The organism is Streptomyces sp. MK37H (assembly GCF_018035285.1).
Classification (GTDB): domain Bacteria; phylum Actinomycetota; class Actinomycetes; order Streptomycetales; family Streptomycetaceae; genus Streptomyces; species Streptomyces endocoffeicus.
The window spans coordinates 1-49377 of the sequence record NZ_JAAAYH010000022.1; the positions used below are offsets into that span (position 1 = coordinate 1).

The following is a 49377-nucleotide window of genomic DNA, read 5'->3' on the forward strand; positions in this document are numbered from 1 at the left end:
GAGTCGTAGCCACGGTCACCTAGCACCGCATCCGGGCGGTGTCGGGGGCGGCCGCGCTTGCCGCGCACGGGCGGCACGGCTTGGAGGAGTGGGAGAAGATCATTTCGTCGGCAGTTCCATGAGCACGTCACGCGTCATCCTCGACCCCCTCCAGGGCATCGCGGATGTCGTCCGCCTGGGGGGTGTTGGGGGGCCAGGTGGCCACCAGGCGTTCGAGGAGGGGGCGGTGCGTGTCGAGGTGGGCGGTGAGGACAAGGGCGCCGGCCAGTTGGAGCTCGAGTTCCGGGAGGCCGGTCAGCCGTACCGCGACTTCGGCGGCCTGGTCAGACTCCGCCGAGGCCAGCGCCCTTGCGCACGCCACCCGGACTCGCATCGGGCGGTCCTCGTTCAGAGCCATCGCGCCGAGCTGAGCGACAAGTTCTCGGTCCTCAGGGACATCGCAGGCGTAGAGGCATTGCCCGGCGGCGGACACGGCGCCATCGTCGACGACATCGCCGTCCACGACGCGCAGCGCGGCGGTGATCAGTGGAGCGTCCGCAGCCTCGGCGTGGTTCTGGATCGCCCACAGCGCGCTGGCCCGGTCCTGCCCTCCCGTCTCAGGCAACGTCGTCCCGCGCAGCACCCACCGGGCTCGGTCCAGCACCTCCACGGCGTACTCGTCCAGTGGGTTGCCGAAGCCCCACCGGGCTTGCCGGTCCTTATAGTGGAAGTACTCCAGCGCCGTGCACACTGCCTCCCGCCGCCCGGACCGTAACAGGTTGAGGAAGGCGGCGCACGGGTCCGGGTTCTGGTCCGCCGACTTGAGCAGTTCGTCCCGGTCGGCCGCCACAGCCGGGTCGTTGAAGCGGTGCCGTTCCCAGTACCCGATCGTCATGTCGGGAGCCTACTAATAGCGCTCGCAGCAGAGCATCACGGTCCCCCGACCGTCGCGGAGGCGACAGGGGGACCGCTTCCGGCACCAGACGCGACACGACCACGGTCCGGTCGCCCGACCTCAGCTCGAACATCACCAGCGGCATGCTGACGTCCCGTCGAGAACGGTCCTGGAGGTAGACCTCTTCGGCGGGGACGCCGCGGAGCTCGCCGAGCTTCACGGCGTCGATGACCCGCTTCGTCGTCGCCGTCCGCGAACTGACGATCCGGTCCCGGACGTCGATCGCGGCGACCCTGTCGAATGCGGCATCGATCTCGTCGGCCGTGATGACCTCGACCTCCGCCGTGATCCCGTTCCGGGCGCAGAAGTCGAGCATCTCTTGCGTCTCATCGATGCTGCCCACCAAAGTGCCCGCGAGCGAACGCCGGTTGTGCAGCAGCGAGAACACGTCGAGCGAGAGGGGTTTCTTGGGAACGCCGAGGTTCACGAACGTCCCGTCGAGTGCGAGCAACCCCAGGAAGGCGTCGTAGTCGAGGTCCGCGGGCACCGTGGAGAGGACGAGGTCGAACGCGCCGGCGAAGTCCGTGAAGATCGCCGGATCCGTTGACAGCCGGTAGTCGTCGGCACCGCGACGGCAGGCGCGTCCGGAGCGAGGCATGACGCCGTGATGGCCGGTGCGGTGATCGCCCCTGAGGGCGGCGTGGCGCGCCGTCAAGAGTTGGCGAGCGCGAGTGCCGGCACCCCGGACATGCCTCCAACTCTGAAGTGGGGCGATGGATACTTTCGCGGCTGCGCGGTCAAGCCAGGGGCTTTCGTTTAACTAGTGAATCCAGCACGGCCCTTGACCGGCAAGGGCAGGGTCCAAGACAGTCGTTCCGTGTGAGCGCTCTCTCGGCCCCATCGGCGCTCGCTCTGCCCACTGTGCCCGAGTTCCCGTAGCCCGATCTCCCATCACCCCACGCCAGGAGCGGGCTACGGGGGCTCGCACATCCCGTCACCGCTATTCCTTCGAACGAAAGCAGCCCCCCACATGTTCAGGATCACTTCCTCAGGTACGACGGCGGACGCCAAACCCCGCCGCCGACGACGCGTTCTGGCCTTCGTGGCCGCCCTGTCGCTTCCGGTGACCGGACTGCTGGCTCTCACGGTATCCTCCAACACCGCCGCCGCGGGCGAGCCCGCGGCCAAGGCCGAGTGGACCACCGTCTTCCAGGACGACTTCGACGGCGCGGCGGGCACCGGCCTGAACAAGAACGACTGGCTGTACGACATCGGCACCGGCTACCCGGGCGGCGCCGCGAACTGGGGCACCGGCGAGATCGAGTCGGTCACGGACTCCACCGACAACGTCTACCACGACGGTGATGGTCACATGGTGATCAAGCCGATCCGTGACGGTTCCGGGAAGTGGACCTCCGGCCGGGTGGAGACCCAGCGCACCGACTTCGAGGCGCCCGCCGGTGGGCAGTTGGAGATCAGCGCTTCCCTCAAGCAGCCCAACCCGGAGAAGGGCCTCGGGATTTGGCCCGCCTTCTGGGCCATGGGCGCCGACGCCCGCCCGGTCGGGGCCACCAACTGGCCGAGCATCGGCGAGCTGGACATCATGGAGGACGTCAACGGGCTGAGCAAGCACTCGAACACCTTCCACTGCGGTGAGTGGGCCGGCGAGTGCCACGACCCGGACGGGATCAGCAGCGATCTGCTGCCGTGCGACGGCTGTCAGACCGACTACCACACGTACTCCGTGATCGTGGATCGCACCGACACCTCCGCCGAACAGCTGCGCTTCTACCGCGACGGCAAGGAAACCTTCACGGTGAAGCAGAACCAGGTGTCCGCCGAGACCTGGAAGAAGGCGGTGGACCATGGGTTCTTCGCCATCTTCAACGTCGCGGTCGGCGGCTCTTACCCGAACAAGGTCTGCGGTTGCACCTCACCGGCGGCGGACACCACCTCCGGTGCGGGGATGAGCGTGGACTGGTTCTCCGTCAAGGTGAGCCAGTAGCGCCGCGCACATTCATCCAGGTAGCGGTGCGCCCGGTCCCACCAGCGCGGCGGGACCGGGCGCATCCGGGTGAGCGTTCAGGGCTGGAGCGCTTCCAGGACACCCACACCCGCGCATCCGGGCTCAAGCACGCCGGCAAGACGCGGCCAGTACGCCTAACGGGACTGATCGAAGAGCCAGTCGATGACGACGTCGTTCTCGTATGTCTGGGCCCATGCGAAGTGCGGGCTCACCGGCGTCGTTCCGGGCGTGTAGCTGGTGAACAGCACATGGCTGCCGGCCCGGCGGGCCCGGTTCAGCAGGGCCCTGGAGCGGGCTTCGTACTCCGCTTTCGGCAGGTCGTTGGCCCACTCCCCGCGGGTGACCTGTGCACCGGCGCTCTCCAGCGCGTTCATCAGCGTCCAGGTGCCGGGCTTTCCGAACCGCCCCTCGCGGTAGGGGACCACCGGGTCGTCAATGGAGTGGTCGGCCCAGATCGGGATGTGCGTGATCCTGTCCATGGTGGACGGGTCGCCCCAGCCGGCGGTGGCCAGGGCCGCGGCAAAGGTATGGGGACGCCTCGGGAGCAGGTTGAAGATGCCTCGCGCACCCGATGACAGGCCGACGAGATACAGCCGATCCGCGTCGACGGGGCGCTGCGGTGTGAAGGCGTCGATGAGTTCGACCAGCGCCGCGCGGACCTTGGGGTCGGTCCAGTCCGTACCGTCGGGTCCGTCCATGGGGCGGGGCAGTGGGATCTGGGGGGCGAGCACGAACGCCGGGTGGCGACGCTGGCGTTCCGGCTTGGCGAAGGTGACGGCGATGCGATTGGCGGTGAGCTGGGTCATGTTGTTGTCGGCGACCTCGCCACCGCCGTGCAGGGTGACGACGAGCGGATACCGCGTGGCCGCCCCCGGACTCCGCACGAACCCTTCCGGCTGGTACAGCCGGAAGGCCAGCTCGAATCCCGTGGAGTCGGTGAACGATCCCGCTGTGAAGTCGTCGACCACCGGGGTGATGACGTCGTCGTTCCGGATCGCCAACGGACCGGCCGCGAGCACCAGGTCACCACCGGGGGTCCGCACATCGGCCACCTGCCTGACGGTGTAGGCGCGATGGAGCGGCAGAGGGTCGGTGCCGGCGGCCCGCGCGTTGGCGTCGTCCGGGTCGAGCTCGATGACGAGGTATCTGCCCGGCCGTCCCGCGTTGGGGAGGTCGTCCGTCCTGGCCACGGTGCTCGGGTAGACCCGGGTGACCGTTCGGGCCGCGCTCTGCCCATCGAGGTCGGCGGTGACCTGGAACGCGGAGGGTGGGATGACGCCGCCCCGTATGTCGATGGGGTCCGCGTAGCGGATGGCGACGGCGGTCACCCGCCAGTTGTTCCTGGGTGTCACCTGTGTGATGAGGGCGGTCCGCAGAACGGGATTGGCTCCGGACGCCACCGGCCGTCCCGGCGCCGGGGCTTCGGCCGACGCCGTGGCCGTGTTGATCACCAACGAGCCGGTGACGGTACCCGCCGCCATGGCGAACGCCGTACGTCTGGTCATCTTTCTCATAGGTCCTCCGTAAGGTGTCGGGCGGCCCGAGCGGGCCGGACGTGGAGCCGGTCGCCTGGTGCGGGGAACCGAGAATGAGCGGTACGGCGGGGTGAGCGCCGACGCGTGGCCGGGCTGCGTCGTTCAGTGGGCGAGGCAGGTGGCGGGCGTCGCCGTATCACCCGTGAGTCTCCAAGCTGTGTTCGGACGGTGTCCAGCATCGAAACCGGGATCTGTCGATGCGTCATCCGCATCAATCCGGCCGCGTGCTCGTGCGCCCCACTCCCGGAGGCTCCAAGGCGTGAACAACGGTCTTATGCGCAAACGGCAGCTTCATATCCAAGGGCGAGGGGTGGCCCTGCCTCCACGCGCATCCGAAGCTTTGTTGCAAGCATGTCAACGCATGGCCCCCTTTGTGCGGCACACGGCCCTATCCGCCGAAAGGATCCCCAGATGCGTTCAGCGCCGCCTCCACCTCCGCCCAGCGGCGCGCCCGCCGAGAAGGAACCGGCCCCACGCTCGGTGACCGGCCGGGTTCTCAGCGTGCTGGACGCGTTCGCGGGAGAACGCCGTCGGCTGAGTCTCTCCGACATCAGCCGGCGAACCGGGATGCCGCTGGCCACTACGCACCGGCTTGTCGGCGAGCTGCTGTCCTGGGGTGCACTCGAACGGAACCGGAACGGCCGCTACGAGATCGGCCTGCACTTGTGGGCGGTCGCGGCCATGGCCCCACGTTGGCTGGAGCTGAGAGACGTGGCGATGCCCTTCCTCCTGGGCCTGTACCGGAAGACCGGGCGGCAGCAGGTTCGGCTGGCGGTGCTGGACGGCATGGAGACGGTGCTCGTCGAGCGGATCGGCGCCCCGGACACCGGCAGGGCAGGCGAACCGGTCGGCGGTCGGCGCCCGGCGCACGCCACCGGTGACGGCCTGGTGCTCCTCGCGTACGCGGGGGCCACTGTCCAAGAACGCTATCTGGTCCACCACGCCCCGGCGATCGGCCTGCGTCGCGTGCTCGCCGAGGTGGAGGGGACAGGCTTCGCGGTGAACGGCCGGTGGCCCGGCCCCGGGGGCACGGTGTCGGCCGCGGCCCCGGTGCGGGACGCGACGGGCGAGGTCGTCGCCGCCGTGTCCGTCGTCCCGGGGACCTCCGATGGCGGACCGAGCGCGCTCGCGCCCGTGGTCATGGCCACCGGCCGGACCATCTCCCGGGCGTTGTTCCGTCGGCAGAACGGCGCGTGAGCCGACGCCTCCAGAGGGCGCTGCGCGCGGAGTGGGCAAGAGCGGGCTCGCGGTTAGGGCTCCTGCGGCGGACCGCGGGAGCCCTGCGCGGGAGCCCTACGAAGATCCGCTCAGAACGGACAGGTGTCCTGCCAGCGCGTGACCAGGGAGGGGTTGTTCTTGTCCGCTTCCCGCGCGGCACCGCACAGGAACGGGCTGAAGCGGGTGTCGCCGTACAACCAGCGGCTGAAGAACGCCACGATCCACTTGCCCTGCTTGGCCTTGTCGCCGTAGCCCGTCATCGGGCAGAGATGGTCGCCGGGAACCTCGACGAAGAGCTTCTCGGCCTGGGACATGGAGTTGTACCAGGGCAGAGCGTAGGTGTTGCCGTGGGCGACGGGGTCGCTCTGACAGGTCATGAAGAAGGTGGGGTCGGTGACTCCGGAGAAGTTCTGGTTGGGGTTGTACGGGGCCAGGGGCACGCCCGCCTTGAAGCGGGAGTCGTCCCGGAGAGCCACCATCACACCGCCGCCGCCCATCGAGTGACCGGCCGCACCGAGCGTGCCGTTCACCTTCCCGTAGATCGGGTTGCCGGCGGTGGAGCTGAACGAGAGCAGTTGGGTGCCGGCGGCGCTGATCTGGCGACCGCGCGACGCGGGATCGTCGCCCAGCGCACGGGTGCCGACGTTGATGACGACGAAGCCCCAGGAAGCGAGGCGGGGCGCGAGCCACTGCAGGTTCTGCTGGGTGCCTTGATAGCCCGGCATCAGCACGACGCCCGGGTACGAGCCGCCGGCCGTCGGGTAGGTGATCGTGCCGGAACCGTACCCGTTCGGATTGGGAACGGTGTAAGTGGCGATGGCCAGCGGCCCGTTCGTGGCCTCGAGTGAAGCGGTCGTCGGATTCGGGATCGCCGCGCGGACGGAAGCGTTCTCGGTGGGCGGGCCGGCCGCGGGCCTGCTCCGGGACTGCCGCTCGGCGGCCGCGGTCGGTGTGACCGAGACGGTCAACAGCGCCGAGGCGAGGGTGGTCGCCAGCACGATCAGCACGGCCACGACGCGGGACCGGGACCGTAACGGGGAAGTCACTCTGGACGGACGACGGGTTGGACGCATCGATGTACCTCCAGGACGCGGCGCGGGTGCGCGCTGCGGAAGCGCAGCGCGACCGCACCGTAAATTGCGCCGGAGAAACCCGGAAGTCGGCTTTCTGCCCAGCGGAAGGGAAAACGGCATGCGGGGTTCTTCGACGGCCCTTGTGTGATCAGGGCGTGGCCCTGGCCCGTAGGAATCGGGCGTGGCCCTTTGAGTCTTGACCTTGCCCTGAGGTCAAGCTCCATGGTGCGTGTGGGCGACCGAGCCGGCGAGCTGAGGGTGCCTGGCTCTGCCCGAACCCGGACGAGGGGAACCTGCGGATGAGAGGGACCTGCAGTGGATGACGACGCTCTTCTGATGGAGCAGATGGCGTACTACAGGGCGGGTGCGGCTGAGTACGACCGGCCTTATGCGGAGCGCGAAGACCTCCAGGAGTTGCTTGCCGCCATCGATGGCCTCCCGATCTCCGGGGACGTTCTGGAGTTGGCGTGCGGGACAGGCCAGTGGACCTCGCTGCTCGCCGCGCGTGCCCATTCGGTGACGGCTGTCGACGCGGTGGCTGAAGTGCTGGACTTCGCTCGGGCGCGTACCGGGCTCTCCACCGTGCGGTTCCTCGAGGCCGACCTGTTCACGTGGCAGCCGCCGCGCCGTTACGACACGGTGTTCTTCGCCTTCTGGCTCTCCCATGTACCGCCGACGCGATTGCCCGGCTTCTGGAACAGCGTCGCCTCCGCCCTCGCGCCTGGGGGCAAAGCGATCTTCATAGACGACGGTCCCGCCGCGGCCGCCGAGGAGGAAGTCCTCGTCAACCAGCCGATCCCCGTGGCCCTGCGCCGACTCGACGACGAGAGCGAGTACCGCATCGTGAAGGTATTCCACGATCCCCGGACACTCACGGACGACCTCACAGCGCTGGGCTGGTCGGCCCGTATCCGGCTCATGGCCGGGCAATTCATCGGCATCGCGGAACCACCACCCACCTGAGGGGGTCAGGATCCCAGCGTGCATCCGGAACTGCGGCAGCGTCAGGGACTCCTCCACCGCGGCCGGCGGCCGGGCTGAGACGGCGACCAGCAGACGGGACGCGGTCAGCAAGGCGGAGACCACCGCCCCGGCATCGGACTCGGAGGCTGGAGAACGGCGCGGCATACACCCCTTCCACCGTCTCGACCCGCCGTACGGGGCACCGGCCGCTTCCCCTGCCCGCGCTCGAACGGGCTCACTCAGCCCTCGCCGGGCCGCACGACGACGGCGTTGGCCTCGACACGTCCGCTGTGTTCGAAACGGAGGGTGAAGGGCACCAGGTCTCCGGCCCGCCAGCGGGCCGTGGCCGGGACGGTCACATCACTGGTGAACGGTGACATGCCGAGCGTGCCGCCCGCCGGAACCGGCAGGGTCTCCGCGGCCTGAGGGTAGGCCGATCCCCGCCCGGTCATCCGGTGACGGCTGAGCGAGATCCCCCCGGTGACCGCGGAGGACGTCACCTCGACCAACCGGTCCCGCACACCGCCGGTGTTGGTGATCCGGAAGAACGCGGCGGTCCGGGGCGCTCCCGGGGCGGGCAGGAAGAGCCGTGCGTCGGTGACGTCGATACGCGGGGGCCGGCCCGCGTTGCCCGAGGCGGTCCACACGGCGAGACCACCCAGCGCCAGGACACAGGCGCAGACCGGAGCGACCGCGGCCCGCAGGGAGTCCATGAGGCGACGGTGGCTGGGCGTCCAGGAGGGGTTCGTCATCGGGCGGGTCTCCGTCTCGGTGTCGGGCCGCGGTCGCGGTCGCGGTCGCGGGCAGGCAGTCCACAAGCGGCGCACAGGAGCATCACAGTGGCGTCCGGGCGGCGGGCCGGGAGCGGCGTCTGCCGGTCGGTGACGGCTGCCAGACCCGCAGTCGCAGGCTGTTGCCGACCACGAGCAGCGAGCTGACCGACATCGCGGCCGCGGCCGGCATGGGATTGAGCAGGCCGACCATGGCCAGCGGCACCGTCACGACGTTGTAGCCGAACGCCCAGAGCAGGTTGGCCCGGATCGTGCCCAGCGCGCTGCGGGCAAGGCTGACCGCGTCCGCCAGGGTCTCGATGTCACCGCGTACCAGGGTCACATCGGCCGCCCCGATCGCCACGTCCGTGCCCGTGCCCATGGCGATGCCGAGGTCGGCGCCGGCCAGGGCGGCCGCGTCGTTGACACCGTCGCCGACGACGGCGACCCGGTTGCCCTGCTCCCGCAGCTCGCGGACGAGGGCGGCCTTGTCCTCCGGGGTACAACGGGCGTGCACCTCCTCGATGTGGAGGTCGGCGGCGACGGCGCGGGTGGCCGCCTCCCGGTCGCCGGTGGCGAGCACCGGTCGTACCCCCAGGCGGCGGAGCCGGTCCACGGCCCGGTAACTTCCCGGCCGCAGGACGTCCCCGATCTCGATCAGTGCCTCGGTCTCGCCGTCGACGCGGACCACGACCGGTGTGCGGGCGGCGGTCTCGCCGGCCGGAAGCGCCCGGGCCAGGGTGGGAGGCAACGCGTCGTCCGGGGCCAGGACCTCGATCAGCCGGCCCTCCACCCGCCCGCGGACGCCCCTCCCCGGCAGTGCGAGGAAGTCGGCCACGTCCGGAAGCGGCTCCCCGGCATTGGTTCGCCGGGCATGGGCGGTGATGGCACGCCCCAGCGGATGTTCCGATCCCTGTTCGACCGCGCCCGCCAGCCGGACCACTCGCTCCTCGCCGAGTCCGCCCGGCACGGCCGTGACCCGGGCGACGCTCATGTGCCCGGAGGTGAGTGTGCCGGTCTTGTCGAGCACCACGGCATCGAGGTGCCGCAGTCCCTCCAGCGCCCGCGCCCCGCTGACCAGGACACCGAGTTGGGCGCCCCGGCCGGTCGCCGCCATCAGCGCGGTGGGGGTCGCCAGGCCCAGCGCACAGGGGCACGCCACGACCAGGACGGCCACGCACGCGGTGATCGCCGCCTGCGGCTCGGCGCCGGCCCCGAGCCAGAATCCGAGCACCGTGACGGCCAGGGCGAGCACGACGGGGACGAAGACCCCCGCGACCTTGTCGGCGAGCCGCTGCGCCCGTGCCTTGCCCGCCTGGGCCTCGGTCACCAGCCGGGTGATACGGGACAGTTGCGTGTCGGCACCCACCGCGGTGGCCCGTACGAGAATCAGCCCTCCGGCGTTGACGGCGCCGCCGGTCACCGGCGCGCCGGGGCCGACCTCCACCGGCTCGCTCTCCCCGGTCACCAGGGAGAGATCGACGGCCGAGCCGCCGTCCACGACCGTGCCGTCGGTGGCCAGGCGCTCCCCGGGCCGGACGACGAAGACCTGACCGACCCGCAGTTGTCCGATCGGGATCAGGCGCTCGCCGTCGCCGTCGCGTACCGAGACCTCCTTGGCGGCCAGCCGGGCCAGTGAGCGCAGTGCCGCGCCGGTTCCCCGCCGGGCCCGTGCTTCCAGGTAGCGGCCCGCCAGGACGAACAGCGGTACGCCGACGGCGGCCTCCAGATAGATGTGGGCGACGCCGTCCGAGGCGGTGGGCACCAGGCTGAACGGCATCCGCATGCCGGGATCGCCGGCACCGCCGAAGAACAGCGCGTAGGAGGACCAGGCGAAGGAAGCCGCGACTCCCAGCGACACCAGGGTGTCCATGGTCGCCGCCGAGTGTCGCAGTCCGCGCGCCGCCCGCAGGTGGAAGGGCCAGGCTCCCCGGACGACGACGGGCGCGGCGAGCACGAAGCACAACCACTGCCAGTTGCGGAACTGCAGACCGGGAACCATCGACAGGACCAGCACCGGCACCGCGAGCAGGGCCGTGGTCACCAGCCGGTCGCGCTCCTGCCGGGCGTCCTCCGCTTCGTCCCCGTCCTCGCGCCGTCGCTCCCTGGGGGGCTCGGGGAGCGCGGCGGAATAGCCGGCCTGCTCGACGGCCGCGATCAGCTGGTCCGGGCCGACCCCGGGCGGATGGTTCACCCGGGCCCGGCCGGTGGCGAGGTTCACATTCGCCGTGACCCCGTCCAGCCTGGCCAGTTTCTTCTCGACGCGCCGCACACAGGCCGCACAGGTCATTCCGCCGACGGAGAGGTCGGTCACGACCGTCACGGAAGTCGATCCGGCGGCCATCAGCGCCCGCTTCCGTGGTCCGGGCCCATGCCGTCCATGTCCATGCCGCCACCGTCGTGGCCGCCGTCTGAGCCGTCCTGTGTCGTGCCGGTGCCGTGCATGCCGGGGGCGACGGGCCCGACGCTCGTGCCGACGGCGCAGGAAGCGGCGAACACCACCACGAGCAGCAGGAGGAAGCCGCACAGCGCCGGCGGGGGCAATGCTCCGGACAGCGACGCGGCCGCCCGGCGGCGGGCGGGTGGGTGGTTCTGCTCCATGTGACGAAACTCCGATCGCTTCGTACGGCTCAGCCAATCCAGCCGTACCGGTAGAGGAGTCGGAACGACCGGCACCCGAGTTCCGATGCCTCGCGGTGACGCGTGCCACAACAGGGGCACGGGCCATCGCCTGGCCCCGGCCGGCGTGTTCGGCCTGTCCGGCGAGCGCGTGACGGGCTCAGCCCTGTTCGTAATGGCTCGGTCTGCCGTGACGGTGGACGAGGCGGCCGAGCTGTTCCGCGCGGGTGCGGGGCATCAGGGTCCAGGTGCCGTCGGCGCGGTGCAGGGCGGCGGAGTGCCAGGGGGTGGCCCAGACGTCGGGGGCGTCGAGGAGGCGGATGCCGAACTTCGGGGCGCCGATGGGCTGGGGGTGAATGGACAACCGGACGGCGCGAGGGTGGTGCTCGGCGATCAGGTCGCCCCAGGCGCGACTGCGCTGAATGACGCCGTACGCGCGTTTGCGGCACTCGCGCTGGAGGGCGGAGCGGGTGCCGGTGAAGTCCGCGGTGTCCTCGACGAGGAATCGGGTGATGCCCCGGTACAGGGCCAGGGTGTGGTCCTCGGAGCGGACCTCCGCCCGCAGCGCCTCCAGGGTGGGGGCGTACCGCTGGTGCACCCGGGCGCGCTTGGTGCCGTGGGGCAGGTCGCCCAGCACATCGCGCAGGTCGAAGACGGAGAGGCGGTGCAGGTCCGCCTCCCGTATGAGGTGTCCGAGTGCGTCCGTGTAGGCGTCTATGTGGTCGTCCGGGACTCGGATCAGATCACCGAAGACATGGCCGTCGGAACAGATGATCACGCGGGCGCCCGGCGCGTGGATCCGCTCGATCTCCCCGCACAGGGTGTCCAGGAAGCCGAGGGAGAGGCGTTCGCCCTGGTCGGGGAGGTGGCCGAGGACCTTGGTGGGGTTGGGGGACTTGCAGGGGAAGCCGGGCAGGGTGAAGACCACGGGTTCTCCGGCGCGTACGAAGTCGGCGATCTGGCGCAGTTGGTGCGGGAATGCCACCACTCCCCCGGACGAGTCGGCCGTGCGGTGGTGCGGCAGGAGCAGGCTGAGGATGGCGGCGCTGATGCCGCTCGTGGAGCGGGTGCGCGGTGTGGTCGTCAGCGGCATGGGGGGCCTCCATGAAGGCGTGTGCGCTGCGGGCATGCGGGCATGGCCGTATGGCGCCGCGGCGTGGTGCGCCGGGCGCCTACGGGTGGGAACGGGGGATCAGCCGGGCCGGTCAGGGGAAGCCGGTGGTCACCGGCGCTGGGTCATACGCGCCGGTCGTAGCCGACGGGCAGGTGGTTGGTGCCCCGTCCGAGGACCGCCGGGATCCACTCGATGTCCTCGTCGTCGATGGCCAGGCGCAGTCCGGGGAGGCGGGCCAGGAGGGTGCCCAGGGCGATCTGGAGCTCGGCGCGGGCGAGGGCGGCTCCGGGACAGAAGTGGATGCCGTGGCCGAAGGCCAGGTGGGGGTTGGGCGAGCGGTCGAGGTCGAGTGCGTCGGGGTCGGGGAAGCGGCGCGGGTCGCGGTTGGCGGCGCACAGCGAGATGATCACCGAGTCACCGGCCGGGATCTTCGTACCGTGCAGAGCGCCGTCCTGGTCGAGGAAGCGCCATGTGGTCAGCTCGAAGGCGCTGTCGTGGCGGAGGAGTTCGTCGACCGCGCGGGGCGTCAGGTCCGGGTTGCCGCGCAGCCGGGCGAACTCGGCGGGGTGGCGGAAGAGGGCGATCAGGGAGGTGGTGATCTGGTTGGTGACCGGCTCCTGGCCGGCCACCAGGAGCTGGAAGATCATCGAGTCCAGCTCCTGCTGCGACAGCTCCCGGCGGTCGCGGGCCACGACGAGGCGGCTGAGCAGGTCGTCCTCCCGGTGTTCGCGCTTGTGGGCGACGACGTCGGCGATGTAGCTCTGCAGTCCGTGCAGGCGGGCCTCGTACAGCGGGCGTCCGGGGTCGGTGGGGCCCACCGGCTGGACGACCTTGCCCCAGTCGCGGTCGAAGCGGGCGGCCAACTCGGCCGGCAGGCCGATCACTTCGGCGAGGACCCGGAAAGGAAAGTGGGCGGCGAGGCCGGTGACGAGGTCCGTGGGACCGGTTCCCGGGAGGGCGTCGACGAGGGCGTCGGCCAGTTCCTGGAAACGGGGCCTCAGCCGCTCGATACGGCGCGGGGTGAAGGCGTCGGTGACGAAGCGCCGCATGCGGGTGTGCTGGGGCGGGTCCTGGTGCAGCAGGTGGACCTGGAGCTGGGAGTGTTGTGGCTCCGGCATGATCGAGGCACGGGCGCGCCAGTGGTCGTTGCCGCGGTCGTGGTTCTTGCCCAGGCGGTCGTCGTTCAGCGCGGCGTGGGCGGCCTCGTAACCGGTGACGAGCCAGGCGTGCACCCCGCTGGGGAACAGGACGCGATGGACCGGGCCGCTCTCACGCATCCGCTCGTACAGCGGATAGGGGTTGGCCTTGTACGGGCAGCCCATGAGCGGGACCGGGTCGGGCAGGGGTTCGCGTGGGCTGTCGGCGTCCATGGCGGGCAGAGGCTCCTGGAGGGTCATGCGGGGCGCTCCTCAGAGGGCGAGGTCGGGCTGGTAGTGGTCGAGCCAGAGGGCGAGGTCGACGACGCGTTCGAGGCGGAGCCGGTGGCCCCACCGGAGTTGATCGGGCGCGGTGTCGAGGCAGGGCTTGATACGGGTCTCGTCGGCGAGGGAGCGGACCCGGTCGTCGGCGAGTACGTCGCGGGCCATGTCCCGCAGGCCGCGGTTGTAGTCGGGGTGGTGGGTGGCCGGGTAGTGGTTCTTGGGCCGGTGCAGCACCGACTCGGGCGCCAGCCCCGTGCCCGCCGCGCGCAGCAGGCTCTTCTCCCGGCCGTCGAAGCTCTTCAGCGCCCAGGGGGAGGTGAAGGCGTACTCGACGAGCCGGTGGTCGCAGTAGGGGACACGCACTTCCAGGCCCTGTGCCATGCTCAGCCGGTCCTTGCGGTGCAGGAGCTGGCGCAGCCAACGGGTGAGCGACAGGTGCTGCATCTCGCGTTGCCGGTGTTCGGTCTCCGACTCGCCTTCGATGTGCGGTACGGCGGCCAGAGCGCCGCGGTACGTGTCATCGCGGAACTCGCCGATGCACAGGTCGAGTTCGGGGTTGAGCGGCATGGCGGCCTCGTCGCCGGTCACCAGCAGCCAGGGGAAGGTGGGCGCGGCGAGCGCGTTGAGGTCGTGGAACCAGGGGTAGCCGCCGAAGACCTCGTCGGCGGCCTCACCGGACACGGCGACGGTGGAGTGTTTCCGGATCTCCCCGAGGAGGAGGTAGAGGGAGGTGTCCATGTCGCCGACACCGATCGGCGAGTCGCGGGCCACGACCACGGCCTTGCGGCGCTCGGGGTCCAGCAGGGCCCGCGGGTCCAGCACGACCGTGCTGTGATCGGTGCCGATGAACGCGCCCGCTTCCGTGGCGTACGGGGTGTCGTGGCCGGTGCGCAGGACGTCGCCGGTGAAGCTCTCGGCCTGGTCGCTGTAGTCGACGGCGTAGGAGCGGATGCGGGCGTCCGGGCCCTCGCGCAGGCGCAGTTCGTCGGCGAGCAGGGCGGTCAGGACGGTGGAGTCGATGCCGCCGGACATCAGGGAGCACAGGGGGACGTCGGCCTCCAGCTGGGTGCGGGCGGCGGTGCTCACCAGGTCGTGCACGCGGGCGACGGTCGCGTCCCGGTCGTCCGGGTGGGCGCCGACCTCCAGCTGCCAGTAGCGGCGTTCGCGGATGCCGTGCCGGTCCAGGAGGAGCAGGCCGCCGGGCTCGACCTCCCGCACGCCCGACCACACCGTCGGACCGGTGTTGAACAGCAGGCTGTACGCCTCGCGCAGCCCGTCCGCGTCCACCCGCGGCCGTATCTCCGGGTGGGCGAAGAGTGCCTTGGGTTCGGAAGCGAAAGCCAGACCGCCGTCGACGGCCGCCCAGAACAGGGGCTTGACACCCAGCCGGTCGCGGACCAGGAGCAGCCGCCGCTTCCGCTCGTCCCACACCGCGAACGCGAACATGCCGTCCAGGTGGTCGGCCACCGCCTCGCCCCACTCCGCGTAGGCGCGCAATACCACCTCGGTGTCACTGCGGGTCCGGAACTCGTGGCCCAGGTTCCTCAGTTGGGCGCGGAGCTCATGGTGGTCGTAGATCTCACCGCTGTAGGTGAGGACGCTCGCCGGGACATCCGGCCGGTCGGTCATCGGCTGTACGCCGCCTTCGATGTCGATGACGGCCAGGCGGCGGTGGCCGATCGCGGCGTGCTCGCCGAGCCAGACTCCGCCCGCGTCGGGCCCGCGCGGGGTGAGCGTGGCGGTCATGGCCTCGATGACCGGGGCCTGGGTGCGGGCGTCCTGGTGGAAGGACACCCAGCCGGTGATTCCGCACATGGGTACGACTCCTCGGTGAGGGCTGGGCTCGATGGCTCAGCGGGGTGCGGCGGGTGCCGCGTCGGTGGCGTTCTCGGGGCGGTTCGCCGGACCTCGGGCGGGCAGGGCGAGCAGTGGCACGGCGAGGCAGGCGGCGGTGGCGGCCAGCGCCAGGCCCGTCCGTGCGCCGCCGTCCGGGCCCGTCAGCCTCCAGGCCGCCGTGGCGAGAGCCGGGCCGAGCGTGAAGCCGAGGCTGCGGGCGAGCTGAACCGTGGAGCCGACCGTGGCGGCGCGGCCCGGCGGAGCGGCGCCCATGACCAGGGCCTGGGTGGGTCCGCCGGTCAGCCCCATGCCGAGTCCGGCCAGGACCAGCCGCCAGGCCACCTCGGGCGGGGACCAGCCGTCGCCCGGCAGGACGAGCAGCAGCAGCCCGGTGGCGGTGAGGGCGGCACCGGTGACCGCGACGGGCCTGGCACCGTAGCGGTCGGCGAGCCGTCCGCCGAGGGGGCCCGCCAGCCCCACGCCGAGAGGGAAGGCGAGCACGGTCAGGCCCGTGGTGGTCGCGCTGGCGTCCTCGTCGTGCTGGAGGCGCAGGGCGACCACGTAGTGCATGGCGGCGAAGCCCACCGCCAGGGCCAGCACCGCGCCGTGCACCCGCAGCAGCCCCGCGGCCCGCAGCACAACGGTCACCGGACGGCCGCCCGGGCCCCGCAGCCACCACCACAGCGGCGGTACGGCGACGAGGGCGAGAGTGAGCCAGGCGGGCGTGTCGGAGACCAGGGTCAGGGACAACAGCAGGATCGTTACTCCTGTAGCCACCAGGGCCGTATCGGCAAGGGAGCGCCGGTCCGGGCAGCGCGGGCGCCCGCCCCGGGGCATCGCCCGCCACACCACTGCCAGCGCCACCAGGCAGAGCGGGATCTTGACCAGGAAGATCCAGCGCCAGCTCAGATGGTCCAGGACCAGCCCTCCGACCGCCGGTCCGATGACGGCGCCCAGGGGGCCGAGGGTCGCCGGCACGCTCATCGCGCGCCCGCGCAGTTCCGGCCGCACGGAGCGGATCGCCAGCACCGGCATCAGCACGAACAGCACGGCGCCGCACGCGCCCTGTCCGATCCGGGCGGCGATCAGCCAGAACGCCCAGGGGGACGCGGCGGCAAGCGCGCTGCACAACCCGAAGCCGGCGGTCGCGGCCAGCAGCGCGGGGCGGACGCCCATGTCGTCGAGCCAGTGACCGACGGGCAACATAAGGGCGACGACCGGGAGTTGATAGCCCAGGATCACCCACTGCGCCACTGCGGCCGGCACCCTCAGGCCCTCGGAGATGTCCGCGAGCGCCACGTTCACGATGTTCATGTCGAGCATCGCCACGAACGACAGCACCCCTGACACGGAGACCAGGAGCCAGCGGTCGCGGACTTCGGGTACGTCCCCGCGCCGCTCCGTACCGGAAGCGTCGTCCGTCATGCGCCCTCCCTCTGGCGAATGGGCTGCCGAACGACAGCCTCGTCCTAGAAGTCGGGCGAGCCGGAGGGTGAGTTCCCTGACTTACCCGGAAATACCATCGCGTTTTCCCGATGATCGAGGGCGATCAGCGGGTCCCCGGTCAACGGGTGCTCGATCACGGCCGCGCGCACGCCGAACACCTCGGCCAGCAGGGCCGGTCGCAGCACGTCGCGGGGTGCGCCGGAGGCGACCACGCGGCCCTCGTGCAGGACGTGGAGCCGGTCGCACACGGAAGCGGCGGCATTGAGGTCATGCAGCGAGACCAGGGTCGTACGACGGCGGCCGCGCAGCAGGGCGAGCAGTTCGACCTGGTGGCGGATGTCGAGGTGGTTCGTCGGCTCGTCCAGGACCAGGACGTCCGTCGCTTGGGCGAACGCGCGCGCCAGCAGCACGCGTTGCCGTTCGCCACCGGACAGCTCGGTGAAGCGCCGGGCGGAGTGGTCCGCCATGCCGACATCGGCGAGGGCACGGGCGACCATGTCCCGGTCGGCGGCGTCCTCCCCGGCGAACGCTCGCTTGTAGGGGGTGCGCCCCATGGCGACGACCTCACGCACGGTCAGCTCGAAGTCCTCGCCGCGCTCCTGCGGAAGGGCGGCGATGTGCCGGGCCGACCGGGCGGGGCTCAGCTCGCGGATGTCGGTGCCCTGGAGCAGAACGCGCCCGGCGGCGGGCTTCAGGTGCCGGTACACGGTCCGCAGGAGCGTGGACTTGCCGCTGCCGTTGGGCCCGACCAGGCCGGTGATCTCGCCCGCGGCCGCGATGAGGTGAGCGCCGGCCACCACCGTGCGTCCGGCATACGCGACATGCAGGTCCTCGATGTCGATCCCCAACCGACGCTCCCCCGGTCCGTCCTCGGCTCCCACTTCCTCGGGCAGTACCGCGTCTCCTGCCCTCCGTCCGGCCCTCAACTCCCGCTCCCCAACCGCCGGTCCAGCAGATACAGCAGCGCCGGAGCGCCGATCAGCGAGGTGACGACCCCGACCGGCAGTTCCTGCGTGTCCATGGCCGTGCGGCACACGAGGTCGACCACCACCAGCAGCAGCGCGCCGAAGAGCGCCGACACGGGCAGCAGGCGACGGTGGTCACCGCCGACGACCAGGCGGCAGACGTGGGGGACCATGAGCGCGACGAAGGCGATGGCCCCGGAGACCGCGACGAGGACACCGGTGAGCAGGCTGGTGACCGCGAACAGCTTACGGCGCAGCCGTACGACGTCGATGCCGAGCCCGGCGGCCGTCTCATCACCCATCAGCAGCGCGTTGAGCCCTCGGGCCCGGGCCTGGAGCAGCAGCAGGACCGCCGGAACCGCCACCGCCGGGGCGGCCAGCAGGGGCCAGCTCGCGCCGCTCAGGCTGCCCATGAGCCAGAACAGCACACTGTGCGTCTGCTGCTCGTCCCCGGCCTGGAGGACGAGGTAGCTGGTGAAGCCGGACAGGAACTGCCCGATGGCCACCCCGGCGAGCACCAGTCTGAGCGGCGCGAATCCCCCGCCGCGCCGGGCCACCGCCCAGACGAGAGCGAAGGTGGCCAGGGCTCCCGCGAATGCGGCGCCGGACAGGCCGAGACCCAGGGCGCCCCCGGTGCCGAGGCCGAGGACGATGGCGGCGACGGCACCGAGGGAGGCGCCATTGGAGACGCCCAGGAAGTACGGGTCGGCCAGCGGGTTGCGGACGAGGGCCTGCATCGCCGTACCGACCAGACCGAGCCCGGCACCGACCAGCGCGGCCAACAGGGCGCGAGGAAGGCGCAGTTGCCAGACGATCAGATCGTTCGTGCCGGGCCTGGGAGCGTGGCCGGTCAGTCTGCGCCAGACCACGCTCCACACCTCACCCGGCGGGATCGACGTGGAGCCCCAGGCGACCGCCGCTGTGAGGGCCGCGAGCAGCGCGACCGCGAGGAGCAGCGCCAGCGGCCCGGTGGGCACGGAACGCCGCGTACGCGCGGGGGCGTCGGTGCCCTTCCCTCTCACCGTGACATCGAGCACGGTCAGCCGACCTTGCCCGGGTAGAGGGTCTTGGCGATCTTCTGGACGGTGTCGGCGTTCTCGACGCCGGCGATGGTGGTCTGCTCGGAGCCGATGCGCAGGAAGTGGCCTTCCTTGACGGCCTTCAGGCCCTTGGTGGCGGAGTTCGACTCAAGCCACTTCCGCGCCTCGTCGAACGCCTTCTTGTTCGCCGCCTCGCTGCCCCGGTTACGGACGCCCAGCTGGATCCAGTCCGGGTTCCTGGCAATGACATCCTCCCAGCCGACCTGCTTGTAGTCGCCGTCGCAGTCGGCGAAGACATTGCGGGCACCGGCCAGAGTGATCACCGCGTTGGCGACCTGCCTCTTGCAGACGGCGGTGGGCTGCTTGGTACCGGCGTCGTAGTCGAAGAAGAAGTACGTCGGCCGCTCAGCCTCCGCCGTCGTGCCGACCGCTTTCTGGACAGCGCCCACCTTCTCCTTCATGCCGTCGACGAGTTCCTTCGCCTTCGCGCTCGTGCCGGTGACCGCGCCGAGGGAGGTGATGTCGGCCTCCACCGCGGACAACTCGGTCAGCGCGCGCTTGTTCCGCGCCGCACAGGCGGTGGACTTGAGGTAGATGTGCTTGATCCCGGCCGCCTTGTACTCCTCCTCCGTCGGAGCGTCGCCCATGCCGCCGCCCATGTTCATCGAGGCGAAGGTGTCGATGTACACATCCGCACCGGAGCCGAGGAGCTTCTCCTTCGGGATCACGGATTGGGCGAGCACCTTCACCTTCCGTGCCCGCGTGTCGAGTTCACCGGGCAGCCTGCCCTTGCCGGGCGGGAAGCCGGTGCCGAGCACCTTGTCACCGGCGCCCAGGCGGAGCAGCAGCTCCAGGCTGGAGGCGTTACTGGTGACGATCTTCTCCGGGGCCTTCGAGAACGTGGTCTCGGCGCCCGTGCAGTCGGTGACGGTGACCGGGTAGTCGCCGGTGGCGGGCTTCTCGGCGCCGGCGCTCGCCTTGCCGCCGTCCCCGCTGCCGCCTCCGTCGCCGCAGCCCGCCACGAGGAGGCCGCCCAGCACCACAGCCGTCGTACCCCACCACACACGAGAACGCATCGAAACTCTCCTGGATCCACTTGCCACACGGGGAGGGAACGTCGCCCCGGTCCAGTAGTCGTGGCGCACAGGGCATCGGTTCCCGCCCATTGGGAGGCATGCGAATGCCTCCCCGCGGCGGCGTCGCGCGTTCTCGCTCCTGGACTGACCGGCGAGGATGGCGCGCGATCCGAGGGCGTCCCAGTCGAGGGTGACCGAAGGCCACGAGGGTGACCGACGGCTACGAGGGTGACCGACGGCTCGCCGACGAGGGCGGGCCGCCGCCGGGTCCCGCCGCGGCGCGGATCGCCGTGGTCAGGAGGGGTCCTCGTCCAGCTTCTCCACCACACGTTCGGAGACCTGCGCCAGCGTCCGCAGCTCCGCCGGTGTGATGTGGTCCAGGAACAGATCGCGGACCGCTTCCACGTGGCGGGGGGCAGCGGCCTCGATCATCGCGCGCCCGGCGTCCGTGATCACCACAAACGCACCACGGCCGTCCTCGGCGCACTCGTCCCGGACCACCAGTCCCCGCTTCACCATGCGGGCGATGTGATGGGACATCCGGCTCTTTTCCCATTCCAGCGCCCGGGCGAGATCCAGAATCCTGCGTCGCCCGTCCGGGGCGTCCGTCAGCTCGACCAGCACGCCGAAGTCCGCGGCCGACACATTCGACTCCGTCTGCAACAAGCGCGACAACCGGCCCCGGAGCCTGTCGTGCAAGCGGAGGAAGCTCCGCCAGGCCTGCTGCTCCTCCGGCGTCAGCCATCGCACCTTCTCTTCCATGGGAGAAAGTCTAGACGTAGTTGATAGTTCACCGAACGCTCGCCCCGGCCCCGGTGGGCCCGACCTCGCACCCGGCCACCCACTTGGTTGACATATCAATTACATTGAGTCGATGATTGACGTGTCAACCAGACATCCGTCCGGGAGCAAGCGCGCTAGGAGAGGTCCATGACGGCCACAGCCTTCGAAGTGGGGCTCAATTCGTTCGGCGAGGTCGCGACCGATGGCGGCCGGCCGCTGAGCGACGCCGAGACCGTTCGTCTGATCGTCGAGGAGGCCAAGCTGGCAGAGGCGGTCGGGCTCGACGTGTTCAGCCTCGGGGAGCACTACCGTCCGGGCCACACCGACAGCGCCACTCCCGTCCTGCTCGCCGCCATCGCCACCGCGACGGAAAGCATCCGGCTCGGCACCTCGGTCACCGTACTGAGCACCAACGACCCGGTGCGGCTGTACCAGGAGTTCTCCACCCTGGACGCCGTGTCGAACGGGCGCGCCCAGCTCGTGCTGGGGCGGGCGTCGGCCACCGAGTCGTTCGCCCTGTTCGGCCATGACCTCGCCGACTACGAGGAGCTCTTCGAGGAGAAGCTGGATCTGTTCATGCGGCTCCAGCGCGAGGAGACGGTGACCTGGTCGGGCAGGTTCCGGCCCCCGCTCGTCGAGCAGCGACTGCACCCCCGGATGCCGCCCGGCGGCATTCCCACCTGGATCGGTGTGGGCGGCAGCCCGAACTCCGTGGTGCGCGCGGCCCGCTACGGACTGCCGCTCATGCTCGCCGTCATCGGCGGCCGCCCGCAGCGCTTCGCCGGCCACGTCGAGCTCTACCACCGCACACTCGAGCAGTCCGGGCACCCGGTGCGGCCGGTCGCCCAGCACTCGCTGGGGCTCGTCGCTGACACCGACGAAGAGGCGATCGAGACCTGGTGGCGGTACTGGCAGCCGGCCGTCGCCCGGCTGGCCCAGGAGCGCGGGTTCTACAAGCCGACCCGCGAGCGCTACGAGGCGGAGATCGACACGGGCGCTCTCTTCGTCGGCTCTCCCGAGACCGTCGCCCGCAAGATCGCCACGATGGCCCGCGATCTGCGCCTGAGCCGTTTCGACCTCAAGTACGACGTCATGAATCTGCCCCGCGAGGCCCGTGCCCGCTCGATCGAGCTGCTGGGCCGCGAAGTGGCCCCACGGGTGAAGGAACTGCTGGCGAAGGAGCCCGTCCATGTCTGATCTCGTCTTCGGCCTGGACACATTCGGGGATGTGCCGGACGACGACTCCGGCAGGCCGGTCTCCGACGCCCGGGCCATCCGGCAGGTCCTCGACGAGGCCGTACTCGCGGAGGAGATCGGCGTCGACGTCATCGCGCTCGGCGAGCATCACCGCCCGGAGTTCGCGATCTCGACCCCGGAGACCGTGCTCGCGGGCATCGCCACCCGCACCAGCCGTATCCGGCTGTCCTCCGGCGTGACGGTGCTGAGCTCGGACGACCCGGTCCGCGTGTTCCAGCGCTTCGCGACCGTGGACGCACTGTCGAACGGCCGGGCCGAGATCATCCTCGGGCGCGGCTCCTTCACCGAGTCGTTCCCCCTCTTCGGCTACGACCTCGCCGACTACGACGTGCTGTTCGAGGAGAAGATCGAGCTCTTCGCGAAACTTCTCGAGGAGAAGCCCGTCACCTGGAGCGGCACCAAGAGGGCGCCGCTGGAGGGCGCCGATGTCTTCCCCAAGACCGAGTCGGGGCACCTGACCACCTGGGTCGGTGTCGGCGGCTCACCCCAGTCGGTCGTCCGCACCGCGCAGTACGGGTTCCCGCTGATGATCGCCATCATCGGCGGCTCCCCACAGCGCTTCGCGCCCTATATCGACCTCTACCACCGCGCCACCGACAAGTTCGGTACGACCGCTCATCCGGTCGCCATGCACTCCCCCGGCTTCATCGCCGACACGGACGAGGAGGCCCGGGAGCTGCACTGGCCGCACTACAAGGTCATCCGTGACCGCATCGGCGCACTGCGGGGCTGGCCGCCCATCCGCAAGGACGAGTACGAGACCGAGATCGAGCACGGCTCCCTCTACATCGGCTCGCCCGAGACCGTCGCGCGCAGGATCGCCCGCGCCATCGAGGCGCTCGGCGTCGGCAGGTTCGACCTCATCTACACCACGGGCGCACAGCCGGTCAGCGCTCGTCTGCGCGCCGTCGAGCTGTACGGCACGAAGGTGATCCCGATGGTCCGGGACATCCTCGCGGGCTGACGCGCGAACGGACGCGAACGGAGAAGACACGAACGGAGAAGACATGCCCACCACCGCAGTGCGTACCGTCGGCATCCTGGGGGCGGGAAAGGTCGGCACGGTGCTCGCACGGCTGGCCCTGACGGCCGGCCACCGCGTCCTCATCGCCGGTTCCGGCGACCCCGCGAAGATCGCCCTCACCATCGACGTCCTGACCCCCGGCGCGGTCGCGGTCGCCGCCGAGGAGGCCGCGGCCGGGGCGGACCTCGTCGTCCTGGCGCTCCCGCTCGGCAAGTACCGCGGCATTCCGGCCGAAGCGTTGCGCGGGAAGCTCGTCATCGACGCGATGAATTACTGGTGGGAGGTCGATGGCAGCCGCGAGGACCTCACCGACCCGCTCACCTCCTCGAGCGAGATCGTGCAGGAGCACCTGGCGGGCGCGCGTGTGGTCAAAGCGTTCAACCACATGGGCTACCACGATCTCGAGGACGGCGCGCGGCCCGCGGGCACGCCGGGCCGCAAGGCGATCGCGATCGCCGGGGACGATCCGGCCGACCTCGCCACCGTCGCACGCCTCGTCGACGCCCTCGGCTTCGACCCCGTCATGGCCGGAGGGCTCGCCGAAGGCGTACGGCTCGAACCGGGAACGGAGCCCTTCGGCGCCAACGTCGGCGCGGCGGAGCTGCGCGCGATGCTCGGCCGCTTCCCGGAATCCGCGCGCGGACGGGCCGTGACCAGCGCACGGACCGCGGCCGAACGCGCGGCCTGACCGCTTTTGCCTCACCGGTTGACGCGTCATCTACCTTCCTCTACTTTGGATGACAGTTCAACCATTCCTCTGTGGGCCCGCCAGAGGGTCCGCACAACCCGATCACCAGAGGGATCTGTACCTGTGAACGTCACCTTGTGGGCTGTCGCGGCCCTGCCCGCCCTGGTCTTCCTCGGAGCCGGCGCCGCCAAGCTCGCCCAGTCCAAGGAGAAGCTCCTGGCCAGCCCGTCCATGGGCTGGGCCGAGGACTTCTCGCCAGGGGTGATCAAGACGATCGGCCTGCTCGAGGCCCTCGGCGCGATCGGGCTGATTCTGCCCGCGGCGGTGGACATCGCCCCGGCACTGGTGCCGCTGGCCGCTTCCGGTCTGGCACTGATCATGTTCGGCGCCGCGATCACGCACAGCAGGCGCGGCGAGGCCCAGTCGGCCGCCGTGAACGCGGTGCTGCTGGCGCTCACCGTCTTCGTGGCCTGGGGCCGATTCGGGCCCCACTCGTTCTGACGGCAACCGCAGGAAACAACCCGGAACACCGATAAGGAAACCTCATGACCAGGATCGGCATCATCCTCGGCAGCACCCGCCCCAACCGCAATGGCGAGCAGGTGGCCAAGTGGGTCTACGACATCGCCTCCCGGCGCGGCGACACCGAATTCGTCCTCGTCGACCTGCGTGATTTCCCGCTGCCGCACCTGGACGAGCCGCTGCCCCCGACGATGGGCCAGTACCAGGGCGAGCACACCAAGAAGTGGGCGGAGAAGATCGCCTCCTTCGACGGGTTCGTCTTCGTCACCCCGGAGTACAACCACAGCACGTCCGGCGTGCTCAAGAACGCCATCGACTACCTCTACGCGGAGTGGAACAACAAGGCGGTCGGTTTCGTCTCCTACGGCGGGGTCGGCGGCGCCCGGGCCGTGGAGCATCTGCGGCTTGTCGTCGGCGAGTTGCAGATGGCCGATGTGCGCCAGCAGGTGGCGCTCTCGCTGATCACCGAGTTCGAGAACTTCAGCGTCTTCAAGCCCGGCGACTACAACGTGGACTCGCTCAACACCCTGCTCGACCAGGTCGTCGCCTGGAGCGGAGCCCTGGCGCCGCTCCGCGCCTCCGCCTGAACCGCCTCGGGCGCGGCCGGACCCGTTTCCGGGTCCGGCACCCGAACACCCGGCGACCCCCGTACGGCTCCGTGGCCTGACGGCTCGCCCTGCCCGGCAGCCGGCCGTTTGTCAGCTGCCGGTGGACCGGACGGTGCTCATGATCTTCTTGATCTGGGCGTCCGTCAGCGCCTTCGGAACTCCCTGGTCCGCGTAGATCACCCAGCCGTGCATCGTCCCGTCGGGGAGCTTCTGCGCGACGCTGTGCACGACGGCCTTCGGCGGAACGCATGAGCTGGGACGGTTGGTGACGGTGACCTGGGCGGTCGCGGTGTAGCCGTCAATACCCCCCTGCTTCCACGGCTTGGCCTCACTGACCTTGATCTTGGGCTTGTGGTCCGCGCCGCCGTACGCGGCGAAGCCCCAGTTGCCCGCCCAGTTGCGGGCGTTCTCCTGGAGCGTGCCGTCCTTGCCGCCGCCCGTGGTGCCGACGGTGGCGAGCTGCCCCTTCCCCGCCTCACCAAAGGCCTTGGGATTGGGACTCGACGCGCAGCCGCCCTCACGGTAGTTGCCGGCCGCGGTCATGACGACGATCGGCTGGCCGTTCTTGTCCGTGTAGGAGAGGGCCGTCTCCTCGTCGAGGACCTTCCACTTCTCGGCCTTGGCGGGCACGTCGTAACGGAAGTGGTGCTTCTGCGAGGTCTGCGTCTGCCACCCCGTGAACAACGGCTGATCGCCCGAGGGGCTCGCCGGGGCGGAGGACTGGGACGACCCCGCGGAAGGTGCCTTCGACTCCGCGGCGCCGGTGTCCTTGTCCGTGGCGCTGCCGGTGTCCTCGTTGCATCCGCTCAACGCGACGGCCATGCCGATGCCGACGGCCGCGATCAGGGTCTTCTTCGTTCGCCGGGACGGCATCGAGGTGGTCTGCGGGTGTTGAGCAAGGTTCTTGAAGATCTTTGACTGAGACATGATCGGCACTCTAGGCGAGCCGCGTCGCCACACATCCCCAGGTGGGCGCCCCACCGCAAGACGGATACCCACTCGTGACACATCACATCAAGCTGATACGCGCGGCCATGGCCGTACTCATGGACCGCTCACCGTGACCCTCACCGATCTCACGATTCCCCTGTCGGGGTACTGAGGGGCGGGGCCTCGTAGGGAACTCCGACCTTGGCGGCCAGGCCGGAGATCATCAGCTCCAGGCCGTACTGGAACTCCGCGTCGTGATCGCTGTCGGCCAGATAGGGCGCAGTCGCGGTCAGAATCGGGTCGCCGGAGGCCGCGATGGCTTCGGTGCGCTGCTGGACCTGGTCGCTGTCCATGGCGCCCAGATAGATGGCGTAACCCAGTTCGCGCATGATCGAGCCGACCATGAAGGCGGTGTAACCGCGCAGGACGTGGACCATCTCCTCGGGGGCGAGGCGGAGTTCGTCGAGGCAGGCCAGCGTGGAGCGCATGGCCTCCAGGGCGGCGGGCGACTGCGTGGGCCGGGTCAGCACCAGGGGGAACGCCTTCGGATGCTGCTTGGCGGCGGCGCGGAAGGCGGCGGCGTGCGCCCGGATCCGCTTCTGCCATGATCCGCCCTCCTCCTCGGGAAAGGCGATGCCGGCCAGCAGCGCTTCGGCGACGCCGTCGAGAAGGGCCTCCTTGTTCGGTACGTGGTTGTAGAGCGACATGCTCTCGATGTCGAGCTCCGTGGCCAGTTTGCGCAGGGAGAAGGCGTCGGGGCCATCGCGGTCGATCATCGTCACCGCTGCCGCGATCACCTTTTCGCGGGTCAGACCGACCCGCCTGCCGCGGCCGGTTCCTCGCGCCGTCATGCGTCACCTTCCCTTGACATCACTTACGCCGCAAGTCTAGCGTTCCGGCCCACAAGACTTGCGGTGCAAGTGTCGGGTTGAGTGATCGCGCCGCTGAGTTCGCCGGGTTCATGGAACCTGCACCGAGCCGGCCCGGCTGACCAGAGAAGGACTCGATCGATGAAGCTCGCCTGGCAGGACACCGACGTCCTCGACATGCCCACGCTCGGCACCCCGATCACCACCCTCGGCGGCCTCGCGGACATACCCGGCGGCTACGGCGCACAGCTCGTGTGGGCCCGGACGCGGGCGACGGAGCTGCGTACCGAGTTCGCGGCGACCGGTACCCCGGACAGCATCACCACCTGCGACCTGGTGACCCTGCCCTATCCGACGAGATTCGGTCTCTTCCGCGCCTCCCGGGCCATCGCCCCGTTCCTCGCCATCACCAACCGCATGCTCGTCATCCGCTGGACCGAGAGCGACGGACGGCGGCGGGCGCTCCTGTTCGAGCCGAGCGATGTCCAACTCGGCCGCAACACCCCGTACTTCGCCGCCCTGGCCCGCCGCACACCCGGCCCGGTGCGATCCCTGATGGTCACCGAACACGGCACCGTCCTCGGGCATCTGGCCCGGCTCGGCATCGCGCCCGAGGACGTCGACTATCTCCTCTTCGACCATCTGCACACCCAGGACCTGCGCCGGTGGATCGGCACCAGCACACCCCAGCCGGACTTCGGCGACGCTCCGGTCGAGCCCGTGTTCCCCCGCGCCAAGGTGATTGTGCAGCGGCATGAGCTGCTGGCCATGTCCGAACTCCACCCGCTTCAGCGGCCCTGGTACCAGCCCGAGGCCTACCGGGATGTGCGGCCCGAGGCCTTATCCGCCGTCGACGGCTCGCTGCTCCTCGGCCCCGGTGTCGCGGTCATCTCCACCCCCGGCCATGTGCTGGGCAATCAGACCCTCCTGCTGAACACCTCCAGCGGCATCTGGGCGTCCAGCGAGAACGCCATCGCCGCCGAGTGCCTGACCCCCGAGCACTCCCGTATGCCCGGCATCGCCCGCTGGGCTCGCGCCTGGCAGCAGGAGGTCGTCCTGAACGCCAACACCATCGAGACGACGGCCGAGCAGTACAACTCACTCATCATCGAGAAGACGCTCGTCGACCGCGCCCAGGCCGACCCCCGCTTCCCGCAGTTCTTCCCCTCCAGCGAGCTGACCGCCGCCTGGACCAACCCCGGCACCGGCCCCACCTTCACCCACAAGGCAGTGACCCACCAATGACCACCGTGATCAGCGACGAGATCCTCGCGTACCGCCAGAAGCTGGTCCTGGACCACTTCCATGACGAGGTCCGCCAGCAGTGGGACGACGTCCTGGCCACCTTCCCGCATCCGCGCTACGAACTCATCCCCACCATGACGGTCCACGACGGCGACATGGCCGTACGCGGCTACTACCGCGACAGCCGCCGCGCCTTCCCCGACCAGGACCACGAGATCATCGCCCTGCGCCACAGCGGCGACGCCGTGATCGTCGAATTCTGGCTGCTGGGCACCCACCTCGGCCCGCTGGGCGCGATCCCGCCCACCGGAAACCGCTTCCGTGTGCGCATGACCGCGTACTTCATCTTCGACAACGACGGAAACGGCGGCGAGAACCTCGTCTGCGAGCGGATCTACTTCGACAGCCTCACGCTGCTGAAACAGCTGATCGGCGGCCTGAACCCGCGCAACCCGCGCAACTGGCTCCTGGCCGTCCGCTGTCTGCGCGGACTCCTCAAGGAAGCCGGTGGCACCCCACACCCCGCCCTCGTCAATACACCGCGGGCGGACCTGTCGTGAAGGTCCACCACCTCAACTGCGGCACCATGCACCTGCGCGGCGGACCGCGGCTGGTCTGCCACGTCCTCCTCCTCGAGACGGACGCACAGGGGCTCGTGCTCGTCGACTCCGGCTTCGGCCTCATGGACATCGCCACCCATGGCCGCCGCGTGGGCCCGGCCCGCCACTACATCAAACCGGCCCTGGACCCCGAAGAAACCGCCGTCCGTCAGGTGGAACGGCTCGGCTTCCACCGCGACGACGTCCGCCACATCGTCCTCACCCACTTCGACGCCGACCACATCGGCGGCCTCGCCGACTTTCCGCACGCCACCGTCCACGTCACCGCGGCCGAGGCACACGGCGCGATCCACGCCCCCTCCTGGCGCGAACGCCTCCGCTTCCGCCCGGCCCAGTGGGCCCACGGCCCGAGCGTCGTCGAACACAGCCCGGACGGCGAGGCGTGGCGCGGGTTCGCCGCCGCCAAGGAGCTCGACTCCGTCGCGCCCGGCATCGTCCTGGTCGCCCTCCCCGGCCACAACCGCGGCCACGCCTGCGTCGCGGTCGACACCGGCACCCGCTGGATCCTGCACGCCGGGGACGCCTTCTACCACCCCGGCACCCTCGACGGCCGCGCCCCCGTGCCCGCGGCCCTCCGCGCCATGGAGGCGGCTGTCGCGTACGACCTGGAACAGGTCCGCGCCAACCACGCCCGCCTCGGCGAACTGCACCGGCGCGCGGAACCCGACCTGATGATCATCTGCGCCCACGACCCGGCCCTGTACGAAAGGATGCGGGCCGGCTGAGGGAAGAGCCCGGGTGCCGCCGCACCCGGGCCGAACGGGAGCCACCAGGGCCATCCGGGCTACCAGGGCACGAGCTGGTCCTGGTGGTTGAGGAATTTCAGGCCCGGTTCGCCGCTGTGGCGGTCGATCGTGTCCACCACGCCCGGGATGGACTGGCGAATAGTCAGCGGTGCGTCCGGTCCGCCGAGCTCGGTGCGGACGTGGCCGGGGCACATGAGCAGCAGCGTGTGCGCGGCTTCGGCGTACCGGGCGGCGTAGCTGCGCATCAGCTGGTTCAGGGCGGACTTGCTGGCGCGGTAGACGTCCTGGCCACCCTTGGTGTTCAGGCCGAGGCTGCCCTGGCGCGAGGACATGACGCCGATGGTCCCGGTCGGCGCGACCAGCGAGCGGAGGGACTCGACCACGCGCATCGGGCTGAGCGCGTTCGTGACCATGACCTCGATGAACATCTCCGTCGGAACGTCGCCGATCGGAACGTCGCCCCTTGTGATGGCGGCGTTGACGAACAGCAGGTCGAGCGTGTGCTCCGCCAGGCGCTCGCGCAGCGCGGCGACCTCGTCCGGCTTCGTCATGTCCATCGACTCGACCGTGACCCGGCCACCGGACGCCTCGGCCAGGTCATGGAGGCCGGTGCGTCGCTCGCCCCGGACCGTACCGATGACGTTCCAGCCGCGGTGCGCGTACTCGGTGGCGAGGCCGAGTCCGAGGGTGCGGGACGCGCCGATGATGAGAGCGGTCTTGGGAGCGTTCACGCCTGGACCGCCGGCTTGAGGACGTCTTCGCACCACTGGCGGAAGGTCGTCGGGCTGGCGGTCTCGGGAGTACGCCGCACGCCCTCGTCAATACCGTCGTCCTTGGCGCGCATCATGTCGACGTAGCCCTCCACGAGCGCGTTCCCCATGCCGCGCCCGGTGAGTGCGGCGCGCATGTCCTCCAGCGACTGCCGCTGGTAGCGGATCGGGCGGCCGAGCACCTCGGACATGATGCGCGCCATGTCGTTCGCCGAAAGGTCCTCGGGACCCAGCACCGGGACCTCGCCCGTGCCCGTCCACGAGCGGTCGAGCAGCAGACCGGCGGCGGCCGCGGCGATGTCTCCGGTGGCGGCCGTCGGTGCCGTGCGGTCGGCGGCGGCGGTGTCGGTGAACACGCCGTCGTCGCGGATCGAGGTCACCTGCCGCAGCAGGTTGTCCATGAAGCCCGGGCAGGCGAGCGCCCGGTAGGCCACGCCCGTACCCGCGATGAGGTCGTCCATGGCCAGCGACGCCGTCACATGCCCGGCGCGGCCGCCGGCGGCAGTACCGCGGCCGAGCGCCGAGACGCCGACGACGTGTCCGACCCCGTGGACCGTGAACGCCTTCGCGGCGGCGCGGGTGAACCCGGAGTACGCGGCGTCCATGCTCGGAGCCTGCGGGTGCGGCGGGGCCAGCCAGAAGACGGCGTCCGCGCCGGCGAAGGCCCGGTCGACGACCTCGGCGTCGCCGTGCGAGCCGGTGACGACGTCGACGCGGGCGCGGACGGCGTCGGGGAGTTTCCCCGGGTCGCGCACGATGACCCGCAGCTCTTCGCCGCGCTTGGGGGCCTCGTTGAGCAGGATGTCCAGGAGCCGGCCGCCGATCTGGCCGGTGGGAGCGGTAATAACGATCATGTTGTGAGTCTCGGGGCGGGCCACCCGCGGCGTCCAATACCTTTCCCGGCAATTGATACCTTGAGGGCATGGATCTCGATCTGCGCAAGCTCCGCTATTTCGCCGCGGTGGCCGAGCACCGGCACTTCGGCCGGGCCGCGGAACAGCTGTTCATCGCCCAGCCGGTCCTCAGCCGCCAAATCAAGGCGTTCGAGCAGGAGTTGGAGTGCGCGCTGCTCGTGCGGACCACTCGCAGCGTGGAGCTGACCCCCGCCGGGAAACAGCTCCACGAGGAGGCGCAGCGGATCCTCGGGGCGGTCGCCGCGGCGGTGCGGCGCGTACACGACGCCGAACGGGGCTCCCAGCGCCTCGTCGTGGCCTTCTCCCCCGGGCTGCACGTGTCGGATGCGATCCGGGCGTTCACATCGCGCCACCCGGACGTCGAGACCGACGTCGTCCCGGCCCACTGGTGGCAACCGGACGCGCCGCTCCGGGACGGCCGGGCCCAGGTCGCATACCTGCGACAGCCTTTCGACGACTCGGGATTGCGCACCATCCCCATCGGCCACGAGCCCAGGGTCGCCTGCATGCCCGCGACGCACCCGCTGGCGCGCCGTGAGAAGCTCACCTGCGCCGACCTCGACGGCGAGAAGATGATCACGGCGACGACGCGGCCGATGTCCTCCATCGAGGAGAAGTTCGAGCTCATCGCCGCCGGGCAGGGTATCGCGCTCATCTCCATGAGCGCCGCGCGCTCCTACTCCCGCCCCGACCTCGTCCACCTCCCCGTCACGGACGCCCCAGGGGCCGAGACCTGCCTGGCCGTCGCCGCGGACCGACGCGAGAGGCAACTGCTGCGCGACTTCCTGGACATCGCCACCGCGACACTGCGGCACGCCTGAGCGGACTTCGTTTCACCCGCCCCGGCGCTGAAACTCGGTCATCACCTGATCCACCACCACACGCAGCGGCAGATCCAGGGCCTGGGCGGCGGATTCCACATCGGAGAGTTCCGGTTTGACCGTACGGCTCCCGTCTCCGACCTCGGACACCTTGACACTGATGTGCTGCCGTCGCCCCTCGGGTCCGATGGCGACGGTCACCGACCGGCGGGGCAAGGTCGCCCGTTGCCAGGACGACCAGCGCACGCCCACCGTGGTGGTGTGGCGGAACACCGTGTCGACGACCGCTTCCCGCAGGCTTTCGTCGCACAGGGCGGTGAGGACCTGTCCATGCCGGCCGTGCCGGGCGGTGATGGAACTCGTCCAGCAGTCCCAGGCGCCCGCGGTCCGGACGGCGGTGAGCACGGACGGCCACAGCTGCGGGTCCAGGTCGTCGACCGTGGCTTCGACCACGAGCACATCGCCGGACGGCCTGCGTACGGTCTCCTGGGCGGTGCCCACGACGACCCGGGTGATGTTGGGGCGGTCGGCGGGGTCCCGGGAACCGCCACCGATGCCGACGCCGCGCACCGTCATGGCCGGGAACGCCCCGGGCCGGGCGAGCGCGGCGACCAGGGCCGCCCCGGTGGGGGTCGTACGTTCCCCCTCCAGGTCTCCCTCGGTCAGCGGCAAGCCCGCTCGCGCGGCGATGCCCAGCACCGCCGGGGTGGGCACCGGCAGCCGGCCGTGCTCGGCGCGCACGGTGCCCCTTCCGGTCGCCAGTGGCGAGGTCGTCACCACGGGATTTCCGCTGAGCAGCCCGAGGTCGTCCAGCGCCGCCGCGCAGCCCACGACGTCGGCCAGTGCGTCGAGCGCCCCCACCTCGTGGAAATGCACCGCTGTGGGGTCGATTCCGTGCACGCCGCCCTCGGCGTGCGCGAGCACCTCGAACACCCGCCTGGCGTAGCTCCTGGCGTCCGCGTCCAGCTCCGCCGACTCGACCAGCGCGAGGACGTCGTCCAGGTGTCGGTGCGCCGGAGGTCCCGCGGGGACGCTGACCTGGGCGCGCAGACAGCGGAATCCGCCGCGTCGGTCGGGTTCGACGCGTACGGCGACGCCGAGACCGAGCGACGCCACCGCGGCGGCGACCCGCTCCTGGTCCGCGCCCGCGTCGAGGAGAGCGGCCATCAGCATGTCGCCGGCCAGCCCGGACGTGGCGTCGATCCAGCAGGCGGCACGCTCAATCACGGCACGCTCAATCACGGCACGCTCAGCCACGGCACGCTCAGCCACGGCACGCCACTTTGAGGATCTTCGCGACATGCACGGCGGCACCGAAGCCATTGTCGATGTTGACCACGGCCAGCCCGGGACTGCAGGACGACAGCATGGTCATGGCGGCGGTGACGCCCCCGGTGGCCACACCGTAACCGACGCTGGTCGGCACACCGACGACCGGGGCCGCGACAAGGCCGGCGACCACGCTGGGCAGGGCTCCGTCCATTCCGGCCACGACGACGAGACAGTCCGCCGCGCGCACGTCGTCCAGCTTCGCCAGCAGCCTGTGCAGTCCGGCCACTCCGACATCCGCCATCACCTCGGCGCCCACACCCAGCGCCGTCAGCGTGGCCAGGCATTCACGGGCCACCGGCAGGTCGGTCGTGCCCGCGGTCAGGACCAGGGCATGCCCCGCCGGTGGTGGCGGCTCTCCCACGGTGACCGTCGCGGCCGTACGGTCGACGCTCACCACATCGCCCGGAAACGCCTCGGCCGCGGCGTCGAGAACCGCTTCGGGGCAGCGGGTCGCCAGAGCCGGGCCGGTGCGGTCGTGCGCCCGCAGCTCGGCCAGGAGCCGCAGCGTCTGCTCGGGCGGCTTGCCCGCACCGAAGACCACCTCAGGTACTCCCGTTCGCGTCCTGCGGTCCACATCGAGCCGGGCGTAACCACCGACTCCGACCGCCCCGTTCACCGGTTCCGCTCCACCGGGGTGATCGGCAGGTTCAACGAGCCGGAACGGAAGGGCTGTTCATCGATTTCCACCTGGTCGTAGCCGACGGCCCGCACGGCCGCCACCACCGCGGCGCGCTCCCCGGGGTCGCCCACCCGGACGAGCTCTTCGGCAGCCAGCTGGACCCTGCCGAGCCGGCCGTAGTGCCGCACCCGCAGCACCCGGTAGCCGAGCCGCTTCAGCGCCAGCTCCGCCCGATCGACCTGCTCGAGCGTGGGAGCACTGACGGGCGTGCCGTACGGGAGCCGGGAGGCCAGACACGGGGAGGCCGGCTTCTCCGCGGAGGGCACGGCCAGGGCGCGGGCCAGCGCCCGGACGGCTTCCTTGCCGAGACCGGCCTCCAGCAGGGGATGCCGTACACCGTGCTCGGCCGCGGCACGCAGTCCCGGGCGCCAGTCGCCGATGTCGTCGGCGTTCGCGCCGGACAGCACCGCCGCGTAGCCGCGCCGCGCGGCGAGTTCGTCCAGCCGGTCGTAGAGCTCGGACTTGCAGTGGTAGCAACGGAACCGGTCGTTGCGGCGGTAACCCTCCCGGGCCAGCTCGGCGGTGTCGACGACTTCATGGGCGATACCGACCGAGGCGGCCACGGCGCGCGCTTCCTCGAGCTCACCGGTGGCCAGCGCGGACGACACGGCCGTCACGGCCAGCGCCCGTGACCCGAGCGCTCGCGCCGCCACCGCCGCTACCAGCGACGAGTCGACGCCACCCGAGAAGGCGACGACGGCACTGCCGACGGCGCCGATGCGCGCGGTCAGGGCCTCCAGCGGAGTGGTGGTGTGCACGGTCAGCCCTCCTTGGGTTTCTTCGCCTTCGCGGCGGCGATCAACTCGTCCGGCGGCCACCCCTCGTCGAGTGCCTGACATACCCGTAGAAACGCCCCCGGATCACGGCCATGACGGCGGGCGGCCAGGGTGATCGGCTCCCGCGGAGCTCCACCGCAGTAGAGACAGCCCACGCCTATCGCGGACAGCAACCGCATCGCGGATCCGTCAGGATGCCGGCTGACCAGTTCCGTGATGGTGGTCGAGCCCCGGACCGGTGACCGGGGTGGCCCGTCCGGATTCACCGCGGCGCCTCTTGCGGGAAACGCAGGGGCTGGGCGTCCAGCCGGACCAGCTCGCGGGGCAACTGGTACCGGGCGAAGGGCAGGATCGCCACCTTGGCGTCGGGGCCGTGGCGCTCCATCGCCGCGGCGAATGCCGCGTCCAGCGAGGTGGTGGCGTCGATGCCGATGTCCTCCGCCATGGCGAGGTTCTCTTCCAGGGTGACCAGGGTCAGGTGCTTGCGCACCATGACCTCGTAGATCGGGGCCCAGATGCAGCCCGCCCACATCTGGATCTCACGGGCGTGGATGTCCCCCAGCAGCCGGTGGTAACCGGCCTCGGAAGGTGGCATGTAGGGCTTCATCAGGTCCATCAGGGCCAGGCCGGGGAAGAAGCCCGTCTCGGTTTGCACACCGGGCGAGGGACTGGTGTAGATGACGGTGCCGCCGTCGCGCACCACGTGGTCGGCGGACATGCAGCCCCAGCCGGTGTGGAAGAACAGATGGTCGGTGGGCGCGAACACCCCGCAGATGACGATGTCGGCCGGACCGCTTTCGGCCACCGGGCTGTCGAAGGTGTAGATCTCGTTGAACCGCTCGATGGTCCTGCGGTGCGACACCGGATGTGCCCCGAAGTTCATCTCGATCACCTTGCCGCGGGTGTCGAGCAGGACGTCCAGGGTCGCGGTGAGGCCGGCCATCGTGGCGATCTCGTCGATGTCCGAGCGCATCGGTCCGGCCAGTGCCCCGTAGTGCGTCTGGGGCGACATCACGAAGTTGCCGTGGTTGGCCTCGATGGTGATGTCGGCGCACACCCCTGGCATGACCAGCTTGCCGCCTCCGCCGTAACCCCAGTGATTGGCCTGTGCCTGTCCGATCGCGATCACCACATCATGGCTGGTCACGGACTCATGCACCCAGGCGGGCGTGCCCCGCGAGGTGATGCCGAGGTGGGTGTAGACGTCGTAGTTGAGGGGGTCGTTCTGGAGCAGCGGGATACCCAGCCGGGCCATGCGCGCGAGGTTGTCCCGACCGACCTTCTGTTCGATGTCGCGCTGCGACATCGATATGACCTTGCCGTTGCCGGTGATGACGGTGGCCCTGGTCGTGCCGGCCCGTTCGATCTCGTCGAGTACCGCAGGAAGGATCTTCGAGGCCGGGGTGGGCCGGAACTGGTTGTCGATGATGACCGTGATGCTCCGGCCGCCCTCGAGCAACTGCGCGAGACTCGGCCCGGCCACCGGGTTGGCCAGTGCGCGCCGCGCCTCGTCGGTGGTGTTCTTCACCGCGGGGGGTTCGTCGGGGTAGATCGCCGCCAGCAGGTTCCGCTCGGGGATGTCGAGTTCGAGCTCTTCCCGGCGGACGTTGCTCTCGTCGTCCATGACGCCGATGGTCAGCGGGTCCAGCGACTCGTAGGGAATTCGTGCGTGGAAAGTTCCGGTCATCGTGGACCCTCTTCGCAAGCGGCGCGCCATCATACTCAACGGACCGTATGTTTAGGATGGTTGATCAATATATTGGAAGCTAGGCGAGATTTCAGAGGCTGTCAACGCTCGCGCATGCGACGACCCCGTCACAGACCGCTTCCGACCTGCTCGGCCCGTTCCGGCCGCCGGCCGAAGCCCACCGAAACCCGGGTTTCCGGAACGGCGATGAGCGTGACGACGAACATGTACGCCACGCTGGCCGGCGCCCCGCCCAGGCCTGCCCCGCCGGCACCGATCAGTCCGCTCATCAGACCCCGCCACCGCGGGCCGATGCACTCCGTGCCAAGGTGTGCGTGGTCGCGGTGACACCGCCGACGAACAGGCCCTGCACCACCCGGAGGGTCGGCGTCGCGGCCGGTGGGGAGGGATGCCACTGACACCTGGTTCTAACGCTCCTTCTGCCGACCGCTCCGCCGGCGCCCTCCGGCGCCGCGCAGCAGCCGCTTGACGCGGTCGAGCAGGGGCGCGAACACCAGACTCAGGGCGCTGGGGGCCTTCACCGGCCCGGACGGCGCCTGCCCGGATATCGCCGCTTCGGTGACGGCGTCGGCGAACTGCTCGAACATCCGGCGGCTGACGTCTCCGGCGAGAGCGCGACCGAACTGGGCGATGCGGCCGGTGAGATAGACCTTGGCGTCGGCGTGCATCGCGGTGCCGGTCTCCGTGGCCTCGGTGGTCAGTGTGATGTCCGCCTGTGTCTGCGCTCCGCCGGTGTCCTGGCCTTGGGCGACCGCCCGCAGCCGACCGGCCCCACGGTCGTGTTCCAGGATCTGCGCCACTCCGTTGAAGGCCAGTTTGACCGGACCCACGGAGACCCGGGCTCTGCCCGCGTAGTGTCCGTTGCCGTGGTCGTCGGTGAGCTCCGCGCCCGGCAGGCAGCGCGCGAGCAGGTAGATGTCGTCGAGGACGCCCCAGACCCTGTCCTCGGGCAGTTCGATCTCCGTGGTGATCCGCACCGCGATGGTGGGATCACCGCTGGGCAGCACGATGTCCTGGACGCCCGACGACACCTTGTCCTCGGCCTCGTCCGGAGCGTCGGACGCGTCCGCGCCCTGCCCGGCACGGCCGACCAGCGCCGTACGCACACAGTTGCCCGGCTCGGGGATGCCCTCGGGGTGTGCGCGCCGGGTCTCGTCCACCGCGGTGAGGATGTTCCGGTACCCGGTGCAGCGGCAGATGACGCCCGACAACTCCTCCGGCAGCTCCTCCTCGGTGACGTCCGGCTTGTTGACCAGCAGGTCGTAGGAGCTCATCAGGAAGCCGGGGGTGCAGAAGCCGCACTGCAGGGCGTGGTGACGCCCGAACGACTCCTGCAGCGGGTGCAGGGCGTCGGGCCGCCCCAGGCCCTCGACGGTGACGATGTCCGTCCCGTCCAGCTGCACGGCGAACAGCAGACAGGCGCGGGCGGCCTCGCCGTCGACGAGCACGGTGCACATACCGCAGACCCCGTGTTCGCAGCCGACATGCGTACCGGTGAGGCCGAGGTGGTCACGCAACGCGTCGGCCAGGGTGACCCGCGCCGGGAGGCTCAGCACCGTGGGCGTCCCGTTGACGGTCATCCGGACCTCGACCGGGTCGTCCGCGCCGGCCTTCACCGGGCGCGGCGTGCGGGGCCCCGCCTCGCGGGACCCGGCTTCGCCGACGGTCACGTGGTCACCTCCTCGGCGCCGTCGCGGGCGCGCTCGTAAGCCTTGGACAGTTCCCGGCCGGCCAGGGCGAGCAGCAGCCGGCGCCGGTAGTCCCTGGACGCGTGGACGTCGCCGTCGGTGTCGACGATCTCCTCGACGACGGCGACGAGTTGCTCCCTGAGCCGGCCCGCGAGCCCCTCGCCGCTGTCGGTGACCGCGGCGGCGAGTTGCTCGGAGAGATCACGGGTGACCGGCCGGTCGGACACGCCGAACGCGGTCATCGTCGCCTCCGGGCGACCCGCGCGCAGACGTACCCGCACGGCGACGCCCGCGAGCGCGAAGTCGCCGTGGCGACGGGCGATTTCGGCGAACCCGAACCCCTCCCCCTCGGCGGCCACGGGCAGCCGTACGGAGGTGAGGATCTCGTCGGGGGCCAGCGCCGTGGTCATCGCGCCGTGGAAGAACTCCCGGGCGGACACGCCCCGGTGACCGTTCGGTCCGGTCAGCGTCAACTCCGCGTCGAGGCAGCAGGCCACGGCGGGCAGCTCGGCGGCCGGGTCGGCGTGGGCGAGACTGCCGCACACCGTCCCCCGGCTGCGCAGTTCGCGGTGGCCCACCCAGGGCAGCGCCAGGCGCAGCAGGGGAACACTTGCGCCGAGCGGGTCCCGCTCCACACGGCGCTGCCGTACGGTCGCGCCGATGTGCAGGACCGGCCCGGAGCGGGTCAGCGCGCCGAGTTCTTCTACGGAGTTGATGTCGATCAGCGTGTCGGGGCGGGCGAGCCGCATGGCGAGCACCGGTGTCAGCGACTGCCCGCCCGCGATGACCTTGCCGCCCCCGCGGGTCTCCGCCAGTTCGGCGATCGCGTCGGAGAGGCGCGAGGGACGAACGTAGGCGAACGGTGCGGCTTTCATGGATCAGATCACCGGCCCTGGAACTTCGGGGCCCGCTTCTCGCCGAACGCGGCGACGCCCTCGGCGAAGTCGTAGCTCGACCGCAGCATCGCGTATGCCTTGCGCTCCAGCTCGATCCCCGAGTAGAGCGGAGCGTCGATCCCCTTGTCGAGCACCTCCTTGGCGGTGCGCAGGGCCAGTGGCGAGTAGCCCAGCATGGTCTTCACCACTCGTTCGACCTCCGCGTCCAGCGCCGCGCGATCGGGCAGCACGGCCGACACCAGGCCCCAGTCCCCCGCCTGCCGCGCCGTGATGCGGGTCGCGGTCATGACGTGGTACTTGGCGCGGGAGAGACCGATGAGCCGGGCGAGGCGCTGGGTGCCGCCGGAGCCGGGGATCATGCCCAGGCGCATCTCCGGAAGGGCGAACTCGCTGCGTTCGGTGGCGATACGGATGTCCGTGGACAGCGCGAGCTCGAAGCCGACGCCGAAACAGTAGCCGTCGACCGCGGTGATGACCGGCTTCGGGCTGCGGGACGGAGCCGTGACGTTCTGGCCCAGATCGGTGAAGTCGACGGGCTCCATCTCCATGAAGCCGGGGATGTCGCCGCCCGAGGTGAAGTGCTCGCCCTCGCCCCGGATGACCACGACCTGGATGTCCTCGTCCGCGTCGATCTCGGCGAAGCGGTCGGCCATCACCTGGCGGGTCTCCATGGTGACGATGTTGTATTTGCCGTGGTCGAGGGTCAGGTAGGCGACACGTCCATCGTGGCCGCGGTCCAGCCTGATCCGGCCTCCGGTCAGTGCCATGTCACAGATCCCTTTCGCTGTCACTGCCGTTGAGCAGCTCGTTGAGTACGTTCCCGTGGAGGGGCAGGGTGGTGATGTCCACGCCCGCCGGGGCGAGGGCGTCGGCGACCGCGCCCGCGATCGCGGCGGGAAGGCTCATGCTGCTGCCCTCGCCGCACCCCTTCGCGCCGAGGCGGGTGAGGGGGGAAGGCGTCTCCAGGTGGTCGCTGTGGAGCGCGTACCGCGTCTCCGCGGTGGTGGGACAGAGATAGTCCATGAACGTCGCCGTCGGTTGCCCGGCGTCGGTGTAGCGCATCTCCTCGAACATCGCACCGCCTATGGCGTGTGCGAGCGCACCATGGATCTGGCCTTCGAGGAGCGTGGGGTTGAGGATGGTCCCCGGGTCGTGGACGGTCACCACCTTCTCGAGCCGGAGCTGCCGGGTCTCGGCGTCGATGCGTACGGTGGCGAGCTCGGCGACGAATCCGTAGCACAGGCTCGAGTTGATCTGGTCGCCCCGGCTGGCGGCCTTCGACTGCGGGGGTGTGAAGGCGGCCTCCTCGTACAGCCGCGCGGTGGTGCCCTCGGGGAGCGCTCCGGGGTCCCAGTGGACCAGCCCGGCCGCGTGCCGGAACAGCACCGCCCGCTCGGGCTCGTCCCGGACCCGGACCCTGCCGTCGGCGAGTTCCACCTCGTGCCGCCGGACGTCCAGCAAGGTGGCACCGGCGACCTTGACGGTCTCGGCCAGCTTTTCACCGGCTTCGACCAGCGCGCTGGTCAGCAAGGGGGCGAACCGCGACGAATAGCTGCCGGAGGTCACCGTCCAGGGGGTGGTGGCGGTGTCCATCTCGACCACCGGACGAACCTGGTCCAGCGGCAGCCCGAGCTGTTCGGCGACCACGGCCTGGGCGACCGTGGCGTGGCCCTGCCCCTGCGGCACGGTGCCCAGCAGGACGGACACGATGCCGTTGAGGTCGACGCTGACGCGTACGTGCTCGGTGGAGCCGGACTTGCCGCGCCCCGCCGTGCGCTGTTCGGCCGGGGTGGCCAGGCTGACATAGCCGATGTTGGTCGCCGACGGGTCGACGATGGTGGCGACGCCGATGCCGTAGTACTCACCGCGCTCCCGCGCCTCGCGCTGCTCTTCCCGAAGCGCCTGGTAGTCGGCGTTCTTCAACAGCATGTCCAGCGCGCGCCGGTAGTCGCCCGAGTCGTAGACGCCGCCGGTCGGAGTGGCGTACGGGAAGTCCTCACTGCCCACGAGGTTGCGCTGCCGCAGCTCGACCGGGTCCAGGCCGCAGACCCCGGCGATCTTGTCCATCAGCCGCTCCAGGCCGAAGTACAGCTGCTGGCCGCCGAATCCACGGTTGAGTCCGGTGGGTGTCTTGTTGGTCACGACCGCGCGGGAGCGGATCCGCACGGCGTCGATCGTGTACGCGCCGGTGATGTTGCCGAAGCAGCGGTACAGCGTGCTGGGCTCCGGCGGGCGGAGATACGCGCCGACGTTGTCCACCAGATCCGCGCGGAGTGCTCGCACCTCGCCGTCGGCGGAGACCGCGGCTTCGAACCACATCACGCGGTCGGATCCGGCGGAGCTGGCGAGCATGTGCTCGATGCGGTCCTCGGTCCAGCGCACCGGGCGGCCCGCGTACTTGCTGGCCAGCGCCATCAGGGCCACATAGGGGTAGATGCCGGCCTTGATGCCGAAGCTGCCGCCGTTGTCGGACGGGATCATCAGCCGGATGCGTGAGGCGGGTACGCCCAGCGCCCCGGCCAGGACCGGGACCATGGAGAACGGACCGTGGAAGTTCGCCCACGCCTGAACGCCCGGTCCGTCGGCCTCGTCCTGCCAATGGGCGACGACCGCGTAGCACTCCATCGGGGTGGAGGAGTACCGAGGGAAGGTGTACTTGCCCTTCACCACGTGGTGGGCGGTGGCGAAGTGGCCGTCCACATCACCGAATTCAAAGGTTCGATCGGTCGCCACATTGCTGTCGGCGCCCTCGTGCAGTCGCGGGGCGTCGGGCAGGAGGGCCCTCTCGACGTCGACCACCGGGGGCAGCGGCTCGTAGTCGATCTCGACGAGTTCGGCGGCGTCCTCCGCGAGGTAGCGGTCCGCCGCCACCACCACGGCGACCGGTTCACCGACGAACCGGACCTTGTCGGTGCCCGTCGGGTAGTACGGCATGGGCGTCTTGAGGGAGAGCGGGAACGGCCGCAGTGTCGAGGCGACCTCATCGGGACCGATCACGGCGGCAACACCGGGGTGCCGCCGCGCCCGTGTCAGACGTACGCCGCGGATGCGGGCGTGCGGATGCGGGCTCCGGACGACCGCGGCGGTCAGGGTGCCCGGCAGGGGGTCGAGATCGTCGAGGAAGCGGCCTCGTCCGGTGAGCAGTGCGGGGTCCTCGATCCGTGCGGTCGGCCGCCCCGGCCGTTCCGTGGTCGCGGTCACGTGGTTCACCTGTCTGTCGCGGTGTCGCTGTCGGCCAGCGGGTGGTAGTCGCCGGAGCTCAGCCGGCGGCGGAGGATCTTGCCGGCGCCCGATTTGGGGATTTCCTCGACGGCGATGAGCCGCTTGGGGCGTTTGAGGGACGGCAGTCCGGAGCCCTCGCGCACATAGGAGCGGAGTTCGGTCAGCGCGCGGTCGGGGGTCGTCCCGCTCTCGGGGACGAAGAAGGCGGTGGCGGCCTGCCCCCAGCGGTCGTCGGGGAGCCCGACGACGACCACTTCGCTGATCACCGGACAGCCGATCAGTTTGTCCTCGATCTCGTCCGGATAGATGTTCTCGCCCCCGGAGTTGATCATGTCGTCGACGCGTCCGGTGACCCACAGGTCGCCGTCATCGTCGGCGACGGCGAGGTCACCGGGGAAGTACCAGCCACCTCGGATCGACTTGGTGTTCGCGTCGGGCCGGTGCCAGTAGCCGGTGAAGGCGTCCGGGTTGCGCATGGAGACGGCGATCTGTCCCTGCTCGCCCGGCGCCACCTCGGCATCGGGCGGGGCGTCCGGGAACGGCTCCACCAGGCGGACCCGGGAGAAGACCCCCGCCCGGCCCGCACATCCCGGCTTCGCGATGACATCGGTCCCGACGGTGAAGGTGTAGATCTCGGTGGATCCGAAGTGGTTGACGAAGGACTCCGGCCGCAGCGTGTCCACCAACCGCTTCACCAGCGTCGGAGTCATCGAAGCGCCGGCGTAGGCCAGCTTGCGCACGGATGTGGCCTGCCCCAGGCGGCCGGTGCGCAGCAGCGACCAGTAGATGGTGGGCACCAGGTAGAGCGAACTGATCTCCTCATGGGCGATGAGGTCGAGCATTTCCTCGGCGTCGAACCTGGTCTGGGGAACCCAGGTGCCCGCGGCGACAACGGTGGCGATGAGTGTGCGCAGTCCCATGGTGTGGAACAGCGGCATCACGCCGAGCGTCGTGTCGAAAAGTGACTGTCCGCTCTGCAACAGGTGGGCGACCGAGGCGTGGTACTCGGCACTGTGCGTGCGCGGCACACCCTTGGGCCTGCCGGTGGTCCCCGAGGTGTACAGCATGACGCTGATGTCCTGCTCCGACACCCGGACGTCGAGCGGTCCGTCCGGCTGGTCGCGCGCCAGGCGCTCGATGGTCGCCTCGGCCGGGTCTCCCGAGTGGATCCACGGAACCGCCTCGACGGAAGCGAGCGCCTCCTGCGCGAGAGCCGAGGTGGAGTCGTCGGCGATCACCAGCGCCGGCTCCGCGTCGGATATGCAGTAGGCGAGTTCCGAGGGGCCGAAGCGGAAGGACAGGGGTACGGAGACGGCTCCCAGCTTCTGCGCTGCCAGATGGAGGCTGGCCAGTGGTTCGCCTCCGGCACCCAGGAGTACCACCCGTTCCCGTGGACGGACCCCGAGCTCCGCCATCGCCCGTGCCAGCTGATTGGTGTGGCCGTCCCACTGTCCGTACGTCATCGGGGTCCTGCCACCGACAGCCCGGCGACGCGGATGGCGCTCGGCTGTCCAGCGCAGAACCGTGCTCAGATCCATCGCGGTCCTCTCCATTCCACATGCGCCTGCCGGCGCTCGGCGGAAGCTTCCCCATCGAATGATGCGAGCCGCACCGTATGATTCAGACCATCGTGGGATTGGAAGCTACGCCGACCTGAGGAGGGTGTCAACGGTCCGGAGACGACGACCGCGCCGCCCGCGCAGTTGGGCATGCCTGCCCGACGTTTCTGGGCATGCCTGTGGCCGCCACGCCCGGCGGGCATGGCGGCGTGTGTCACTGTGCGCCGGTCTTACCGGGCCGTCGGCCGCCTCTTCATGGACGAGAACTCACCGCGCTCGACGCGTTCCTGGACGCCGCGCCAGAACTCGCGCGCGGCGTATTCCATGCCCAGGCCGAGCTCGAGGGTGACCATACGGCTGGAGACCTCTTCGATCCCGCCGTAACGGCGCCGCATCTCCTCGTACTCCGCGATGCGCCGCTCGTGCTGCTCGATCTGGTCCCGGGCGAGGCGCGCCACGTCGTCCGGCTCCGCCAACTCGTTGAAGAAGAGCTTGATCTCCGCGATGTCGCGTAGTTCGAAGTGTTCCTTGACCGGCTCGGCCAGCCAGGCCCGCAGCGCGGCGTCGCCCGCCTCGGTGATCGTGTAGATCTTGCGCCGCCGCCCGGTCTCCTCCTCGTGGACGTCCAGAAACCCGGCCCCCTGAAGCCTTTTGGGCTCCGCGTACAGCTGAGCGTGCGGGAAGTTCCAGAAGTAGCCCACAGACCGGCCGATCGCGCGCTTGAGGTCGTAGGGGGTGGACGGGCCACGCATGGCGATCATCCCGAGAACCACGTACGACGTCGTCGAGAGCCGGAATGCTGACATGGTCCGAAGCGTACCGTGGCGCCGAGGGCCCTTTCGCTTCGGTGTGGGAAAGCGGCAGTTCACCACCAACGCCCCGCCATGTTCGCCCGGCATCGCCGCCTTCGGAGGCAGACGGGCACCGGCATGACGGGGCAGCAGGGGTCCGGCGGTGCGCGGTGCCGGGGCGGCACGAGCGCGCCTCGCCGCCGGTTCAGCTCCCGGGCGTGAGCTCGAGGGTGTCGAGCACTCCGTACACCCCGAGGAAGGCGATCGCCACACTGCTCAGCACGAGGGCGGCGGTCAGCCAGGGGTTGGCGCGGAAACGGGGCGGGACACCGGTGTAGCGCAGGCGCCAGACCGCGACCACGACCGCGAGCAGGAAGATGCCACCGCCGATGCCGCCGATCTGCACCATCAGGACCGGGGACTGGACCCACAGGAAGATGCACATCCACACCGGGGGCAGACAGCAGGTGAGGATGCGGATGGTGCGCGTGCGCGAGCGCATGTCGTGCCAGTCGACCACTCCGAGCAGCCCGAGGGTGTTGGTCCACAGGCGGGGAACGCTGGCCGACGAGGCGACGGTGACCGAGAAGAGGACGGCGATCGCGCCGGCCAGGAACAGGTACTCCGCCCAGGGACCGAGCGTGTCGGTGTAGATGTGCGACAGCGTGGTGATCATTTCGTTGCCCTCGGGCACCAGGCCCTGCGGATGGAGCACCGAGGCGCCGATCACGTAGAAGGACAGGGTGCAGATGGTGCACACGACCCAGGAGACGCCCACATCGAGCCGCATGACCTTGAGCCAGCCCTCGGCCCGCCGGGCGCGCTGCTCACTGCCGTCGTCGGGGCCGGTCCAGCGGGCGTAGCCCTTCTCCAGGCACCAGTAGGTGTACGTCGTCATCTCGTCGGCGCCGACACCGGTGATGCCGAACATGGCGAGCGCGATGCCGACCGTGCCCGCGGGGATCTGGAAGCTCAGCCCGTCGGCGAACTGCTCGGGGCCGTACCCGAAGGCGGTGAACGGCAGGGCGAGGGCCAGGCCGAAGGTGATGATCGTCTTGAGGGTGATGCCGACGACCTCGACCCGCTCGACGACGGGGTACTTGCCCGTCTGCAGGATGAGGATGGCGGCGCCGGTCACGATGAGGGCCCAGATCGTCAGCGACGGTGTGCTCAGCGACCCGCCGTGGATCGGCAGCAGGATCGAGCAGGCCGCCGCGGTGCCGCCGATGATGCCGCCGCGCTGGAACATCTTGGCGAAGTCCATGCCGATCCAGAGCCAGTTGATCCAGCTCAGCCGGCCGATCCGGGGGCCGACGTCGCGGAACCCGTCGAGCGCGGGCCGGCCGTTGAGGATGGTCCAGCGGGCCAGCTCCATCTGCACCCACACCTTGACCGCGGTCGAGACGATCACCAGCCACAGCAGGGCGAACCCGGCCTTAGCGCCGAGCGAGGTGGTGGTGATCAGCTCACCGGAGCCGACGACGGCGGCGGACAGCACGAGCCCGGGGCCGAGGTGGCGCAGTCGGCCGCGGAAGGTCTCGGGGGCCGGGCGGGCGTCTTCGGCCCGCAGTGCGTACGGGTCGGCCTGCGCGGGTGGCGGCGCCGCCGTGGCGCCGTCGGTAGTGGTGGACATAGCGGGTCCTTAGAGGATCTTCCGGCGTCGTCGCCGGTATCCGGAATGGGGACAGGTCGTGTGGGGGGGCGTGCCGTGTGCCGTGGTGTCTCAGCGCGCTGGGTGGCGCGGCTCCTCACCCGCCAGTACGCGGACGACGTCCTCGGCCACCATCGCGCCCATGGCCTGGTTGGCCTCGGGTGTGCAGGCGGCCATGTGGGAGGTGAGGACGGTGCGTGGGGCCTCGCGCAGCGGGTGGTCGGCGGGCAGCGGCTCGGTGCTGAACGCGTCGAGGGCCGCGGCCCCGAGGTGCCCGGAGCCGAGCAGGTCGGCGAGCGCGCGTTCGTCGACGAGGCCGCCGCGCGCGGCGTTGACCAGGATCGCGCCCGGCTTCATCGCCGCCAGGCGGGAGCGGTCGAGCAGCGGGGTGCCGGACGGGCCGGGCGGAGTGTGCAGGCTGACGGCGTCGGCGCGCTCCAGCAGGGCGTCGAGCGCGACCGGTTCGGCGCCGTGCGCGCGGATGTCGGCCTCGGGGACGTACGGGTCGTGGGCGAGCAGTTCCATCCCGAAGGCGCGCGCGTAACCGGCGAGCAGACGGCCGATGCGGCCGAAGCCGACGATGCCCAGCGTCTTGCCGTGCAGTTCGGGGCCGAACAGCTTCGGCCAGCCGCCCGCCGCCACCGCGGTGTGCGAGGCGGTCAGGGAGCGGGTCGCGGACAGCAGCAGACCGAAGGTGTACTCCGCCACCGCACGCGAATTGCTGCCCGGCGCGCACACCACCGGGATCGAGCGCGCGTGGGCGGCGGCCACGTCGATGGTGTCGACGCCGACACCGTGCTTGGCGATCACCTTGAGGCGGGGCGCGGCGTCCATCACCTCGGCGGTGATCGGGTCCATGCCGACGATCAGCGCATCCGCTTGGGCCGCGTGCGACAGGAGTTCGGCGGTGGGCAGCGCCGCGTCCTCGCGGGGGCGCAGGGGACCCGCTCCGGCCTGCTCCAGGATCTGCCAGGGCCGCGCCGAGTGCCGGGCGAAGGTGGGCGTCGTGATGAGCGTGGTCGGCATCAGCGGGCCTCGCCGCGTGCCGCCCGGAGGTGGGACGTCGCGATCTGCTGAAGGTGCACGACATCGGCCGCGACCGTCGCGAACGTGAAGCCCTCGGAGAGGCGACGGGCGGCGCTCTCGCCGTCGGCGTTGTGGATGCCGGCCGCGATGCCCACCGCCTCGGCCGCCTTGCGGACGCGGGCGAGGGCCTGCTCGAACTCGTCCTGTACGGCAGGGTCGGTGGACGTCGCGCCGCCGATGGCCAGGCGCAGATCGGACGGGCCGACGTAGACGCCGTCCAGGCCGGGGGTCCGGCAGATCTCCTCGAGGTTGGCCAGGCCGTCGGCCGTCTCGATCATCGCGAGGACGGCGGTCTGGTCGTGCGCGTCGGCCGGGTTCGGGCCGATGCGGAGCTGGGCACGCATCGGGCCGTACGAGCGGCGGCCCAGCGGCGGGTAGCGGACGGCGGCCACCGCGTCGGCGGCGTCCTGGGCGTTGTCGATCATCGGGACGATCACGGCGCTCGCGCCCGCGTCGAGCGCCTTGCCGATGTAGGTGAGGTCATTGGCCTCGACGCGCACCATGCCGACGGCGGTGCTGCCCTTGGTGTCGGTGGCGAGGAGGTTGTTCAGCATGCCCTGGTAGCCGAAGAGGCCGTGCTGGGCGTCGAAGGCCAGGTAGTCGTAGCCGACGCGGGCGAGGCGTTCGGCGGCGATCGGCGAGTCGAGCAGGGACCAGTAGCCGATGAGCTGCTCGCGATTGCGCAGTGCGGCGATGAACTGGGCGGAGGTGCGGCCGGTGGCCATGGGGGTCTCCCTTGCGACGTTGCGAGGTGGGCGGCGGGGTCAGCGGTTGTAGGCGGGCATCGGGCCGCGCAGCCGGGCACCGACCTCGTCGCAGGCGGTCAGGACGTCCGCGGGCAGCGGGCCCGCGGTCGCGGCGGCGATGTTGGCCTTCAGGTGCTCGACCCTGGAGCCGCCGAGCAGCAGCGCGTCGGTGGAGGGCCGGGACAGCAGCCAGCGCAGGGCCAGGTCGGTCAGCGGCAGGCCCGCCTCGGAGGCGATGCGGGAGAGGTCGGTGACGGCGTGGAACACCTCCTCGTTCCAGTACCGCTCGCGGTACATCGCGGCCACCTTGGAGTCGCCGAAGCGCCCGTTGTCCGGGACCTGATCGAAGCGGTGGCGGCCGGTGAGCAGGCCGCCGCCGAGCGGGTTGTAGACCACCGTGCGCAGTCCGGTACTGGAGGCGAATTCGACGTACTCCTCCTCGATGCGGCGCGCGAGGAGGTTGTGGAGCTGCTGGGCGACGACGGGACGGGGGGCGCCGACCTCGTCGGCCACGCGGTTCAGCTCGGCGATCTGCCAGGCGGCGAAGTTGGAGACGCCTAGGGCGAGGACCTTGCCCGCCCGTACGAACTCGGCGACGGTCGCCAGGGTCGCGCTCAGCGGTGTCCCGCGGTCCGGCTGGTGCAGATAGAAGAGGTCGACATGGTCGGTGCCCAGGCGCTTGAGGCTCCCGTCGAGCGCGGCGCGCAGGCCCTCGGGTGAGAGCGGGGCGTGCTCGCCCTGGTCGGGGTGCGGGATACCGGCCTTGGTGGCGAGGACCACCCGGTCGCGGCGGCCGGGCAGCAGCTCGGCGAGGATCCGTTCGCTCTCGCCGCCCGCGTAGCCGTTGGCGGTGTCCACGCCGGTGATGCCCGCGTCGAGCGCGGCGTCCACCATCGCGGCGGCCGTCGCGCGGTCGGCGGTGTCGCCGAAGGTCATCGTCCCGAGGACGAGAGGGGACAACTGGACGGGCACATGCGGGAGTGCGAGGCCGACGGTCACGGGCGGGTTCCTTCCAAGGCGGGCGGTGCGGGTGGTGCCGGTGGTGCGTGGTGCGTGGTGCGGGTCGTGCAGGTGAGACGGGTGGTGTGGCCGTACTCGTAGGCGATCACATGCGTGATGTGCGCATCGCGCATGGCGCCATGCGGCTCTGTGGCCCCGACCGGTCGTCGCGGTGGTTCCCCGCGACGCACCGCGCGGCGGCCGGGTGCGGTGCGATGCGATCTGCTGGGTAAGCCGGTCCGCGTCGCGCCGACGACGGCGACACGGTCCATGGGTGACGGCCGTCGACGCCATGGGAACGCTCGCACGGTTGCGTAAATCACGCAAGATGTCTCGCGCAGTTCACGCAACCTATGCCATGATCCTCACTGGGCCTGACCGTGTTGTCCATCGAGGTGCCGGGGACTCGCCGCCGCGCATCGCAGTCGCGCCGCTGCCCCGTCCGGCTGCCTCCACGGCGGCCACCCGAAC

The 49377-nt window shown here is 70.6% G+C and carries 48 protein-coding genes; 13 read left to right on the top strand and 35 right to left on the bottom strand.

The features are described from left to right. Window positions 1-127: 127 nt before the first annotated feature. Window positions 128-730 carry a hypothetical protein gene (locus GWI24_RS05730; protein WP_210944811.1) on the bottom strand — a complete coding sequence of 201 codons (603 nt, stop codon included), beginning with the start codon at window positions 728-730 and terminating at the stop codon, window positions 128-130. Beyond that, complete coding sequence (locus GWI24_RS05735) at window positions 699-1532, bottom strand: zinc-binding dehydrogenase (RefSeq protein ID WP_210944812.1); 834 nt, start codon at window positions 1530-1532, stop codon at window positions 699-701. Before GWI24_RS05735 ends, GWI24_RS05730 begins: the two co-directional genes overlap by 32 nt. A gap of 372 nt (window positions 1533-1904) precedes the next feature. Between GWI24_RS05735 and GWI24_RS05740 the strand changes: the two genes are divergently transcribed. Continuing rightward, window positions 1905-2879 carry a glycoside hydrolase family 16 protein gene (locus tag GWI24_RS05740; RefSeq protein WP_210944813.1) on the top strand — a complete coding sequence of 325 codons (975 nt, stop codon included), beginning with the start codon at window positions 1905-1907 and terminating at the stop codon, window positions 2877-2879. A gap of 155 nt (window positions 2880-3034) precedes the next feature. Here GWI24_RS05740 and GWI24_RS05745 read toward each other — a convergent pair whose 3' ends face one another. Beyond that, the gene (locus GWI24_RS05745; RefSeq protein WP_247615936.1) at window positions 3035-4405 is read right to left on the bottom strand and encodes a PHB depolymerase family esterase; all 1371 of its coding nucleotides are present in this window, start codon (window positions 4403-4405) and stop codon (window positions 3035-3037) included. Window positions 4406-4846: 441 nt separating this feature from the next. Between GWI24_RS05745 and GWI24_RS05750 the strand changes: the two genes are divergently transcribed. Next, window positions 4847-5632 (top strand): IclR family transcriptional regulator, encoded by a 786-nt coding sequence (locus GWI24_RS05750; protein WP_210944815.1) that lies wholly within the window; start codon window positions 4847-4849, stop codon window positions 5630-5632. Window positions 5633-5742: 110 nt separating this feature from the next. Here GWI24_RS05750 and GWI24_RS05755 read toward each other — a convergent pair whose 3' ends face one another. After that, window positions 5743-6666, bottom strand: a complete 924-nt coding sequence (locus GWI24_RS05755) for a triacylglycerol lipase (RefSeq protein ID WP_308343509.1) — start codon at window positions 6664-6666, stop codon at window positions 5743-5745. A gap of 405 nt (window positions 6667-7071) precedes the next feature. Between GWI24_RS05755 and GWI24_RS05760 the strand changes: the two genes are divergently transcribed. Continuing rightward, window positions 7072-7689, top strand: coding sequence for a trans-aconitate 2-methyltransferase (locus GWI24_RS05760; protein ID WP_210944855.1), 618 nt, complete (start codon window positions 7072-7074; stop codon window positions 7687-7689). Between the two features lie 239 nt (window positions 7690-7928). On the opposite strand, the gene GWI24_RS05765 is transcribed toward GWI24_RS05760, so the two are convergent. The 11 genes from GWI24_RS05765 to GWI24_RS05815 form a co-directional block, all read right to left on the bottom strand. After that, entirely contained in the window at window positions 7929-8441 is a 513-nt protein-coding gene (locus GWI24_RS05765; RefSeq protein ID WP_210944817.1) for a copper chaperone PCu(A)C, read from the bottom strand. 82 nt (window positions 8442-8523) lie between these two features. Beyond that, window positions 8524-10803 carry a cation-translocating P-type ATPase gene (locus tag GWI24_RS05770; protein WP_210944818.1) on the bottom strand — a complete coding sequence of 760 codons (2280 nt, stop codon included), beginning with the start codon at window positions 10801-10803 and terminating at the stop codon, window positions 8524-8526. Beyond that, window positions 10803-11060, bottom strand: coding sequence for a hypothetical protein (locus GWI24_RS05775; RefSeq protein WP_210944819.1), 258 nt, complete (start codon window positions 11058-11060; stop codon window positions 10803-10805). Before GWI24_RS05775 ends, GWI24_RS05770 begins: the two co-directional genes overlap by 1 nt. 178 nt (window positions 11061-11238) lie before the next feature. Then, the gene (locus GWI24_RS05780; protein WP_210944820.1) at window positions 11239-12171 is read right to left on the bottom strand and encodes an L-tyrosine/L-tryptophan isonitrile synthase family protein; all 933 of its coding nucleotides are present in this window, start codon (window positions 12169-12171) and stop codon (window positions 11239-11241) included. 143 nt (window positions 12172-12314) lie between these two features. Further along, the gene (locus GWI24_RS05785; protein WP_210944821.1) at window positions 12315-13589 is read right to left on the bottom strand and encodes a cytochrome P450; all 1275 of its coding nucleotides are present in this window, start codon (window positions 13587-13589) and stop codon (window positions 12315-12317) included. Between the two features lie 12 nt (window positions 13590-13601). Beyond that, window positions 13602-15428, bottom strand: a complete 1827-nt coding sequence (gene asnB / locus GWI24_RS05790) for an asparagine synthase (glutamine-hydrolyzing) (RefSeq protein WP_210944822.1) — start codon at window positions 15426-15428, stop codon at window positions 13602-13604. Window positions 15429-15464: 36 nt separating this feature from the next. Then, a complete protein-coding gene (locus tag GWI24_RS05795; RefSeq protein ID WP_210944823.1) occupies window positions 15465-16874 on the bottom strand; it encodes an MFS transporter in 1410 nt (469 codons plus the stop codon). Window positions 16875-16918: 44 nt separating this feature from the next. Further along, on the bottom strand, window positions 16919-17743 hold the full coding sequence (locus GWI24_RS05800; RefSeq protein WP_210944824.1) for an ABC transporter ATP-binding protein: 825 nt from the start codon (window positions 17741-17743) through the stop codon (window positions 16919-16921). Window positions 17744-17817: 74 nt separating this feature from the next. Next, a complete protein-coding gene (locus tag GWI24_RS05805; protein ID WP_308343511.1) occupies window positions 17818-18897 on the bottom strand; it encodes an iron ABC transporter permease in 1080 nt (359 codons plus the stop codon). A gap of 2 nt (window positions 18898-18899) precedes the next feature. Continuing rightward, entirely contained in the window at window positions 18900-19976 is a 1077-nt protein-coding gene (locus GWI24_RS05810; RefSeq protein WP_210944825.1) for an ABC transporter substrate-binding protein, read from the bottom strand. Window positions 19977-20270: 294 nt separating this feature from the next. Beyond that, window positions 20271-20738 carry a MarR family winged helix-turn-helix transcriptional regulator gene (locus tag GWI24_RS05815; RefSeq protein ID WP_210944826.1) on the bottom strand — a complete coding sequence of 156 codons (468 nt, stop codon included), beginning with the start codon at window positions 20736-20738 and terminating at the stop codon, window positions 20271-20273. A gap of 168 nt (window positions 20739-20906) precedes the next feature. Between GWI24_RS05815 and GWI24_RS05820 the strand changes: the two genes are divergently transcribed. From GWI24_RS05820 to GWI24_RS05840, 5 genes are all read left to right on the top strand, one after another. After that, window positions 20907-21956: an LLM class flavin-dependent oxidoreductase gene (locus GWI24_RS05820; protein WP_247615937.1), complete on the top strand. Its 1050-nt coding sequence runs from the start codon at window positions 20907-20909 to the stop codon at window positions 21954-21956. Then, the gene (locus GWI24_RS05825) at window positions 21949-22980 is read left to right on the top strand and encodes an LLM class flavin-dependent oxidoreductase (RefSeq protein WP_210944827.1); all 1032 of its coding nucleotides are present in this window, start codon (window positions 21949-21951) and stop codon (window positions 22978-22980) included. The genes GWI24_RS05820 and GWI24_RS05825 overlap by 8 nt, the downstream gene beginning before the upstream one ends. Window positions 22981-23023: 43 nt before the next feature. Continuing rightward, window positions 23024-23728, top strand: a complete 705-nt coding sequence (locus GWI24_RS05830; RefSeq protein WP_210944828.1) for an NADPH-dependent F420 reductase — start codon at window positions 23024-23026, stop codon at window positions 23726-23728. 123 nt (window positions 23729-23851) lie between these two features. Beyond that, on the top strand, window positions 23852-24229 hold the full coding sequence (locus tag GWI24_RS05835) for a DoxX family protein (protein WP_210944829.1): 378 nt from the start codon (window positions 23852-23854) through the stop codon (window positions 24227-24229). A gap of 44 nt (window positions 24230-24273) precedes the next feature. Further along, on the top strand, window positions 24274-24837 hold the full coding sequence (locus GWI24_RS05840) for an NADPH-dependent FMN reductase (RefSeq protein WP_210944830.1): 564 nt from the start codon (window positions 24274-24276) through the stop codon (window positions 24835-24837). A gap of 111 nt (window positions 24838-24948) precedes the next feature. On the opposite strand, the gene GWI24_RS05845 is transcribed toward GWI24_RS05840, so the two are convergent. Together GWI24_RS05845 and GWI24_RS05850 are read right to left on the bottom strand one after the other, a co-directional pair. After that, window positions 24949-25785: a hypothetical protein gene (locus GWI24_RS05845; RefSeq protein WP_247615938.1), complete on the bottom strand. Its 837-nt coding sequence runs from the start codon at window positions 25783-25785 to the stop codon at window positions 24949-24951. A 149-nt stretch (window positions 25786-25934) separates the two neighbouring features. Next, complete coding sequence (locus tag GWI24_RS05850) at window positions 25935-26639, bottom strand: TetR/AcrR family transcriptional regulator C-terminal domain-containing protein (RefSeq protein ID WP_210944831.1); 705 nt, start codon at window positions 26637-26639, stop codon at window positions 25935-25937. A gap of 159 nt (window positions 26640-26798) precedes the next feature. Between GWI24_RS05850 and GWI24_RS05855 the strand changes: the two genes are divergently transcribed. From GWI24_RS05855 to GWI24_RS05865, 3 genes are read left to right on the top strand one after another with little or no spacing between them, the layout of a single operon-like run. Then, window positions 26799-27902, top strand: coding sequence for a hypothetical protein (locus GWI24_RS05855; RefSeq protein WP_210944832.1), 1104 nt, complete (start codon window positions 26799-26801; stop codon window positions 27900-27902). Then, window positions 27899-28462, top strand: a complete 564-nt coding sequence (locus GWI24_RS05860; protein ID WP_210944833.1) for an ester cyclase — start codon at window positions 27899-27901, stop codon at window positions 28460-28462. Before GWI24_RS05855 ends, GWI24_RS05860 begins: the two co-directional genes overlap by 4 nt. Further along, the gene (locus tag GWI24_RS05865; RefSeq protein ID WP_210944834.1) at window positions 28459-29247 is read left to right on the top strand and encodes an MBL fold metallo-hydrolase; all 789 of its coding nucleotides are present in this window, start codon (window positions 28459-28461) and stop codon (window positions 29245-29247) included. The genes GWI24_RS05860 and GWI24_RS05865 overlap by 4 nt, the downstream gene beginning before the upstream one ends. 59 nt (window positions 29248-29306) lie before the next feature. On the opposite strand, the gene GWI24_RS05870 is transcribed toward GWI24_RS05865, so the two are convergent. Then, entirely contained in the window at window positions 29307-29999 is a 693-nt protein-coding gene (locus tag GWI24_RS05870; RefSeq protein ID WP_210944835.1) for an SDR family NAD(P)-dependent oxidoreductase, read from the bottom strand. Further along, complete coding sequence (locus GWI24_RS05875) at window positions 29996-30892, bottom strand: NAD(P)H-binding protein (protein ID WP_210944836.1); 897 nt, start codon at window positions 30890-30892, stop codon at window positions 29996-29998. Before GWI24_RS05875 ends, GWI24_RS05870 begins: the two co-directional genes overlap by 4 nt. A gap of 68 nt (window positions 30893-30960) precedes the next feature. On the opposite strand from GWI24_RS05875, the gene GWI24_RS05880 reads away from it, so the two are divergent. Next, complete coding sequence (locus GWI24_RS05880) at window positions 30961-31773, top strand: LysR family transcriptional regulator (RefSeq protein ID WP_210944837.1); 813 nt, start codon at window positions 30961-30963, stop codon at window positions 31771-31773. Window positions 31774-31785: 12 nt separating this feature from the next. Here GWI24_RS05880 and larC read toward each other — a convergent pair whose 3' ends face one another. The 16 genes from larC to GWI24_RS05960 form a co-directional block, all read right to left on the bottom strand. Continuing rightward, window positions 31786-33000 (bottom strand): nickel pincer cofactor biosynthesis protein LarC, encoded by a 1215-nt coding sequence (gene larC / locus GWI24_RS05885; protein ID WP_308343517.1) that lies wholly within the window; start codon window positions 32998-33000, stop codon window positions 31786-31788. A gap of 37 nt (window positions 33001-33037) precedes the next feature. Beyond that, a complete protein-coding gene (gene larB / locus GWI24_RS05890; RefSeq protein WP_210944839.1) occupies window positions 33038-33721 on the bottom strand; it encodes a nickel pincer cofactor biosynthesis protein LarB in 684 nt (227 codons plus the stop codon). Then, the gene (gene larE / locus GWI24_RS05895) at window positions 33718-34542 is read right to left on the bottom strand and encodes an ATP-dependent sacrificial sulfur transferase LarE (RefSeq protein ID WP_210944840.1); all 825 of its coding nucleotides are present in this window, start codon (window positions 34540-34542) and stop codon (window positions 33718-33720) included. Before larE ends, larB begins: the two co-directional genes overlap by 4 nt. Before the next feature lie 2 nt (window positions 34543-34544). Further along, complete coding sequence (locus tag GWI24_RS05900; RefSeq protein ID WP_210944841.1) at window positions 34545-34739, bottom strand: hypothetical protein; 195 nt, start codon at window positions 34737-34739, stop codon at window positions 34545-34547. A gap of 83 nt (window positions 34740-34822) precedes the next feature. Further along, window positions 34823-36247: a lactate racemase domain-containing protein gene (locus GWI24_RS05905; RefSeq protein ID WP_210944842.1), complete on the bottom strand. Its 1425-nt coding sequence runs from the start codon at window positions 36245-36247 to the stop codon at window positions 34823-34825. Window positions 36248-36375: 128 nt separating this feature from the next. Beyond that, window positions 36376-36537 carry a hypothetical protein gene (locus GWI24_RS05910; protein ID WP_210944843.1) on the bottom strand — a complete coding sequence of 54 codons (162 nt, stop codon included), beginning with the start codon at window positions 36535-36537 and terminating at the stop codon, window positions 36376-36378. Window positions 36538-36675: 138 nt separating this feature from the next. Further along, window positions 36676-37938: a 2Fe-2S iron-sulfur cluster-binding protein gene (locus tag GWI24_RS05915; protein ID WP_210944844.1), complete on the bottom strand. Its 1263-nt coding sequence runs from the start codon at window positions 37936-37938 to the stop codon at window positions 36676-36678. Then, window positions 37935-38831 (bottom strand): xanthine dehydrogenase family protein subunit M, encoded by an 897-nt coding sequence (locus GWI24_RS05920; RefSeq protein WP_210944845.1) that lies wholly within the window; start codon window positions 38829-38831, stop codon window positions 37935-37937. Before GWI24_RS05920 ends, GWI24_RS05915 begins: the two co-directional genes overlap by 4 nt. Before the next feature lie 8 nt (window positions 38832-38839). Further along, a complete protein-coding gene (locus GWI24_RS05925; protein ID WP_210944846.1) occupies window positions 38840-39619 on the bottom strand; it encodes an enoyl-CoA hydratase/isomerase family protein in 780 nt (259 codons plus the stop codon). Window position 39620: 1 nt separating this feature from the next. Beyond that, complete coding sequence (locus GWI24_RS05930) at window positions 39621-42053, bottom strand: xanthine dehydrogenase family protein molybdopterin-binding subunit (protein WP_210944847.1); 2433 nt, start codon at window positions 42051-42053, stop codon at window positions 39621-39623. Between the two features lie 5 nt (window positions 42054-42058). Beyond that, window positions 42059-43612, bottom strand: a complete 1554-nt coding sequence (locus tag GWI24_RS05935; RefSeq protein ID WP_210944848.1) for a class I adenylate-forming enzyme family protein — start codon at window positions 43610-43612, stop codon at window positions 42059-42061. Window positions 43613-43863: 251 nt separating this feature from the next. After that, window positions 43864-44439, bottom strand: coding sequence for a PadR family transcriptional regulator (locus GWI24_RS05940; RefSeq protein WP_210944849.1), 576 nt, complete (start codon window positions 44437-44439; stop codon window positions 43864-43866). A 190-nt stretch (window positions 44440-44629) separates the two neighbouring features. Next, window positions 44630-46057, bottom strand: coding sequence for an Nramp family divalent metal transporter (locus GWI24_RS05945; RefSeq protein WP_210944850.1), 1428 nt, complete (start codon window positions 46055-46057; stop codon window positions 44630-44632). Between the two features lie 90 nt (window positions 46058-46147). Further along, window positions 46148-47101, bottom strand: a complete 954-nt coding sequence (locus GWI24_RS05950; RefSeq protein ID WP_210944851.1) for a phosphoglycerate dehydrogenase — start codon at window positions 47099-47101, stop codon at window positions 46148-46150. Beyond that, a complete protein-coding gene (locus tag GWI24_RS05955; protein WP_210944852.1) occupies window positions 47101-47886 on the bottom strand; it encodes an HpcH/HpaI aldolase/citrate lyase family protein in 786 nt (261 codons plus the stop codon). The genes GWI24_RS05950 and GWI24_RS05955 overlap by 1 nt, the downstream gene beginning before the upstream one ends. Before the next feature lie 39 nt (window positions 47887-47925). Then, window positions 47926-48906, bottom strand: a complete 981-nt coding sequence (locus GWI24_RS05960) for an aldo/keto reductase (protein ID WP_210944853.1) — start codon at window positions 48904-48906, stop codon at window positions 47926-47928. A 274-nt stretch (window positions 48907-49180) separates the two neighbouring features. Between GWI24_RS05960 and GWI24_RS05965 the strand changes: the two genes are divergently transcribed. Then, window positions 49181-49377 (top strand): hypothetical protein (locus GWI24_RS05965; protein WP_210944854.1); only part of this gene is annotated, 197 nt, incomplete at its 3' end.

Coding starts and splice junctions, on each gene's coding strand:
- GWI24_RS05735 (WP_210944812.1), bottom strand. CDS start 1,532: ATGCCTCGCTCCGGACGCGCCTGCCGTCGCGGTGCCGACGACTACCGG.
- GWI24_RS05740 (WP_210944813.1), top strand. CDS start 1,905: ATGTTCAGGATCACTTCCTCAGGTACGACGGCGGACGCCAAACCCCGC.
- GWI24_RS05745 (WP_247615936.1), bottom strand. CDS start 4,405: ATGACCAGACGTACGGCGTTCGCCATGGCGGCGGGTACCGTCACCGGC.
- GWI24_RS05750 (WP_210944815.1), top strand. CDS start 4,847: ATGCGTTCAGCGCCGCCTCCACCTCCGCCCAGCGGCGCGCCCGCCGAG.
- GWI24_RS05760 (WP_210944855.1), top strand. CDS start 7,072: ATGGCGTACTACAGGGCGGGTGCGGCTGAGTACGACCGGCCTTATGCG.
- GWI24_RS05765 (WP_210944817.1), bottom strand. CDS start 8,441: ATGACGAACCCCTCCTGGACGCCCAGCCACCGTCGCCTCATGGACTCC.
- GWI24_RS05770 (WP_210944818.1), bottom strand. CDS start 10,803: ATGGCCGCCGGATCGACTTCCGTGACGGTCGTGACCGACCTCTCCGTC.
- GWI24_RS05775 (WP_210944819.1), bottom strand. CDS start 11,060: ATGGAGCAGAACCACCCACCCGCCCGCCGCCGGGCGGCCGCGTCGCTG.
- GWI24_RS05780 (WP_210944820.1), bottom strand. CDS start 12,171: ATGCCGCTGACGACCACACCGCGCACCCGCTCCACGAGCGGCATCAGC.
- GWI24_RS05785 (WP_210944821.1), bottom strand. CDS start 13,589: ATGACCCTCCAGGAGCCTCTGCCCGCCATGGACGCCGACAGCCCACGC.
- asnB (WP_210944822.1), bottom strand. CDS start 15,428: ATGTGCGGAATCACCGGCTGGGTGTCCTTCCACCAGGACGCCCGCACC.
- GWI24_RS05795 (WP_210944823.1), bottom strand. CDS start 16,874: ATGACGGACGACGCTTCCGGTACGGAGCGGCGCGGGGACGTACCCGAA.
- GWI24_RS05810 (WP_210944825.1), bottom strand. CDS start 19,976: ATGCGTTCTCGTGTGTGGTGGGGTACGACGGCTGTGGTGCTGGGCGGC.
- GWI24_RS05815 (WP_210944826.1), bottom strand. CDS start 20,738: ATGGAAGAGAAGGTGCGATGGCTGACGCCGGAGGAGCAGCAGGCCTGG.
- GWI24_RS05820 (WP_247615937.1), top strand. CDS start 20,907: ATGACGGCCACAGCCTTCGAAGTGGGGCTCAATTCGTTCGGCGAGGTC.
- GWI24_RS05825 (WP_210944827.1), top strand. CDS start 21,949: ATGTCTGATCTCGTCTTCGGCCTGGACACATTCGGGGATGTGCCGGAC.
- GWI24_RS05830 (WP_210944828.1), top strand. CDS start 23,024: ATGCCCACCACCGCAGTGCGTACCGTCGGCATCCTGGGGGCGGGAAAG.
- GWI24_RS05840 (WP_210944830.1), top strand. CDS start 24,274: ATGACCAGGATCGGCATCATCCTCGGCAGCACCCGCCCCAACCGCAAT.
- GWI24_RS05845 (WP_247615938.1), bottom strand. CDS start 25,785: ATGTCTCAGTCAAAGATCTTCAAGAACCTTGCTCAACACCCGCAGACC.
- GWI24_RS05850 (WP_210944831.1), bottom strand. CDS start 26,639: ATGACGGCGCGAGGAACCGGCCGCGGCAGGCGGGTCGGTCTGACCCGC.
- GWI24_RS05855 (WP_210944832.1), top strand. CDS start 26,799: ATGAAGCTCGCCTGGCAGGACACCGACGTCCTCGACATGCCCACGCTC.
- GWI24_RS05860 (WP_210944833.1), top strand. CDS start 27,899: ATGACCACCGTGATCAGCGACGAGATCCTCGCGTACCGCCAGAAGCTG.
- GWI24_RS05875 (WP_210944836.1), bottom strand. CDS start 30,892: ATGATCGTTATTACCGCTCCCACCGGCCAGATCGGCGGCCGGCTCCTG.
- GWI24_RS05880 (WP_210944837.1), top strand. CDS start 30,961: ATGGATCTCGATCTGCGCAAGCTCCGCTATTTCGCCGCGGTGGCCGAG.
- GWI24_RS05900 (WP_210944841.1), bottom strand. CDS start 34,739: ATGCGGTTGCTGTCCGCGATAGGCGTGGGCTGTCTCTACTGCGGTGGA.
- GWI24_RS05905 (WP_210944842.1), bottom strand. CDS start 36,247: ATGACCGGAACTTTCCACGCACGAATTCCCTACGAGTCGCTGGACCCG.
- GWI24_RS05910 (WP_210944843.1), bottom strand. CDS start 36,537: ATGAGCGGACTGATCGGTGCCGGCGGGGCAGGCCTGGGCGGGGCGCCG.
- GWI24_RS05920 (WP_210944845.1), bottom strand. CDS start 38,831: ATGAAAGCCGCACCGTTCGCCTACGTTCGTCCCTCGCGCCTCTCCGAC.
- GWI24_RS05925 (WP_210944846.1), bottom strand. CDS start 39,619: ATGGCACTGACCGGAGGCCGGATCAGGCTGGACCGCGGCCACGATGGA.
- GWI24_RS05935 (WP_210944848.1), bottom strand. CDS start 43,612: ATGGATCTGAGCACGGTTCTGCGCTGGACAGCCGAGCGCCATCCGCGT.
- GWI24_RS05940 (WP_210944849.1), bottom strand. CDS start 44,439: ATGTCAGCATTCCGGCTCTCGACGACGTCGTACGTGGTTCTCGGGATG.
- GWI24_RS05945 (WP_210944850.1), bottom strand. CDS start 46,057: ATGTCCACCACTACCGACGGCGCCACGGCGGCGCCGCCACCCGCGCAG.
- GWI24_RS05950 (WP_210944851.1), bottom strand. CDS start 47,101: ATGCCGACCACGCTCATCACGACGCCCACCTTCGCCCGGCACTCGGCG.
- GWI24_RS05955 (WP_210944852.1), bottom strand. CDS start 47,886: ATGGCCACCGGCCGCACCTCCGCCCAGTTCATCGCCGCACTGCGCAAT.